The organism is Pseudonocardia bannensis, from assembly GCF_012911875.1.
GTDB lineage: Bacteria > Actinomycetota > Actinomycetes > Mycobacteriales > Pseudonocardiaceae > Pseudonocardia > Pseudonocardia bannensis.
Window position 1 is genome coordinate 1 of the sequence record NZ_JAAXKZ010000020.1, and the last position, 56348, is coordinate 56348.

At 73.4% G+C, this 56348-nt stretch carries 57 protein-coding genes and 1 pseudogene (1 of these 58 running past the window's edge); 30 read left to right on the plus strand and 28 right to left on the minus strand.

Annotation, left to right across the window (positions count from 1 at the left end):
* Positions 1-93 precede the first annotated feature (93 nt).
* Together HF519_RS08055 and glpX are read right to left on the minus strand one after the other, a co-directional pair.
* Positions 94-645, minus strand: coding sequence for a L,D-transpeptidase (locus HF519_RS08055; protein WP_312859969.1), 552 nt, complete (start codon positions 643-645; stop codon positions 94-96).
* Positions 646-808: 163 nt separating this feature from the next.
* On the minus strand, positions 809-1882 hold the full coding sequence (glpX, locus tag HF519_RS08060) for a class II fructose-bisphosphatase (RefSeq protein ID WP_169411705.1): 1074 nt from the start codon (positions 1880-1882) through the stop codon (positions 809-811).
* Between the two features lie 135 nt (positions 1883-2017).
* Here glpX and HF519_RS08065 point away from each other — a divergent pair, with 135 nt between their 5' ends.
* A complete protein-coding gene (locus HF519_RS08065; protein ID WP_169411708.1) occupies positions 2018-2710 on the plus strand; it encodes a DUF4245 domain-containing protein in 693 nt (230 codons plus the stop codon).
* A 21-nt stretch (positions 2711-2731) separates the two neighbouring features.
* Here HF519_RS08065 and HF519_RS08070 read toward each other — a convergent pair whose 3' ends face one another.
* The 3 genes from HF519_RS08070 to HF519_RS08080 are packed head-to-tail and all read right to left on the minus strand — an operon-like array spanning position 2732 to position 4895.
* Positions 2732-2968 (minus strand): exodeoxyribonuclease VII small subunit, encoded by a 237-nt coding sequence (locus tag HF519_RS08070; RefSeq protein ID WP_169411710.1) that lies wholly within the window; start codon positions 2966-2968, stop codon positions 2732-2734.
* Positions 2965-4272 carry an exodeoxyribonuclease VII large subunit gene (gene xseA, locus HF519_RS08075; RefSeq protein ID WP_169411712.1) on the minus strand — a complete coding sequence of 436 codons (1308 nt, stop codon included), beginning with the start codon at positions 4270-4272 and terminating at the stop codon, positions 2965-2967. Before xseA ends, HF519_RS08070 begins: the two co-directional genes overlap by 4 nt.
* Positions 4269-4895 carry a lipid droplet-associated protein gene (locus HF519_RS08080; RefSeq protein WP_169411714.1) on the minus strand — a complete coding sequence of 209 codons (627 nt, stop codon included), beginning with the start codon at positions 4893-4895 and terminating at the stop codon, positions 4269-4271. Before HF519_RS08080 ends, xseA begins: the two co-directional genes overlap by 4 nt.
* A 186-nt stretch (positions 4896-5081) precedes the next feature.
* On the opposite strand from HF519_RS08080, the gene HF519_RS08085 reads away from it, so the two are divergent.
* Positions 5082-6041 carry a 4-hydroxy-3-methylbut-2-enyl diphosphate reductase gene (locus HF519_RS08085; RefSeq protein ID WP_169411716.1) on the plus strand — a complete coding sequence of 320 codons (960 nt, stop codon included), beginning with the start codon at positions 5082-5084 and terminating at the stop codon, positions 6039-6041.
* Here the strand turns inward: HF519_RS08085 and HF519_RS08090 are convergent.
* The 4 genes from HF519_RS08090 to HF519_RS08105 all read right to left on the minus strand — a co-directional run bounded on the left by HF519_RS08090 (position 5971) and on the right by HF519_RS08105 (position 10514).
* The gene (locus HF519_RS08090) at positions 5971-6783 is read right to left on the minus strand and encodes a DUF6542 domain-containing protein (protein ID WP_169411718.1); all 813 of its coding nucleotides are present in this window, start codon (positions 6781-6783) and stop codon (positions 5971-5973) included. The genes HF519_RS08085 and HF519_RS08090 overlap by 71 nt on opposite strands.
* Entirely contained in the window at positions 6780-8315 is a 1536-nt protein-coding gene (locus HF519_RS08095; protein ID WP_312859970.1) for a DNA recombination protein RmuC, read from the minus strand. Before HF519_RS08095 ends, HF519_RS08090 begins: the two co-directional genes overlap by 4 nt.
* Before the next feature lie 208 nt (positions 8316-8523).
* Positions 8524-9033 carry a methylated-DNA--[protein]-cysteine S-methyltransferase gene (locus tag HF519_RS08100; RefSeq protein WP_169411720.1) on the minus strand — a complete coding sequence of 170 codons (510 nt, stop codon included), beginning with the start codon at positions 9031-9033 and terminating at the stop codon, positions 8524-8526.
* The gene (locus HF519_RS08105) at positions 9030-10514 is read right to left on the minus strand and encodes an AlkA N-terminal domain-containing protein (RefSeq protein WP_169411722.1); all 1485 of its coding nucleotides are present in this window, start codon (positions 10512-10514) and stop codon (positions 9030-9032) included. Before HF519_RS08105 ends, HF519_RS08100 begins: the two co-directional genes overlap by 4 nt.
* 133 nt (positions 10515-10647) lie before the next feature.
* Between HF519_RS08105 and HF519_RS08110 the strand changes: the two genes are divergently transcribed.
* The 3 genes from HF519_RS08110 (at position 10648) to HF519_RS08120 (ending at position 13191) form a co-directional block, all read left to right on the plus strand.
* Positions 10648-10944, plus strand: a complete 297-nt coding sequence (locus HF519_RS08110) for a hypothetical protein (RefSeq protein WP_169411724.1) — start codon at positions 10648-10650, stop codon at positions 10942-10944.
* A gap of 85 nt (positions 10945-11029) precedes the next feature.
* A complete protein-coding gene (locus tag HF519_RS08115; RefSeq protein ID WP_169411726.1) occupies positions 11030-12529 on the plus strand; it encodes a sensor histidine kinase in 1500 nt (499 codons plus the stop codon).
* Positions 12526-13191, plus strand: coding sequence for a response regulator transcription factor (locus HF519_RS08120; RefSeq protein WP_169411728.1), 666 nt, complete (start codon positions 12526-12528; stop codon positions 13189-13191). Before HF519_RS08115 ends, HF519_RS08120 begins: the two co-directional genes overlap by 4 nt.
* A 29-nt stretch (positions 13192-13220) precedes the next feature.
* Here the strand turns inward: HF519_RS08120 and HF519_RS08125 are convergent, their stop codons facing one another.
* From HF519_RS08125 to HF519_RS08140, 4 genes are all read right to left on the minus strand, one after another.
* Positions 13221-13682: a hypothetical protein gene (locus HF519_RS08125; RefSeq protein ID WP_169411730.1), complete on the minus strand. Its 462-nt coding sequence runs from the start codon at positions 13680-13682 to the stop codon at positions 13221-13223.
* Positions 13683-13885: 203 nt separating this feature from the next.
* Positions 13886-14200 (minus strand): hypothetical protein, encoded by a 315-nt coding sequence (locus tag HF519_RS08130; protein ID WP_169411734.1) that lies wholly within the window; start codon positions 14198-14200, stop codon positions 13886-13888.
* 114 nt (positions 14201-14314) lie between these two features.
* Positions 14315-15103 (minus strand): aminoglycoside phosphotransferase/kinase family protein, encoded by a 789-nt coding sequence (locus HF519_RS08135; RefSeq protein WP_246242811.1) that lies wholly within the window; start codon positions 15101-15103, stop codon positions 14315-14317.
* Between the two features lie 479 nt (positions 15104-15582).
* Positions 15583-16185, minus strand: a complete 603-nt coding sequence (locus HF519_RS08140) for a class I SAM-dependent methyltransferase (protein WP_312859971.1) — start codon at positions 16183-16185, stop codon at positions 15583-15585.
* Positions 16186-16290: 105 nt separating this feature from the next.
* Between HF519_RS08140 and ychF the strand changes: the two genes are divergently transcribed.
* The gene (gene ychF / locus HF519_RS08145) at positions 16291-17364 is read left to right on the plus strand and encodes a redox-regulated ATPase YchF (protein WP_169411740.1); all 1074 of its coding nucleotides are present in this window, start codon (positions 16291-16293) and stop codon (positions 17362-17364) included.
* Positions 17365-17653: 289 nt separating this feature from the next.
* On the opposite strand, the gene HF519_RS08150 is transcribed toward ychF, so the two are convergent.
* The 3 genes from HF519_RS08150 to HF519_RS08160 all read right to left on the minus strand — a co-directional run bounded on the left by HF519_RS08150 (position 17654) and on the right by HF519_RS08160 (position 21094).
* A complete protein-coding gene (locus HF519_RS08150; RefSeq protein ID WP_169411745.1) occupies positions 17654-17965 on the minus strand; it encodes an EthD family reductase in 312 nt (103 codons plus the stop codon).
* Positions 17966-18299: 334 nt separating this feature from the next.
* The gene (locus HF519_RS08155) at positions 18300-18776 is read right to left on the minus strand and encodes a (2Fe-2S)-binding protein (RefSeq protein ID WP_169411750.1); all 477 of its coding nucleotides are present in this window, start codon (positions 18774-18776) and stop codon (positions 18300-18302) included.
* Between the two features lie 11 nt (positions 18777-18787).
* Positions 18788-21094 (minus strand): molybdopterin cofactor-binding domain-containing protein, encoded by a 2307-nt coding sequence (locus tag HF519_RS08160; protein WP_312859972.1) that lies wholly within the window; start codon positions 21092-21094, stop codon positions 18788-18790.
* Between the two features lie 564 nt (positions 21095-21658).
* On the opposite strand from HF519_RS08160, the gene HF519_RS08165 reads away from it, so the two are divergent.
* The 4 genes and pseudogenes from HF519_RS08165 to HF519_RS33230 all read left to right on the plus strand — a co-directional run.
* Complete coding sequence (locus tag HF519_RS08165; protein ID WP_169411759.1) at positions 21659-23026, plus strand: MFS transporter; 1368 nt, start codon at positions 21659-21661, stop codon at positions 23024-23026.
* An 87-nt stretch (positions 23027-23113) separates the two neighbouring features.
* Entirely contained in the window at positions 23114-23935 is an 822-nt protein-coding gene (locus tag HF519_RS32745) for a helix-turn-helix transcriptional regulator (protein ID WP_169411763.1), read from the plus strand.
* A 241-nt stretch (positions 23936-24176) separates the two neighbouring features.
* Positions 24177-24767, plus strand: coding sequence for a hypothetical protein (locus HF519_RS08175; protein WP_169411768.1), 591 nt, complete (start codon positions 24177-24179; stop codon positions 24765-24767).
* A 65-nt stretch (positions 24768-24832) separates the two neighbouring features.
* Positions 24833-24982 (plus strand): annotated as a pseudogene (locus HF519_RS33230) (DUF1330 domain-containing protein); the annotation flags it as partial.
* 32 nt (positions 24983-25014) lie between these two features.
* On the opposite strand, the gene HF519_RS08185 reads toward HF519_RS33230, so the two are convergent.
* From HF519_RS08185 to HF519_RS08195, 3 genes are all read right to left on the minus strand, one after another.
* Complete coding sequence (locus HF519_RS08185; protein ID WP_169411776.1) at positions 25015-25224, minus strand: hypothetical protein; 210 nt, start codon at positions 25222-25224, stop codon at positions 25015-25017.
* Between the two features lie 126 nt (positions 25225-25350).
* The gene (locus HF519_RS08190; RefSeq protein WP_169411780.1) at positions 25351-25623 is read right to left on the minus strand and encodes a hypothetical protein; all 273 of its coding nucleotides are present in this window, start codon (positions 25621-25623) and stop codon (positions 25351-25353) included.
* A gap of 149 nt (positions 25624-25772) precedes the next feature.
* Positions 25773-26837, minus strand: coding sequence for a 3-deoxy-7-phosphoheptulonate synthase (locus HF519_RS08195; RefSeq protein WP_169411785.1), 1065 nt, complete (start codon positions 26835-26837; stop codon positions 25773-25775).
* Positions 26838-27034: 197 nt separating this feature from the next.
* Between HF519_RS08195 and HF519_RS08200 the strand changes: the two genes are divergently transcribed.
* Positions 27035-27823 carry a carbon-nitrogen hydrolase family protein gene (locus tag HF519_RS08200; RefSeq protein WP_169411790.1) on the plus strand — a complete coding sequence of 263 codons (789 nt, stop codon included), beginning with the start codon at positions 27035-27037 and terminating at the stop codon, positions 27821-27823.
* Between the two features lie 43 nt (positions 27824-27866).
* Here HF519_RS08200 and ppk2 read toward each other — a convergent pair whose 3' ends face one another.
* Positions 27867-28682 carry a polyphosphate kinase 2 gene (gene ppk2, locus HF519_RS08205; protein ID WP_169411801.1) on the minus strand — a complete coding sequence of 272 codons (816 nt, stop codon included), beginning with the start codon at positions 28680-28682 and terminating at the stop codon, positions 27867-27869.
* Between the two features lie 67 nt (positions 28683-28749).
* Between ppk2 and HF519_RS08210 the strand changes: the two genes are divergently transcribed.
* The gene (locus HF519_RS08210) at positions 28750-29418 is read left to right on the plus strand and encodes a hypothetical protein (protein WP_169411806.1); all 669 of its coding nucleotides are present in this window, start codon (positions 28750-28752) and stop codon (positions 29416-29418) included.
* A 9-nt stretch (positions 29419-29427) separates the two neighbouring features.
* Here the strand turns inward: HF519_RS08210 and HF519_RS08215 are convergent, their stop codons facing one another.
* Genes HF519_RS08215 through HF519_RS08230 form a run of 4 tightly spaced genes read right to left on the minus strand, consistent with a single transcriptional unit; the run spans position 29428 to position 32595 of the window.
* Complete coding sequence (locus tag HF519_RS08215; protein WP_169411809.1) at positions 29428-29724, minus strand: 4a-hydroxytetrahydrobiopterin dehydratase; 297 nt, start codon at positions 29722-29724, stop codon at positions 29428-29430.
* Between the two features lie 17 nt (positions 29725-29741).
* Positions 29742-30590 carry an ABC transporter permease subunit gene (locus tag HF519_RS08220; RefSeq protein ID WP_169411811.1) on the minus strand — a complete coding sequence of 283 codons (849 nt, stop codon included), beginning with the start codon at positions 30588-30590 and terminating at the stop codon, positions 29742-29744.
* The gene (locus tag HF519_RS08225) at positions 30587-31543 is read right to left on the minus strand and encodes an ABC transporter ATP-binding protein (protein WP_312859973.1); all 957 of its coding nucleotides are present in this window, start codon (positions 31541-31543) and stop codon (positions 30587-30589) included. Before HF519_RS08225 ends, HF519_RS08220 begins: the two co-directional genes overlap by 4 nt.
* 23 nt (positions 31544-31566) lie before the next feature.
* Entirely contained in the window at positions 31567-32595 is a 1029-nt protein-coding gene (locus HF519_RS08230) for a LolA family protein (protein ID WP_211169714.1), read from the minus strand.
* 96 nt (positions 32596-32691) lie between these two features.
* On the opposite strand from HF519_RS08230, the gene HF519_RS08235 reads away from it, so the two are divergent.
* From HF519_RS08235 to HF519_RS08250, 4 genes are all read left to right on the plus strand, one after another.
* On the plus strand, positions 32692-33375 hold the full coding sequence (locus HF519_RS08235) for a response regulator transcription factor (protein ID WP_169411814.1): 684 nt from the start codon (positions 32692-32694) through the stop codon (positions 33373-33375).
* 10 nt (positions 33376-33385) lie between these two features.
* A complete protein-coding gene (locus tag HF519_RS08240; protein ID WP_169411851.1) occupies positions 33386-34726 on the plus strand; it encodes a sensor histidine kinase in 1341 nt (446 codons plus the stop codon).
* A gap of 250 nt (positions 34727-34976) precedes the next feature.
* Complete coding sequence (locus HF519_RS32750; RefSeq protein ID WP_312859974.1) at positions 34977-35819, plus strand: NUDIX domain-containing protein; 843 nt, start codon at positions 34977-34979, stop codon at positions 35817-35819.
* A 226-nt stretch (positions 35820-36045) separates the two neighbouring features.
* Positions 36046-36927, plus strand: coding sequence for a PDDEXK-like endonuclease domain-containing protein (locus tag HF519_RS08250; RefSeq protein WP_169411818.1), 882 nt, complete (start codon positions 36046-36048; stop codon positions 36925-36927).
* Positions 36928-37265: 338 nt separating this feature from the next.
* Here the strand turns inward: HF519_RS08250 and HF519_RS08255 are convergent, their stop codons facing one another.
* The gene (locus tag HF519_RS08255) at positions 37266-37415 is read right to left on the minus strand and encodes a hypothetical protein (RefSeq protein ID WP_169411820.1); all 150 of its coding nucleotides are present in this window, start codon (positions 37413-37415) and stop codon (positions 37266-37268) included.
* Between the two features lie 126 nt (positions 37416-37541).
* Here HF519_RS08255 and typA point away from each other — a divergent pair, with 126 nt between their 5' ends.
* From typA to HF519_RS08285, 6 genes are all read left to right on the plus strand, one after another.
* Entirely contained in the window at positions 37542-39458 is a 1917-nt protein-coding gene (typA, locus tag HF519_RS08260) for a translational GTPase TypA (RefSeq protein ID WP_312859975.1), read from the plus strand.
* 123 nt (positions 39459-39581) lie between these two features.
* A complete protein-coding gene (locus HF519_RS08265; RefSeq protein ID WP_312859976.1) occupies positions 39582-41429 on the plus strand; it encodes an ABC transporter family substrate-binding protein in 1848 nt (615 codons plus the stop codon).
* 223 nt (positions 41430-41652) lie between these two features.
* Entirely contained in the window at positions 41653-43353 is a 1701-nt protein-coding gene (locus HF519_RS08270) for a peptide ABC transporter substrate-binding protein (RefSeq protein WP_169411824.1), read from the plus strand.
* A 72-nt stretch (positions 43354-43425) separates the two neighbouring features.
* The gene (locus HF519_RS08275) at positions 43426-44358 is read left to right on the plus strand and encodes an ABC transporter permease (protein WP_169411826.1); all 933 of its coding nucleotides are present in this window, start codon (positions 43426-43428) and stop codon (positions 44356-44358) included.
* Between the two features lie 36 nt (positions 44359-44394).
* Entirely contained in the window at positions 44395-45357 is a 963-nt protein-coding gene (locus HF519_RS08280; RefSeq protein WP_169411828.1) for an ABC transporter permease, read from the plus strand.
* Between the two features lie 2 nt (positions 45358-45359).
* Positions 45360-47486, plus strand: coding sequence for an ABC transporter ATP-binding protein (locus HF519_RS08285; protein WP_312859977.1), 2127 nt, complete (start codon positions 45360-45362; stop codon positions 47484-47486).
* Here the strand turns inward: HF519_RS08285 and HF519_RS08290 are convergent.
* Positions 47468-47800, minus strand: a complete 333-nt coding sequence (locus tag HF519_RS08290) for a hypothetical protein (RefSeq protein ID WP_169411830.1) — start codon at positions 47798-47800, stop codon at positions 47468-47470. The genes HF519_RS08285 and HF519_RS08290 overlap by 19 nt on opposite strands.
* Positions 47801-47828: 28 nt before the next feature.
* Here HF519_RS08290 and HF519_RS08295 point away from each other — a divergent pair, with 28 nt between their 5' ends.
* Genes HF519_RS08295 through HF519_RS08315 form a run of 5 tightly spaced genes read left to right on the plus strand, consistent with a single transcriptional unit; the run spans position 47829 to position 52044 of the window.
* A complete protein-coding gene (locus HF519_RS08295; protein ID WP_312859978.1) occupies positions 47829-48905 on the plus strand; it encodes an ABC transporter ATP-binding protein in 1077 nt (358 codons plus the stop codon).
* The gene (locus tag HF519_RS08300) at positions 48902-49957 is read left to right on the plus strand and encodes an ABC transporter ATP-binding protein (protein ID WP_169411832.1); all 1056 of its coding nucleotides are present in this window, start codon (positions 48902-48904) and stop codon (positions 49955-49957) included. The genes HF519_RS08295 and HF519_RS08300 overlap by 4 nt, the downstream gene beginning before the upstream one ends.
* A gap of 26 nt (positions 49958-49983) precedes the next feature.
* On the plus strand, positions 49984-50862 hold the full coding sequence (mshB, locus tag HF519_RS08305) for an N-acetyl-1-D-myo-inositol-2-amino-2-deoxy-alpha-D-glucopyranoside deacetylase (RefSeq protein WP_169411859.1): 879 nt from the start codon (positions 49984-49986) through the stop codon (positions 50860-50862).
* A complete protein-coding gene (locus HF519_RS08310) occupies positions 50862-51257 on the plus strand; it encodes a hypothetical protein (protein ID WP_246242838.1) in 396 nt (131 codons plus the stop codon). The genes mshB and HF519_RS08310 overlap by 1 nt, the downstream gene beginning before the upstream one ends.
* Complete coding sequence (locus HF519_RS08315) at positions 51250-52044, plus strand: hypothetical protein (protein ID WP_169411834.1); 795 nt, start codon at positions 51250-51252, stop codon at positions 52042-52044. Before HF519_RS08310 ends, HF519_RS08315 begins: the two co-directional genes overlap by 8 nt.
* On the opposite strand, the gene HF519_RS08320 is transcribed toward HF519_RS08315, so the two are convergent.
* A complete protein-coding gene (locus HF519_RS08320; RefSeq protein WP_169411836.1) occupies positions 52011-53012 on the minus strand; it encodes a GNAT family N-acetyltransferase in 1002 nt (333 codons plus the stop codon). The two genes, HF519_RS08315 and HF519_RS08320, sit on opposite strands and share 34 nt — an antisense overlap.
* Positions 53013-53150: 138 nt before the next feature.
* Here HF519_RS08320 and fdxA point away from each other — a divergent pair, with 138 nt between their 5' ends.
* The 3 genes from fdxA to HF519_RS08335 all read left to right on the plus strand — a co-directional run bounded on the left by fdxA (position 53151) and on the right by HF519_RS08335 (position 55923).
* Complete coding sequence (fdxA, locus tag HF519_RS08325; RefSeq protein WP_169411837.1) at positions 53151-53477, plus strand: ferredoxin; 327 nt, start codon at positions 53151-53153, stop codon at positions 53475-53477.
* 92 nt (positions 53478-53569) lie between these two features.
* Entirely contained in the window at positions 53570-54670 is a 1101-nt protein-coding gene (gene dapC / locus HF519_RS08330) for a succinyldiaminopimelate transaminase (protein ID WP_169411839.1), read from the plus strand.
* A complete protein-coding gene (locus HF519_RS08335; RefSeq protein ID WP_312859979.1) occupies positions 54667-55923 on the plus strand; it encodes an MFS transporter in 1257 nt (418 codons plus the stop codon). Before dapC ends, HF519_RS08335 begins: the two co-directional genes overlap by 4 nt.
* Here the strand turns inward: HF519_RS08335 and HF519_RS08340 are convergent.
* Positions 55898-56348: the 3' portion of a CHAD domain-containing protein gene (locus tag HF519_RS08340; protein ID WP_312859980.1), read on the minus strand. 503 nt of this gene lie beyond the right edge of the window; only the last 451 of its 954 coding nucleotides appear in the window; its start codon lies beyond the right edge, outside the window — the gene reads right to left on this strand; its stop codon occupies positions 55898-55900. The genes HF519_RS08335 and HF519_RS08340 overlap by 26 nt on opposite strands.

A 56348-nucleotide genomic window follows, 5' to 3' on the forward strand; every position in this document is an offset into this window, starting at 1 on the left:
CCGGTGGGGGGACCTGCGGTGAGTCCGGCGCGGGGTAGGGCCCTACCCCGCGCCGGCCGCCGGGTAGGGCCCGGGAAGCGCCGGCTCGACCTGTCAGGTCACGACCTGGACCACGTCGCCCCCGTTCAGCGCCGTGAAGAACGTCCGGGCGGCCGTCCGCGACAGGTGGATGCAGCCGTGCGACTCCTGGGTGAGGCTGCCCTGGTGGAACGCGATGCCGCCGTTGAAGAACACCGAGTACGGCATCGGAGCGTCGTTGAACAGGCTACTGCGGTGGTTCAGGCTCTTGAAGGTCACGGCGAAGGTGCCGGGCGGAGTCCGCCAGCCCTCCCGGCCGTGTGTGATCGGGACCGGGCCGTACTGCACGATGCCGTTGCTGATGAGCCAGGCGCGGTTGGACGACAGCTCGATGCAGGCCCGGGCCGTCGATCGGCACGGGGTGCCGGCGACCCGCGAGACGACCGGGGCGGTCAGGGCAGGTGCGGCCATGGGGGCCGGCGCCGGGCCGGCGCGTCCGGTGACCGCCCCGGAGGGCAGCGCCTCCGCCGCCACGATCGCCGCGGCGGTCGGCGCTGCCTCCGCCGCCGTGCCGCTGAGAACCCCGGTCACCGCCGAGATCACGACCAATCCCAGAATGCGCAGCACGCGCATGGCTCACCCCCCGTGACACCGCCCGTCCGCAGCTGGACGAGCACTCTCCGTGTATCTCAGGTGGGGATCGGGACAGTCGGAACGCCGGTCACCACCCGTTCGGGTGAGCAGACTCTCACGGTTCCGTCACGGCTGCAGGCCTGTCCGGCTGCGGGGCTCAGGGCAGCGGCGGCGCGCTGGCCTCTCCCGAGTCCAGCGCGTCGCCGGGCACGTCGAAGTCGACCGAGGAGTACTCGCGCAGCTTCGTCAACCGGTGGTAACCGTCGATCATGCGGACGGTGCCCGACTTGGACCGCATGACGATCGACTGCGTGGTGCAGCCGCCGGTGCGGTAGTGGACACCGCGCAGCAGGTCGCCGTCGGTCACGCCGGTCGCGCAGAAGAACACGTTGTCCCCGCGGACCAGGTCATCGGTGGTCAGCACCCGGTCCAGGTCGTGCCCGGCGTCCAGCGCCCGCTCCCGCTCGGTATCGTCGGTCGGCCACAGTCTGCCCTGGATCGCGCCACCCATGCACTTGAGCGCTGCCGCGGCGATGATCCCCTCCGGGGTGCCGCCGATGCCGTAGAGAAGGTCGACGCCGGTGTTCGGGCGGGCCGCCGAGATGGCGCCGGCCACGTCGCCGTCGGAGATGAAGTGGATCCGCGCTCCGGTGGACCGGACCTCCTTGACGATCGACTCGTGGCGTGGCCGGTCGAGGATGCAGACCGTCACGTCGGCGACGTCGGTGTGCTTGGCCGCCGCCACCCGGCGGATGTTCTCCGCGACCGGCGCGGTGATGTCGATCGCGTCGGCGGCCTCCGGCCCCACGGCCAGCTTCTCCATGTAGAAGACCGCGGACGGGTCGAACATCGCACCCCGCTCGGCCACCGCGAGCACCGCGAGCGCGTTGGGCATGCCCTTCGCCATCAAGGTGGTGCCGTCGATCGGGTCGACCGCGACGTCGCACCAGGGCCCCTCGCCGTTGCCCACCTCCTCGCCGTTGTAGAGCATCGGCGCCTCGTCCTTCTCGCCCTCGCCGATGACCACCACGCCGCGCATGGACACCGTGTGGATGAGCTGGCGCATCGCGTCGACGGCCGCGCCGTCGCCGCCGTTCTTGTCGCCGCGGCCCACCCAGCGGCCGGCGGCCATCGCGGCGGCCTCGGTGACGCGGACCAACTCCATCGCGAGGTTGCGGTCCGGCGCCTCACGCCGTCGCTCACGTTGGGTGTTGCTCATCGGCGCCTCCATCGGCTCGTCGGCCCCACCCGACGGTTCGGGCGAGGCGGCCCACGGACCGGCGGGCGCCGGTCGGCGGGGAGTCGGTCCGATCCTCGCAGATCGCCGGCGCGCGCGGTGTCGAGAGCGACTGAGACCATGGTGGTCGTGAGTTCCACCCCTGATCCGCAGCACGACCCGGCCACCGGTGCGCAGCCGTCCGACGAGCCCCGGCCGACGAGTCCCACCACCACACCGCCACCGCCCACCAAGCCGGCCCGCTCCGCGCTGAGCATGCGGGACATGCTGATCGCGCTCGCCGTGCTCGTGCCGATCGTGCTGGTCATGGCCGGGTCCGTGCGGTCGTGCAGCTTCAGCCCGGGCGGACCGATGGTGTCCTCCGAGGCCGGCCCGACGGTCGACGCGGCTGCCCGACTGCGGGACTTCGCCCGCGACGTGCCGTTCGCCGTGCGCGTCCCGGCGGTCCCGCCGGGCTGGCGGGCGAACTCCACCGACCGGAGCGTGATCGAGGGTGGTGCCCGCATCGTGCGCGTGGGGTGGATCACCGCCGAGGGTCGGTACCTGCGGCTCGTGCAGAGCGATGCCGCGGAGGAGGCACTGGTGGCGACGGAGGCCGGTGTGCCGTTGCCGGGCCGCGGCACCGTCGACGCCGGGGGCCGGTCCTGGGTCGAGTACGACGCCGACGGCACCGAGCCGTTCCGGGTCACCGAGATCGCCACGCCGGGTCAGCCGACCGTGCGGTTGCTGATCACCGGGAGCGGCACCGAGGACGAGTTCCGCGCCCTGGCCACCGCCACCCTGACCGGGGATCAGCTTCCCGTCGGCACCATCCCGAACTGACGTCCGTCGCCCGGCGTCGATCTAGGGATCGGTGGGGTCGGGCGCGTCGGTGCTGCCCAGGACCTTCTCGACCCGGTCGCGGGCGCCCGCGAGCTGGTCCTCGCAGCGCCGCGCCAGCGCCTCGCCGCGCTCCCACAGCGCGACCGACTCGTCGAGGCTGAGCCCGCCCACCTCGAGGGCGCGGACCACCTCGGTCAGCTCGTCCCGGGCCTGCTCGTAGTCGAGCCCGTCGACCGGGGGTCGTTCCGCCGTGCTCATGAACCGCTCGCCTTCTTCCTGCGTGGTGCGCCGGCCGGCTCCGCCGCCCCCGCATCCTCCTCGGCCACGACCGCGGCGGGGACGGCCCCGTCGACGACGCGGATCCGCAGCCGGTCCCCGGCGTGGGCGTCGGCGACCGACCGCAGCACCGGCCACGCGACTCCCGATCCACCGTCGGCCCCGCCCGCCGGAACCCGCTGCACCACGGCGTAGCCGCGGGCCAGCGTCGCGGCCGGGCCGAGCGTGGTGAGCCGCGCCCGCAGGTGCTCGATCTCCGTCGCCCGCCGGTCCAGGCCGCGTTCCAGGCTCGTCCGCGACGCGGCGCCCAGCCGCTCGACCTCGGCGTGACGTGCCTCCAGCCCGCGCAGCGGGTCGGCCAGTGCGGGCCGGGCGCGCAGGGCGGCGAGCAGCCGCTGCTCCCGGTCGACCCAGCCCGACAGCGCCCGCCGTGCCCGGTCGCGCAGCCCCGCGATGCGGGCGGTCTCCTCGGCCAGGTCGGGCACCAGCCGGCGGCCCGCCTCGGTCGGTGTGGAGCACCGGACGTCGGCGACGTGGTCGACCAGCGGGGTGTCCGGCTCGTGCCCGATCGCGGAGACGACCGGGGTCCGGCACGCGAAGACCGCCCGGCACAGCGTCTCGTCCGAGAACGGGAGCAGATCCTCCACGCTGCCCCCGCCACGGGCCAGCACGATCACATCGACGGCGGGGTCACGGTCGAGGGCACCCAGGGCGTCGAGGATCTGCGGCACCGCGAGCGCGCCCTGGGTGGCGGTGTGCTCGATGCGGAACCGGACCGACGGCCAGCGTGCCGTCGCGTTGGACACGACGTCGTGCTCGGCGGCCGACGCCCGCCCGGTGATCAGCCCGATGCAGCCGGGCAGGAACGGCGGCCGGCGCTTGCGCGACCGGTCGAACAGGCCCTCGGCTGCCAGCAGCTTGCGCAGCCGCTCGATGCGCGCCAGTAGCTCGCCGAGGCCGACCGCGCGGATCTGGTCGACCCGCAGGCTCAACGTCCCCCGGCCCAGGAAGAACGACGGCTTGCCGTGGACGATCACTCGGTTGCCCTCGGCGACCGCGGGCCCACCCTCGCGGACCAGCCCGATGGGTGCGGTCAGCTGCAGGGACACGTCGGCCGCCGGGTCGCGCAGCACCAGGAAGGCAGTCCCGGTGCCCGGCCGGGCGGTGACCTGCGCCAGCTGGCCCTCGACCCACACCGCGCCGAGCCGGTCGACCCACTCGGCGATCTTGCGGGCGACGGTGCGGACCGGCCAGGGGGTGTCCTCGGAGGTCGGCGGGGACGTCACTCCTCGGTGACCGTGGTGATCCGGTTGCCGAGCATCGTCACGAACGGCGGGCGGTTGCGGTGCGCGGTCTCCCAGTCGAGCAGAACGCGCAGGTCGTCGACGCTGAGCTTGCGCAGCCGGGCGCGCAGCTGCGGGATCGTCATGTCCTCGTAGCCGGGCAGGATGTTCGGGCCGCCGGCGGGCGGCCCGCCGGCGCCGGCGCTGTCGTCCTCGGCGCCTGCGGTGTCCCCGGCGGCGGCCTGCGCCGTGACGCCGGCGGCGGTGGCCACGGCCGTCCCGCCGGACGGCTCCTCGTCCTCCGGCTCGCCGATCGGATCGGCCGGCCGTGTGGGGCGACGCAGCTCGGTGACGGTGCTGATGCCGTTGGTCGCCGGGCCGGGTTCGTCCTCGTCGAAGGTCGCCCAGCTGGGCGCGTCGGAGACGGGGCGCAGCGTGCACAGGGCGCGGTCGCCCTTGATGGCGAGCTCGGTGACCTTCTGCTGGATGCGCATCGACGCCTGCAGGGCCTGGCTCACTGCGGTCACCGGAAACTCGACGATCTGACGGGGGAGCTCACGGGCCTGCTCGACGGCGGTGGCGAGGAGGCCGGCGGCGATCCGCACCGGCATCGGTAGCGGCTTCATGGGGCGCATTCTTCCCTGTCCCGCCGATCGCGGCACTCGCGGGCGGACGATTCCGGCACGTCCGGGGCGTGATGGCGATCTCGCAGGCTCGGTGCCCGGCAGGCTCGTGCCTCGCCCGATGGTGGTCTCGCAAGCTCGATCACGTCCGTGCGGTCCCCGCCTCGCGGCGCACGTACGCTGGCGGACATGTCCGGATCGCATCGCAAGCGCGTCCTGCTGGCCAAGCCCCGTGGTTACTGCGCCGGCGTCGACCGGGCCGTGGAGGCCGTCGAGCAGGCCCTGGAGCAGCACGGCCCCCCGGTTTACGTGCGCAAGCAGATCGTCCACAACCGGCACGTCGTGGAGACCCTGTCCGAGCGGGGCGCGATCTTCGTCGACGAGACCGACGAGGTGCCGGAGGGGGCGCTGGTCGTGTTCTCCGCGCACGGCGTGTCGCCGGCCGTGCGGGGTCAGGCGCGCGAGCGCGAGTTGCGCACCATCGACGCGACCTGCCCGCTGGTGACCAAGGTGCACCAAGAGGCCAAGCGGTTCGCTCGCGAGGACTTCGACATCCTGCTCGTCGGCCACCGCGGCCACGAGGAGGTCGAGGGCACCGCGGGCGAGGCGCCGGAGCACATCCAGCTCGTCGAGACCGCCGAGGACGTGGCGACCGTGGAGGTGCGCGACCCGGAGAAGGTCGTGTGGCTGTCGCAGACCACGCTCAGCGTGGACGAGACGATGGAGACGGTGCGTGCGCTGCGCGAGCGGTTCCCGACGCTGCAGAACCCGCCGAGCGACGACATCTGCTACGCCACGCAGAACCGCCAGGTCGCGGTGAAGGCGATGGCTCCGCAGTGCGACCTGGTGCTCGTGGTCGGCTCCCGGAACTCGTCGAACTCGGTGCGGCTCGTCGAGGTCGCGCTGTCGGCCGGGGCCGGTGCGGCGCACCTCATCGACTTCGCCCGTGAGATCGACGAGTCCTGGCTGGACGGCGTGGAGACCATCGGGCTCACCAGCGGCGCGTCCGTGCCCGAGGTACTCGTGCGCGGGGTCATCGACTACCTGGCCGAGCGGGGCTGGGCCGACGTCGAGGAGATCAGTACCGCCGAGGAGACGTTGACGTTCTCCCTGCCCCGCGAGCTGCGTCCGAGCCGCGCCGGCCGCTAGCCGCCCCGCCGGCACGGCCCCGGGTACCGCTGCCGCGTGCCTCGGGCTGTCCGCGTTCGGTGCCCGCGTCGCGGGTCGAGCCACTCGTCCCGCGGGCGCCGGCACCGCGGGACCCCCCGGTGCCGCCGCTCCGTGAGGTGCCGCGGGTCCCACCGGTCGCCCGACCCGACGTGCGGGCGCTGCCCGCGTCGCGACCCGAGCCGGAGCGCCCGGTCCGGCCTGCGCCGCCGGACGGGCGCCGGCCCGGTCGGCCCGACGCCGGGGCGCCCGCGTCGCCGGGACGCTGCAGCAGGATCCGGGCCGCGCCGAGAGCCACGGCGACACCGGTGGTGACCGCCATCGTCGGGAAGCCGTTGATCAGCGGTGCACCGATCACCAGCAGTTTCTCGGTGATGCCGGCCCCCGGCCCCGGAGTGCCGACGAGCAGCACGACCGTGGGCACGGCGACGGCGATGAGCAGCGGTGGCTGCACCATCGGACCGAACAGGCTCCGCCGACGCACCCATGCCACCGCGAGCACGCAGCCTGCGAAGTAGCAGATCTGGAAGATCACGCCGAGGGTGCCGAGGCGGAGGATGTCGATCAACACCCCGAGGGCGGTGAAGCCCAGTGCCACCCCGACCGCCGCCACCGGTGGGACGCCCAGCACGGTGTTCAGCACGGACCGTTCGGAGACCGGCCACTGCCCGGCGAACGCCTGCTGTCTCTTCGGCCCGGCGCCAGCCCCCCGACCCACGGTCACCCGTTCACGGTAGCCCTTGGCTCCGGACCGCCGTCGGCGGCCGGTTCACGGGCGGGCTCGCGGCCCAGTTCGTGCAGCGCGACCAAGGAGTCGGCGGCCGACGCGACCAGCTCCGGTGCGGCGATCGTGCGGGGCGCCCGCTCGACCTGGCTCGGCGCGTCGAGCTCGTCGTCGGTCACCTTCAGCTCGGTGAGCTTGCGCGCGGTGACGAGGACCCGGGCCTCCAGCGAGGACACCGTCTTGTTGTAGCTGTCGACCGCCGTGTCGAGACTGCGTCCGAGCTTGGCCACGTGATTGCCCATGGTGGCGAGCCGGCTGTGCAGCTCCTTGCCGAGCTGATGCACCTGTGCGGCGTTGCGCGCCAGCGCCTCCTGCCGCCAGCTGTAGGCCACCGTGCGCAGCAACGCGATCAGCGTGGTCGGGGTCGCGACGACGACGTTGCGGGAGAACGCGTGCTCCAGCAGCGACGGGTCGGACTGCAGCGCCGCTTCGAGGAACGGGTCGCCCGGGACGAACAGTACGACGAATTCGGGTGTCGGCTCGAACGCCGCCCAGTAGGCCTTGGCCGAGAGCGCGTCGACGTGCTGGCGCAGCTGGCGGGCGTGCGCGGTGAGCCGGTCCGCGTGGCTCTGCGGGTCGCGGCTCTCCACGGCCTCCAGGTACGCGGCGAACGGGACCTTCGCGTCGACGACGATCTGCTTGCCGCCGGCCAGGTGCACGATCATGTCGGGACGGATCACGCCGTCCTCGCCACTCGCGGTGACCTGCGTGGAGAAGTCGCAGTGTTCGACCATGCCGGCGAGCTGCACGATGCGTTCCAGCTGCAGCTCGCCCCACCGGCCGCGGACCTGCGGCGCGCGCAGTGCGTTGACCAGCTGCTTCGTCTCGTTCTGCAGTTGCTCCGAGCTGCGGTGCATCGCGGTGACCTGCTCGCGCAGCCCCGCGTAGGCGGACTCCCGCTCCTTCTCCACGGTCCGCAGCTGGCCCTCGACGCGCTGCAACGTCGCCGTCATCGGGTCCAGCATCGCGCCGATCGCCTGCGCGCGGGCCGTGGCGTCGCCGTCGGCCTTGGCGGCCAGCGCCGCGGTGGCCTCCTTGATACGGCCCTCGGCGAGCGCGACGAACTGCTCGTTGTTGCGGGCCAGCGCATCGGCCGACAGCGCCTGGAAGGCCTGCTTGAGCTCCTCGTCGCGGCGGGTGAGCAGTTCCTCACGGGCGGCGCTCGCCTCCCGCTCGCTGCGCAGCGCCGCACCGGCGGCGGCGGCCTCGGACTCGGCACGGCGCAGCCGCTCGCCGACCTGCTCCGCCTGCGCGGAGAGGTCCTCGATGCGCTCCAGCAGCCCGGTGCGCTCCGCGCGCAGGCCGGCCGCCTCGGCGCGCGCGGAGGCCGAGGCGTCGGCAGCCCTGCGGGCCGCCTCGGCGATGGCCAGCTTCTGCCGCGAGCCGGCGAAGAGCCACATGGCCCCGGCACCCAGGGCCAGCCCGATGAGCAGGCCGATGAGCAGCACGTTCACCGCCGTCACGAGATCCACACGGACACTGTGCACCGGCCGCCCGACAGTTCCGCACCGCCGCGCCCGGCGCTCGGCCGGTGTACGGCCAGTGGCGCCCAGCCCTCGGCGGGCGGTCGAACACACGATCGATCCCGGTACCCACCCTCTCCCCGCGATCCCCTCCCATCCGCGCGATCAAGGGGAGAAGGGGGTCAATCGATCTCCAGGAGCGCCCTTCTCCCCTTGATCAGCGGGTTGGGGACTCGTGGGCCAGCAGCCAGTGCTTCACCTCGAGGCCCCAGCGGAAACCACCCAGGGAGCCGTCCGAGCGCAGCACGCGGTGGCATGGCACGAACAGCGCTGCCGCGTTGCGGGCGCAGGCCGACGCGGCGGCGCGGACCGCCGCCGGGCGGCCGGCCTTCGCGGCGTACTCGGTGTAGGTGACCGGGTTGCCGGCCGGCACCGCGCGCAACACCTCCCAGGCGTGCTCCAGGAACTCGCCCGATCGCTGCCGGACCCGCACCTCGTCCACAGCGGACAGATCACCGTCGTGGTACCGCGTGATCGTTTCGCCGACCGCTCCGAGCTCCGTGGCCGGCGTCAGGGCCGAGGGCCGCAGGGACGGGTGCACCAGTGGCAGCAGGGCATCCAGTTCGGACGTCCAACCCGACGCGAGGACGGCCCCGTCGTCCGCGACGACGGCGGTGAACGGGCCGATCGGGGTGTCCAGGGTGGACCAGGTCGCCGTGATGGTCATGCGCTTCTCCGGGTTCGTGGGGCTGTGGCGGCGGCCCGCCACAGGTGGGTGGCGGCATAGGACCGCCAGGGGCGCCAGCGCGCCGCGTGCCGGCTCAGCCCATCCACATCGGACGGCAGGCCGAGCGCCCCGGCGCCGCGGCGGACGGCGAGATCGGTGGGCAGCAGTTCGTCGGGTGCGCCGAGCAGGCGCATGGACAGGTAGCCGGCGGTCCACGGGCCGATGCCGGGCAGCGCGATGAGCGCGGCGCGTAGCTCGTCGGGATCGCGGCCCGGGTCGAGGACGAGCGACCCGTCGGCGATCGCCGCGGCCAGTCCGACCACCGAGGCCGTCCGCCGGGTGGGGCCGGTCAGCACCTCGGCACCCCGCTCGGCGATCGACGACGCGGTGGGGAACAGCAGGTCCGGACCACCAGCGGCGAGCCCGTCGGGCAGTCGCTCGCCCAGCGCGGCGGCCAGCCGGGCGGTCGTCGTGCGCGCCCCGGCCACCGAGACCTGCTGCCCCAGGACCGCGCGCAGTGCCTGCTCCGCACCGTCGACCGCGCCCGCCAGCCGGATCCCCGGCACGGCCGCCACCGACGCGGCGAGGGCCGGATCCGCACCGAGCACCTCGTCGACCGCCACGGGGTCGGCGTCCAGGTCCAGCAACCGGCGCAGTCGCGCGACCGCCGGGCCGAGGTCCCGCGGGTCGGCCATGCGCAGCGTGGCGGCGACGTACCCGTCGCCCGGGGTGAGCGCAACCGTCGCGGCGTTGTGCGGCAGCCGCAGCGTGCGCCGGTAGGTTCCATCCACAACGGACTCGACCCCGTCGAGTGCCCGGTCCGCGAAGTGCGCCAGCAGCCCGGCGGCGTCGAACGGGGGGCGGTAGGGCAGCCGCAGCACCAGCGTCCCGGCCACCGCGGGGACGGTGCCACGGTGACGAGCCGCGGCGGTGCGCAGCGCCGTCGGCGGCACCCCGTACACCCCGCGCACGGTGTCGTTGAACTGCCGCACGCTGGCGAACCCGGCGGCGAACGCGACGTCGGCCATCGCGAGCGGGGTGGTCTCGATGAGCAGCCGGGCCGTGTGTGCCCGGTGTGCCCGGGCCAGCGCGAGCGGCCCGGCCCCGAGTTCCGCGGTCAGCACGCGGTTCAGATGCCGCTCGGAGTAGCCCAGCCGATCGGCGAGCCCGGCGACCCCGTCGCGCTCGACGACGCCGTCGCTGATCAACCGCATCGCGCGGGCGGCCAGATCGGCGCGGCTGTTCCAGTCCGGGGAACCCGGGACGGCGTCGGGCAGGCAGCGCCGGCAGGCCCGGTAGCCGCGCTGCTGGGCGGCCCCGGCGGTCGGGAAGAACTCCACGTTCGCCGGCTTGGGGGTCGTCGCCGGGCACGAGGGCCGGCAGTAGATGCGGGTGGTGCGCACGGCGGTGATGAACAGCCCGTCGAAGCGAGCGTCGCGGGAGGCGACGGCGCGGTAACAACGATCCTGGTCCAGCAGCACGACGACGATGCTGCCACCCGTCCGCGCCGTCGATCTGGCGGGAATCAGACAGCACGGCACCCGCTGCGGCCCGACGCCGACACGGGGATGGGGATGAGAGGGGTCTCATGTGCTTCTCATCGGGGCGCCACCGATGACGGGGACGCTCGGCCGGGTGCGTCTCCCGCTGCTCGTCGCGACCGCGGTGCTGCTCGTCACCGGTGTGGTGCTGGGCGTCGTGGCGCTGCGCTCGGCACCCGCCGAGAGCGGGCCCGCCCTGACCCCGATCACGGTGCGGACGCCCGGCTCGGCGCCGCCGGGCCCCGTGCCGGCCCCCGACCCGCCGGCCGCGGGTTTCGTGCCACCGCCACCGCTCGGCGACGGGCCGGATGACGACGACGCGGACGACGACGCGGACGACCCCGACGATGACGACGATGACGACGGCTGAGCCCGGCGACCCGGCTCCAGCGCGCGACGCCGATCTCGGCGATCATCGCGGGCGAACCCGTCCGCGACCCACCCCGAGGACGCCGATGAGCGCGCAGGCCGGCGGTGCCGGGACGACAGGCGGTCCCCGTGCGTCGTGGCGGCGTGGGCTGCGCCGGGTCTCCGCGGCGCGCACCCGGATCATCGGGTGGGTCCTGCTGCTCGTGCTGGCCGCGCTCGCCGTCGTCACGCTCGTCACGTGGCGGTTGCTGATCCAGGCCACCGACGAGCGGATGGACACGTCGCTGCAGACCGAGGTGGGCGAGTTCGGGCGGCTCACCGCATCGGGCATCAACCCGACCAGCGGGCTGCCCTTCGCCTCCGTGGACGAGGTGCTGAACTTCGGTATCACCTACAACCTGGCGCGCCCCAACGAGAAGATCCTCGGCTACGTGGACGGGACGTTCCGCTACCAGAGCCGGCAGCAGGCCCCGGTGCTGCTCAAGGACGACGCCCGGTTCACCGAACTGGCCGGTGGCGTCGTCGAGCCGGCCTCCGGTCGCTACGCCAGCGCGGTCGGCGAGGTCCGCTACCTCGCGGTTCCCGTCACGCTCGCCGGTGATCCGGCCCGCGGCGTCCTCGTCGTTGCGTACTTCGCCGACCAGGAGCGCCAGGCGGCCGATGAGGCGGCCCGGCTGATGCTGCTGGTCGGGGGTATCACCATGCTCGCCGCGGCGGCCGCGGCATGGGTCGTGGCGGGTCGCATCCTGCGCCCGCTGCGGGCCGTCGCCGCCACCGCCCGCACGATCACCGAGACCGACCTGTCCGGCCGGATCCCCGCGGACCGCGCCGGGCGCGCCGGCCCCGACGAGCTCGGCGAGTTGGTCGGCACGGTCAACGCGATGCTCGACCGGGTGGAGAACGGCGTTGCCGCGCAGCGCCGGTTCGTCGACGACGCCGGCCACGAGCTGCGCACCCCGGTCACGATCGTGCGCGGTCACCTCGAGGTCCTCGACCCGGCGGACGCCGACGACGTGCGGGCCACCGTCGCGCTCGTCGACGACGAGCTGGACCGGATGAACCGGATGGTGTCGGACCTGCTGCTGCTCGCGCGGTCCGGGCAACCGACGTTCCTGCACCCGGCACCCGTCGACGTCGCCGCGCTGACCGCCGACATCCTGGACAAGCTGTCCGCCCTCGGTGATCGGCGATGGGTGCTGGAGACCGCGGCGAACATCGACGCCGTGCTCGACCCGCAGCGCGTCACCCAGGCGCTGATCGCGCTCGCCGACAACGCCTGCCGGCACACCGGGGTCGACGACCGGATCGCGATCGGCTCCCAGCTGACCGGCGGGGAGCTGCGGTTCTGGGTGTCCGACAGCGGGCCGGGGGTGGCGCCGGAGGACCGGGACCGGGTGTTCGAGCGGTTCGCGCGCGGCAGCTCCGGCCCGCGCTCCGACGGCGCCGGGCTCGGACTGGCGATCGTTACCGCGATCGCCGAGGCGCACGGGGGGCGGGTGCTGCTCGACAGCGTGCCCGGCCGCGGCGCGACGTTCACGCTGGTGCTGCCCGCCGTGCCGGCCGACCCGGAAGAACTCGAGGAATGAGCCGGATCCTGATCGCAGAGGACGAGCCGCGGATCGCCGCGTTCGTCGAGAAGGGCCTGTCCGCCAACGGGTTCGCGGTGACCGTGGTGAGCAACGGGCCGTCGGCCCACGACTACGCCGTCACCGGTGGCTTCGACCTGATGGTGCTCGACATCGGGCTGCCCGGGATGGACGGGTTCGCGGTGCTGCGCAAGCTCCGCGACAACCGGTGCACCATCCCCGTGATCATCCTGACGGCGCGTGACAGCGTGCAGGACACGGTGGCCGGGCTCGAGGGCGGCGCCGACGACTACATGCCCAAACCGTTCCGCTTCGAGGAGCTCCTCGCGCGGGTCCGGCTGCGGCTGGCCACCGACCGGTCGGCGGAGCTGACCGTGCTGTCCCACGGCGGTCTGCAACTCGACCTGCGGACGCGGCAGGCGGGGGTCGGCGGGCGGACGGTCGACCTCTCGGCGCGGGAGTTCGCGCTGGCCGAGACGTTCCTGCGGCACCCCGGGCAGGTGCTCTCCCGCGAGCAGTTGCTCAGCCACGTGTGGGGCTACGACGTCGACCCCGGATCCAACGTGGTCGACGTCTACGTCCGCTACCTGCGGCGCAAGCTCGGCGCGGAGCGGATCGTGACGGTGCGGGGGATGGGCTACCGGCTCGACGAGCTGCCCTGACACCCATCGAGGTGGTCGGCGGCGAGGGCTCAGCCCGCCCGGCAGATCGGCCCGTCCAGGTAGCCACGGCTGCAGGCCTCGCGGATCCTGTTGCGGACGTCCTCGCGCCGCTGCTCCTGGTAACCCTGCGCCCGCGGTTCCTCCGAGCGCGGCCGGGTGGAGGTCTCGCGCTGCGCGACGGCCTTCTCCTGCTCGGCCGCCGCCTGTCGCTGGGCCTCGATGAGGGCGGTCGCCCGGTTCTGGGCGGAACCGACGGCGAGCGCGGCGATCTGGCCACCCGTGACCGGCGCCATCGGGTCGGCCGAGCTCGCCGCGACCGGCGTCGGCGGGGTCATCGGAACACCCGACGCGGCCGGGGGAGGTTCGAACCCCGGCAGTGCGACCTCGCCCTCCCCGGCCGCTCCGGTCAGCGTCGCGGCCGTCGCGGCCGACACGGACAGGGCGCCCAGGACCGCGCCGGTGGCCAGCAGCCGGGGCCTCGGGAACCGCACGGGCGTTCCCCCCTTCCTCATCGGACTCGTTCGTCACTCCATGTGGACCATCGGGACGGGCCGGACGGCGTTAACCGGCCAGGTGTCCGTCCATGCCATTGAGTGACGGAAGGGACGATTCGGTCACTCAACGACACCGGACTCCCCGGGCGGGTGCCCGGGGAGTCCGATGTCGACCCACGGCGTGGGGTCGGAGCGCGGCCTCAGTCGTCGCCGGGGATGTCGTCCGGCGAGTCGCCGGGGGTGTCGTCGGGGGACGCGTCGTCCGGGCTGTCGAACGGCGAGTCCACGGAGTCGTCGACGCTCTCCAGGGGCGAGTCCGCTGATTCCGGCGAGAGATCGACGGCGCCGGACTGTGCCGGGGCGCTGCCGGGATCGGCGCTGCTGACGCTGATCGGCGCGATGTCGGTGGCGGCGCCGGGGCCGCTGTCGGCGAACGCGACCCCGGCGCCGGCCAGACCGAGTCCGCTCAGGGCGGCGCCGACGGTGATGATCTTCCAGGTGGCGGGACGCTGCATCGTGCTGCTCCTCCTCGTGGTGGTTGCCTGCTGACGGGAACCAGATTTCCGGGCGCCGGTGAGGTGATCGGGAGAGCGGGATGAGCGCCTTCTCATCGACGGGCCCACTGGGACTCAGCGCCGCGCGAGCCAGTCCTGCGCCTGCTCGACGCGTCGCTCGGTGTGGGCGGCCCAGGCGTGCTGCTGCACCCGGAACGGCCCGGTGGCCAGCGCCAGTAGGGCGGCGGCCACCCGCACGGACAGCTCCCGGCGCGGCCAGCGGGCCTCGGCGAACGCCAGCACCGCGGCGCCGTGGTCCCGCGCGCGGTCCCCCGCCAGCACCGCCAGGTGGGCCACCAGCGTCGCCCACTCGTCGATGCGCGTGCCCCGTCCGCAGGTGTCGACGTCGAGCAGCCCGGTGATCGTGCCGTCGTCGACCAGCAGCTGGGACTCGTAGAAGTTGCCGTGCACGGGCCCCACCGGGTGCTCGCCCGGGTCGGCGGCGCGCAGGTCCGCGGCCAGCCGGTCGACCCGAGGCCGCAGCCCGGGCACCGTCAGCCCGAGCACGGCGGCGAAGTGCGGCACCCGGGCGAGGTGGTCCGCCGGGGCGTGCCGGCCCGGGTGCGGCAGCTCGGCGACGGCGGGCGGGAGCCGGTCGAGCAGTGCATCGAGAGCGCCGGGGGAGGGCAGCGGGCCGCCCTCGACGAGTACGGCCCGCAGCGGTGTGCCGGCCAGCGCGGGCAGCACCACGATCCCGTCGTCGAACGCGGCCAGCACCGGCGGGACCGGGAGGTGCCCGGCCAGCAGGTCGTGGCGGCGGCGCAGCGCGTCGAGCGCACCCGGGCGCACGATCTTGAGGAAGACCCGGGTGTCGCGGGTGTGCACCTCGAGCACCGCGCGCCGCCCCGGGCGGTAGGCCCGCACCCGGATCCGAGGGACGTCGGGAGCCCGAGCCGCCGCCCCAGCTCGGCCGGTCGCTCGGCCCAGGCGAGGCCGGGCAGCGCCGGGTCCTGCGGCCACCGCCACAGCCCGACCTGCACCGGTGCGCCGTCGACCTCACCGGCGAGCACCGCCGCCCCGGCCGGGATGCGCGTGCCGGTTGTCGCGGCGACGGTCTCCCGGGTGCGACGGCCGTCCGCCCGCTCCACGTCGGCCGCGTACTGCACGACGGCGCTCCCCCCGGGCTGCACCCCGACGTTCGTGACGCGCACCGACAGCAACCGGCCGCCGTAACCGTCGAGTGCGACCTGCAGCAGATCAGCGGCGCCCGGGCCGAGGAGCAGGCCCAGCGGTTCGGGCCATCTGGCAGCGGCCCGATCCGGGGCCGGGTGCAGCGCAGGGGTCATGCCCCCCACGCTCGCCGCCGGGTATGGCGGGGCCGTGAGAGTCCGATGAGGGCGTTCTCATGTGGTCGGCCTGGGCCGGCGGCACACGAACGTCCGGGCCGGGGGAACGTTGCGCATCACCGTCGCCGTGGTCAGCACCTCGTCGAAGGACTCGTCGAGCAACTGCCGGAACTCCCGCATTCGGCGGGGCAGTCCTGGCACGTAGCAGACCGTGGTGAACACCCCGGACGGCCGCAGGACCCGGGTGACCTCTTCGATCACCCGCCGCCGCTGATCGGCCGGCAGCAGCGTGAACGGCAGCGAGGACACCACGGCGTCCACCGGGCCGGCCCCCGCGCCCGCGAGCAGCCGACCGAGATCGGCCGCGTCGCCCTCCAGCACCTCGAGCCAGGGCAGGGTCGCGCGCAGGTGTGCGACGAGCGGCGGGTCCACCTCGACGGCGAGGTAGCGGGCGGCAGGATCGAGCCGGCGGCGGATCGAGGGGCACAGCGCGCCGGTACCCGCGCCGATCTCGACCACGGTCGGACTGCCGGTGCTGGGCAGCACCCGGCTGAGCTCAGTAGCCATCGCGGGGGAGGTCGGGATGAACGTCCCGATCCGTTCCGGCCGGCGCGCGGCGCGGCGCAGGAGCAGCAGGTGGCGGTCGGCGAATGTCGTCACAGCTCAGGATGCCCCGCGATCGTCGATCCGAACAGTTCAGACATGATCCTGCCTCGGTGGGCGGCGCCGTCGGCGCCCCGCCGACCGCGACTACCCTGAACTCTCGTGAGTCTCACCCTCGGCATCGTCGGCCTGCCCAACGTGGGCAAGTCGACCCTGTTCAACGCGCTGACCCGGAACGACGTGCTGGCGGCGAACTACCCGTTCGCGACGATCGAGCCGAACGTCGGGGTGGTGCCGCTGCCCGACCCGCGGTTGGAGAAGCTGGCGGAGATCTTCGGATCGGCCCGGACCCTGCCCGCGACGGTCTCGTTCGTCGACATCGCGGGCATCGTGAAGGGCGCCTCCGAGGGCGCGGGCCTGGGCAACAAGTTCCTGGCCAACATTCGTGAGTCCGACGCGATCTGCCAGGTCGTGCGCGTGTTCGACGACCCCGACGTCGTGCACGTCGAGGGTCGCGTCGACCCCTCCGCCGACATCGAGACGATCGCGACCGAGCTGATCCTGGCCGACCTGCAGACCCTGGAGAAGGCGGTTCCGCGGCTGCAGAAGGAAGCGCGGATGCAGAAGGACCGGCGTCCGGTCCTCGAGGCGGCCGAGGCTGCGCAGGAGATCCTCAACGGTGGCACCACCCTGTTCGCTGCGGGGGTCGACCGCGCCCCGCTTCGGGAGCTCTCGCTGCTGACCACCAAGCCGTTCCTCTACGTGTTCAACGCCGACGAGGGCGTCCTCACCGACGAGGCGCGCCGCAAGGAGCTGGCCGACATGGTGGCCCCGGCCGACGCGGTGTTCCTCGACGCGAAGGTCGAGTCCGAGCTCCTGGAGCTCGACGACGAGTCGGCCGCCGAGCTGCTGGAGTCGATCGGGCAGGACGAGCCGGGCCTCAACGCGCTGGCCCGCGCCGGGTTCCACACCCTCGGGTTGCAGACCTACCTCACGGCCGGCCCCAAGGAGGCCCGGGCGTGGACGATCAAGAAGGGCGCCACGGCCCCGCAGGCCGCCGGGGTGATCCACACCGACTTCGAGCGCGGCTTCATCAAGGCCGAGATCGTGTCCTACGACGACCTGGTCGCGGCCGGGTCGATGAACGCCGCCAAGGCCGCCGGCAAGGTGCGCATGGAGGGCAAGGACTACGTGATGGCCGACGGGGACGTCGCGGAGTTCCGCTTCAACGTCTGACCGGGCCCGTCTGCCCTGCTCAGCGGCTTACGCTGCATCGCCGTACGTCAGCCGTTCGGCAGTAGGCCCGAACACCTCGGCGAGCATGGCCGCCGCGGCGGCGCCGGTACGGTCCTCGCGGCCGGCCGGGCCCGCTCCAGCGCGTCCAGCGCCACCCCGAGGCGTCCGACCAGGTCGGCGAGCGCATCGAGATGCGGCGCAAGTTCCCGCCGTCGGGCCTTTCCCGGCCGGCCACGCGGACACCGTCGCGCCGATCAGCGAGCCCCGATCGCCCTCGCGCGGCCCGGCTCTACATCTTCACGTCGCTGATCTGGATCGTCGGCTGGATCGACGTGTAGTTCGGGATGTCGCCCATGATCTGCTCGGCGTGCGGCCCGAAGGACTCCTGGAACGCCTCCGGCGAGTCGAACAGCAGATGGCCCATCGCGACGAAGGCCGGCGGTGCGTCTGGCGTCCCGCCTGCCACACCCTGCTCGACCGAAACGCCTTTGAGCGCCGCGCCCAGCTTCTCCTGAACCATCGGGATGTGCTGGCCCAGGTAGTAGTCCATGTCGAACTTGGCGCTCTCATCGCGCGGATACAGCACGCTGACCTTGATCATGGCATCCCTTCAGCCGGGTTTTACCTGTCACATGCGCACCCACAATCCCGCAGGGGGTGAGCGAGGGCAAGACCACGACTCGTGCGGGCATGATCTGGCGGGCGAGCGCCATTCCGCGCTCGCTGCGCCGGTCGGGGTGCGGTGAGCCGATCCTTCTCGTCAGCCGGGGCCGAGCAGCGCGGCGGCGAGTCGGCGTGCGCCGCGATCCACCGGGACGCGCGATGGCTTCGGACGTGCCGACGGCGCGCGATCACGCCGTGAGCGGAACCACCTCGCGCACAGCACGGGGGCGGGACCGGCACAGCCCGATCCCGCCCCCGTCCACCTCGAGCGACTACATCTTCTCCGCGCCGGCCTTGATGGCCTCCCGGATGCGCATGTAGGTGCCGCAGCGGCAGATGTTGCGGATCTCGTCGAGGTCCTCGTCGGTGATCTCGCGACCCTCCGACTGCACCTGCCGGACCTTGGCGACCGCGGCCATGATCTGCCCGGGCTGGCAGTAGCCGCACTGCGCGACGTCGTACTCCAGCCAGGCCTCCTGCATCGGGTGCAGCTTCTTGCCCTCGGAGTCGGCGAGGCCCTCGATCGTGGTGATCTCGTCGTCCGGCTCGATCTCGGACACCGGCACGGCGCACGGGTTGAACGCCTTGCCGTTGATGTGGCTGGTGCAGGCCTTGCAGACATTGATGCCGCAGCCGTACTTGGGCCCGCGCACGCCGAGCTTGTCGCGCAGCACCCAGAGCATGCGGACGTCGTCCTCGACGTCGACGTCGACCTGCTGGCCGTTCAGCTTGAAAGAGTGGTTCGGCACGGGAGGCTCCCTCAGAAGGTGAAGTCGAGGCCGTTGGTCGGCGACTCGGGAATCGGCGGCACCAGCGGCTTGGGCTCGAAGCCCAGCTCGTCATGGAGGATGGGGAAGAACTTCGGGATCTCGCCGATGGCCGCGGCATAGGCCGACGCGATGGCGCCGCACGCGGCGGCGACACCGGCCTCGCCGGCGCCCGGGACCTCGAGGGTCGGGTCCGGTTCGAGGATCTCGATGTTGATCTCCTCCGGCACGTTCCACTGCCGGGTGTAGAAGTAGTCGTCCCAGCTGCCCTCGAGCGGGATGCCGTCCTTGATGTGCAGGCCGGCGGTGAACACGAGTCCGACGGCGTCGGTGATGCCGCCCATCAGCTGGGCCTCCATGCCGCGCGGGTTGACCACGACGCTGCCCGGGATCGCGGCGTACCAGACCTTGGTCACGCGCGGGCCGGTCTTGCCGTTGCGGATCGGCCGGTTGACCGTCTCCGGCCGGGCGTCGACCTCGGCCATGCAGGCCATGATCATCTTGTACTCGTCGTGCACGGCGATCCCGTATCCGACGCCGTCCGGCACCGACCGGCCCCAGTCGCCCATCTCCGCGACCTTGTCCAGCACCTTGCGCAGGTGGTCGGTCTTGGCATAGGCGCGGCGGAACTCGTAGCGGTCCTGCCCCATCGCGTTGGCCAGCTGGTCGACGACCAGCTCCTGGGCGAGCCGGACGTCCGGCGAGTACACGTTGCGCACGCTGCTCGTGGGGAACTGCAGCGGGATCTCGTGGAGCAGCTGGTTGGTGACGCCGAAGTTGTAGGACGTCTTCGCGGTCAGCAGGAAGAGCGACTGCGCCACGGAGTAGTTGCCCGGGGGCAGCTTCGTCGCCTGCGCGCTGATCGCCTCGCCGAGGCCGTGCTGGGTGTCGGTCTCCACGCTGGTGTGGTGCTGGTGGTAGGCCAGCACCGCGTCGTCGTTGTAGGAGGTCCGGATGCTCACCGTGGTCATCGGGTGCGTGCGGCCGTGGCGGGCGTCGTCGGTGCGGTGCCACATCAGCTTGACGGGGCGGCCCATCTTCTGCGACGCCTCGGCCGCCTCGAGCGCGGCGTCCGGGAACAGGTGGCGCCCGAAGGAACCGCCGCTCTGCACGACGTGGAGGGTGACCGCGGTCTGGGGGATCCCCAGCAGCAGGGCGATCTCGGCCTGTGCGGTGATCGGGACCTTGGCGCCGTACCAGATCTCGGCCTTGCCGTCGCGCACGTCGGCCACGGCGCCGTTGGTCTCCAGCGGGCTGCCGCTGCGGAAGGCGAAGGTGAAGTCGGTCTCGATGACCTTGGCGCCGGGCAGCCCCGGGGGCAGCGGGATGGCGGCCGCGCGCAGCTTCTCGATGATCGTGTCGTCGGACTCGCCGTCGACGAGGCCGGGGCCCCATTCGATGTCGAGCGCCCGCACGGCGTCGATGCACTGACCGAAGGTCTCGGCGGCGACCGCGACACCGGTGCGGATCGTCGCGATGTCGACGACGCCCGGCATGTTGCGGACCTCGTCCTCGTTGCGGATGCCCTCGACGGTGCCGCCGATCGACGGCGGGCGGGCGACCATGGTCGGGGTCGCGCCCGGGACGTCGAGGTCCATCGCGAACTGCTTGCGTCCCGTGACGGCGTCGTAGGCGTCGAGGCGGTTCTGCGGGGTGCCGACGATCTTGAACTCGGACGCGGGCTTGAGCGGGGGCGCCTCGACCATGCGGGTCTCGGTCGCCGCGGCGGCCTTGGCCAGCTCGCCGTAGGACAGCACCGTGCCGGCGGGCCCGGTGATCAGCCCCTCCCTGCTGGTGAGACGCTCGCGGTTCTCCTGAAGGATCGCGGCGGCGGCGTCGAGGAGCGCGCCCTTGGCGATCGCCGCGGCGACCCGGATCGGCGTGTACATCGCGTGGATGGTGTTCGAGCCGCCGGTGAGCTGGTTGAACACCAGTTCGGGCCGGGCGTCGGCCAGGGTGATCTTCACCTTGTCCAGCGGGACGTCCATCTCCTCCGCGATGATCATCGCGATCGAGGTAGTGATGCCCTGGCCGACCTCGGCGCGCGGCAGGTCGAAGGAGACGGTGCCGTCCTCGTTGACGACGACCGTGATCAGGTTCGCCGTCGGGCGAGCGGCGTCGGTCAGGGCGTCGCTCAGGTCGTAGAGGTCGGCGGGTTGCGGCGGCGCGGGGATCGCGGCGGAGGCGGTGTCGCCCCCGGCGAGGTCGATCCCGAGCTTCACGCCGACGGCGAGCGTCGGCGCGGCGAACAGGTAGCCCAGGAAGCGGCGGCGCCCCATGTCGCGGTGCCCGAAGGCCACGGGCGCAGACGAACGGCGGTGAGCCGGCATCGACGGTCCTCTCGGCTGCCCTCGGCGTGACTCGCCAGGGGCGGTGTGTGGTGGTGGTTTGTCGGCGAACGATGCCGAGAGCGTCGAGTTGCTCCAGGTGGGGTGCGAGCGGGTCGCGCGTCGTGGCGCTCCGGCGTCGTTGTGTGCAGTTCATCACTCAGATGCTGTAGGAGGCGGGATCAGCGGGCGGCCGGGCCGTAACCAGGCGTATCGGAGATCACTTCGCGCCCGGCGCAGTCGCCGTACACCACTCGATCGGGTGGCTTCTTGCGCGACGGCCGCCGCTACCCCCGCACGGGTGTACGGGGATGGCGGGCCGGTTCCGATATCCGGAACGTGTGCTGCCGCTCGTCATCGCGGGCAGGGGCCGCCCCCGCGTCCCGCGCCCCGCGTCGCTCGGCGACCGGGTTCGCGGCCCCGGTGCAGCCGGCGGCCGTGTCGATGCCCACTTTCGTGCGTAGCGACCGTCGACGCCTGCACCGCATCCTTCCCTCCTTCCCGTCGGACATCCGGACGAACAGGAGCCATCACCACATGTCCATCTCGGAGCCGAGGGCCGTGCCCATCCGTCGTGTCGCGATGGCGAGCTGCGTCGGCACGACCATCGAGTTCTACGACTTCTTCATCTACGGCACCGCCGCCGCGCTGGTCTTCCCGAAGGTGTTCTTCCCGGCGCTCGGCACGGCCGCGGGGACCGTGGCGTCCTTCGCCACGTTCGCGGTCGCGTTCTTCGCGCGACCCGTCGGCGCGATCGTGTTCGGCCACTACGGCGACCGGATCGGCCGCAAGCGGACGCTGATCTCGACGCTGCTGCTCATGGGCACCGCGACGGTGCTCATCGGCCTGCTGCCCGGTGCCGGCACCATCGGAGTGGCCGCACCGATCATCCTCGTCGCGCTGCGCTTCGCGCAGGGCTTCGCCGTGGGCGGGGAGTGGGCCGGGGCGACGCTGCTCACCGCGGAGTACGCGCCCGCAGGCCAGCGCGGCCGCTACGGAATGTTCCCGCAGCTCGGCCCAGCCATCGCGTTCGGTCTGTCCAGCGCCACGTTCCTGATCACCGGACTCGTCATGGGCGACAGCGACGACGCGTTCCTCACCTACGGCTGGCGCATTCCGTTCCTGCTGTCGATCCTGCTCGTCGGTGTCGGGTTGTACGTGCGGCTGAGCATCGAGGAGACCCCCGCGTTCCGGGCCGAGCAGGCGCAGGCGCCGCTCGACCGGCCCAAGCGGCTGCCGTTCCTGGAGGCGGTCCGCAGCCAGCCACGGGAGATCCTGCTCTCGGCCGGCGCGCTCACGATGCTGTTCGCGTTCTTCTACATGGGCACCGCCTACCTGACCAGCTACGGCACCAATCCCGGCGGCGCGGCCCTGTCCCGCCCCGTCGTCCTCGCCATCGGCGTCGGTGCGTCCGTCGTGTTCGGTATCGCGATCGCGATGGCGGGTGTGCTGTCGGACCGGTTCGGCCGGCGGAACCTGATCATGACATCCGCCGCGCTGGGCATCGTCTGGGCGCTCGTGCTGTTCCCCGTGCTCGACACCGGCACCCCGGTGGCCTTCGCGATCGGGCTGACGGTCACCCTGGTGATCTTCGCGATCTCGTACGGACCGGCGGGCTCCTATCTGCCCGAGCTGTTCACGACCCGGCACCGCTACACCGGGGCGGGGCTGGGCTACAACCTCGCCGGGGTGCTGGGCGGCGCGATCCCGCCGCTGCTCGCCCCCGGGCTGGCCGCCTCGTTCGGCAGCATCGCGATCGGTGTGATGCTCGCACTCACCGGCGTGATCTCGCTGGTCTGCACCTACGTCCTGGCGGAGACTCGCGGCGTCGACATGGCGTCCGAGGAGGGACGGCGGCCGCGGTCCGACGTCCACCCGCCGGGGCCCGGCACGCCGCGGAGGTGAGTTCCGTTCGGCCGCCGGTATGACCCGCGACACCATTGGCCCGATCGGTCGTTGGACGCGGTAACCGGCGGGACCGAGGGAGGCCCTGTGGACGACGACGTCGCGGCGCGCACCGTGGTGGACAAGCTTCTTCCCGAACGACTCGGGATTCTGCAGCGGGTGAGCGGGGTGCCTGTCGTCTTCGGGGGTACGACCAGGCCGGGGAGCAACGGGCGGGAGCTGGTCATCACGCGGGTCGCCGGCACCTTCGGCGACTCGTTGCGGGATCTCGCCGTGCACCCCGGGCGAGGTCTCGGAGGCACCGTGCTGAGCCGCGGCGTGGTGTGCCGGGTCAACGACTACGCCTCCACGACCACGATCACCCACGAGTACGACCGCATCGTGGTCGGGTACGAGAGGCTGACCTCGATCTTCGCCATGCCGGTGGTCGTGCGGGGTGCGGTGCACGCCGTCCTGTACGGCGCGGTGCGCGACACGCAGCCGATCGGGGACCGTGCGGTGCGCAACGCCGGCCTGATCGTCGCCCAGATGCAGCGGGAGGCGGACGACCTGCTCCGAGCCGAGGAGCGGCGGAAGGTGCCACCCGCCCCGGCCCGGTCCGCGCTCGACGACCTCGCCGCCCTGATCCGTGGCACCACCGACCCGTCGCTCCGGGAGCGGCTCGCGCGCATTCACCACGACCTCGGCGGGCGGCCCGAGCCCGCAGCGGGCGACACCACCCTCCTCGCCCCGCGGGAACTGGACGCGCTGCGCCTCGTCGCCGTCGGCGCCAGCAACGTCGAGATCGCCGGTGCGCTCGGCCTGAGTCCGGAGACCGTCAAGGCCTACCTGCGCACGGCGATGCGCAAGTTGAACGTGCGCAACCGCACCGGGGCGGTGCACGCCGCCCGCGTCGCCGGGATCCTGTAGCACCCGGCCCGGGTCGTCGGGAGGATCGTCCTGCGCTCACCGGTCGTCCCCGTCGGCCGGCTCAGCGTTCGCGACCCCTTGCCGGGGGTCCGCGCAGGTCGAGCGCGTGCAGGCGAAACGTCCCAGGCCCCCGGGCCGCCGGGCGGGCCCCGGTGTCGAGCAGGCAGCAGCATGAGGCACCGTGGGGGCGCATCAATGTGCGGCGCCGGCGCCCGCAGGGGCGCCGGGGGAGGTATACGCGATGACCGATCCACACGAGCCCGAGCAGTCCGCAGGCGAGGAGAGCTCCGGCCGGGACCGGCCGCCGGTCCAGAGCCAGGACGGGGCCGGTGAGGGCACCAGGCGGCAGACCCCGTCCGCCGAGGTGCAGCACACCGAGACCGAGGACACCCAGGTCCAGGGCGCCTCTGCCGCCGGTCGGAAGGAGGGCAGGAAAGCCCTGCTCCTCGGGCTCGGCGGCGGTCTGGTGGTCGCCGCGTTCGTGCTCGCCGCGTTCGTCTGGCCGGGTTTCCTCGCCGGTCCGGGCAAGCCGGACGACAAGGCCGCGGAGGCGGTCGCGGCACTGTCCAGCAAGAACCCCGGGGAGCTGGAGAAGGTCTCCTGCCACGGCCCCGACGGCAAGCCGGTCGCGCAACTGCCACCGCAGGCTCTGCAGCTGATCCAGGCCGTCAAGCAGACCGGCCCGCCGCAGCTGTCCCTGGACACCCAGGCGCTGGCGCCGGTCGACCTCACGCTGAGCGCGCAGGGCCAGACGCAGGACCTCCCGGTCGATGTGGTGCTCGGCGTGACCAACGGCGAATGGTGCATGAACGGCATCTCGCAGCGGCAGTAGCCGGGTGCGTCGGCATGTCCGTGTGGTGACAGCCCGGCGTCCGACCCCCATCCGCGGGAGGCCGCTACCTCGTGCGTGGGGGCGCGCACAAGATCTACGAAGGAGACCGGGACCCGGCCCGGCTCGTGCTCCTGGAGTTCCCGTCGCAGGAAGCCCGGGAGTCCGATCAGTTTGTCGCCGCCTTCGAGCCGGAGCACCCGGGGCGCGACGCATGAACTGGCCGAGGACCTGGGCGGCCGGCCCCGCTCTACGCGTTGCGCTGTTGCAACTGCTCCGCCTGCGGAACGGCGCGCGGTCTCGGCAGCTCGACGGTGCGCTCTGCGCCGGGGAGCTCGTGGTAGGCCGGTTGCCGGCGTGCCGGGCTCCGACCGAGGATCCGGCCGACCAGCACGGCCGCGAAGACCGATGCCGCGATCCACGTACCGGCGACGAGCGCGATCCCCGTGATGACGTCCACACCTGTGTATCGGTCAAGGGGTCGTGGTGTTGCCTCACGATCAGGTGTTTCCGCCATCACCGGGTCCTCGCCCGACGTCCGCCCGGGCAGCGGCGAACCGGTGCTCGAGCGCCGCCGTACCGGTGGTCACGAGCGCCCGATGCGCTCCTCGCCCGGGCCCGCGAACCGGTAGACGGCGCCCCCCTCCGGCTGCCGGACGTCCGAGAGCTCGTAGGTGGAGGACGTCCGCTCCGTCTGCGGGAGCGGCGTCGCGATCTCGTCGTCGACGACCTCGGCGCTCACGGGGTCGAGCAGCTGGATCCGGGGCGGTGGGGCTCCGCCGGGCCCGGGCTCGATGGTCACCCACTCGCCACCACGGGGGCCGTCGTCGACGAAGACCCGCAGGTGTGACTCGGCCATGCCGCCCGACGCTACGACGTCGCAGCAGCACCCGCAGGACGCGACGCTCGGCTCGACATCGCGGTCGTCGACGATCACCGCCGACCACCACGACGTCGAGCCGCGCCGTCCCCGCGGCGGCATAGCGCGCTGTCGGGTGAGGCCGGTTCTCAGCGCCGGGTTCGCACCGCCGCTGCGAGCTCGTCGAGCAGGGCCGCGGTGGTGTCCCAGTCCATGCACGCGTCGGTGATGCTCTGCCCGTAGGTGAGCTCCGCCCCGCCGGTGAGGTCCTGACGGCCGGCCACCAGGAAGCTCTCCATCATCACGCCGGTCACGCCGCGCTCACCGGCCGCGATGCGGGCGGCGACGTCGCGGACGACGCCGGCCTGCCGCACGTGGTCCTTGCCGCTGTTGCCGTGGCTCGCGTCGACGATCACGCGCTCCGGCAACCCGGCCTGCCGGAGCCGGTCGAGCGTCCCCGCGACGGTCGCCGCGTCGTGGTTCGGGCCCGCCGAACCACCCCGCAGGATGACGTGGCAGTCCGGGTTGCCGGAGGTGGTGATCAGGGCGGCGAGCCCGTCGGCGTTGATGCCCATGAAGACGTGGCTCGCCGCGGCCGCCCGCACGCCGTCGACCGCGACCTGGACGTCACCGTCGGTCGAGTTCTTGATCCCGACCGGCATGGACAGCCCGCTGCACAGCTGGCGGTGCACCTGGCTGGCCGCGGTCCGGGCGCCGATCGAGCCCCAGCTCACGGTGTCGGCGATGAACTGCGGGGTGATGGGGTCGAGGAACTCGCAGCCGACCGGCAGCCCCAGCGCGGAGACGTCCAGCAGCAGCTTGCGGGCCAGGCGCAGCCCGCGGTTGACGTCGAAGGTGTCGTCGAGGCCCGGGTCGTTGATCAGGCCCTTCCAGCCGACGGTGGAGCGCGGCTTCTCGAAGTAGGCGCGCATCACCACCAGCACCTCGTCCTGCACGCGCGCGGCGTGCCCGGCCAGCCGGTGGGCGTAGTCGAGGGCCGCGTCGGGGTCGTGGATCGAACACGGGCCGACGACGACGATCAGCCGGTCGTCGCGACCGTCGAGGATGTCGACGATCCCCGCGCGGGCGCGCGTGACCGTGTCCGCGACGGCGTCGTCGACCGGCAGCTCGTGGCGCAGCAGGGCGGGGGAGAGCAACGGGCTGATCCGCGTGGTCCGGTGGTCGTCCAGCGGCGGGGCGATCGTGCGAGGCATGTGGGGGGCTTCCTTTCCGGCAAGCCGCCCCGTCGATCCCGTCGAGCCGGCTTGGTGTCCGGCTCGGGGATGGGAGGTCAGCGCAGCGTGACGCCTGCCGGCCCATCCGGGGCCGGGCGTCCAAACCAGTACTGGCGCTGCACGGACCTGACTCTAGCGGTTCGCCCGAGCGGGCCGCGTCGGGGAGGATCGGTCGCATGCGGATCGCGCTCGCCCAGGTCGTCTCGTCGACCGACTCCGAGGACAACCTCAAGCTGATCGACCAGTACGTCCGCCAGGCCGCGGAGGCGGGGGCCCGGCTCGTGGTGTTCCCCGAGGCGGCGATGTGCCGCTTCGGCGTCCCGCTCGGTCCCGTGGCCGAGCCGCTGGACGGGCCGTGGGCGACGCGGGTCCGTGCCCTCGCGGCGGACGCCGGGATCACCGTGATCGCCGGGATGTTCACCCCGGCGGACGACGGGCGGGTGCGCAACACCTTGCTCGTCACCGGCGGGGGCGTGGAGACCTCCTACGACAAGATCCACCTGTTCGATGCCTTCGGGTTCGCCGAGTCCGACACGGTGGCGCCGGGCGCCGAGCCGGTCACCGTGGACATCGCCGGCGCGACGATCGGCCTCGCGACCTGCTACGACGTGCGCTTCCCCGGGCTGTTCCAGGAGCTGGCCGGGCGCGGGGCGTCGGTGATCGTGCTGCCCGCGTCGTGGGGGGCGGGCCCGGGGAAGCGGGACCAGTGGGACGTCCTGGTGCGGGCCCGGGCCCTCGACGCGGGCGCGTTCGTCGTCGCCTGCGACCAGGCGGACCCGACGACGGTCGGTGGCGAGGCGGGCAAGGCGCCCACCGGGATCGGGGCCAGCCTCGTCGCCGACCCGTTCGGCGCGGTCGTCGCGCAACTCGGTGCGGAGCCCGGGCTGCTGGTCGCCGACCTGGACCTGGATCGGGCCGGCACGGCCCGGGAGCGGACCGGGGTGCTGGCGAACCGCCGGTTCTGACCTGCGGGGCGGCCGACCGTGCTGCCCGGTGTCCCCGCGCGGGTCAGGTCAGCGTCGCCGCATGGTCGGGGACCGCGGTGAACATCTCCCGCGGCGGCCGCCGGTAGCCCTGCCCCGACGGTCGCTTGGGGATCGTCAGCTCGAGGCCGGGAGACGGCTGCCACGGCACGCTCGCCAGCAGGTGGGCGATCATGTTGATCCGGGCGCGGCGCTTGTCCTCGGCCTCGACCACCAGCCACGGTGAGGCGCGGGTGTCGGTGTGCACGAACATCTCGTCCTTGGCCCGGGAGTAGTCCTCCCACCGGCTGATCGACTCCAGGTCCATCGGCGAGAGCTTCCACTGCTTCATCGGGTCGGACATCCGGTCGCGGAAGCGCCGTTCCTGCTCGGCGTCACTGACGGAGAACCAGTACTTGCGCAGCTCGATGCCGTCCTCGATGAGCAGCTCCTCGAAGATCGGGCACTGCCGCAGGAACCGCTTGTACTCCTGGGGCGTGCAGAAGCCCATGACACGCTCGACGCCGGCGCGGTTGTACCAGCTGCGGTCGAGCAGCACGATCTCCCCGGCGGCGGGCAGGTGCTCGACGTAGCGCTGGAAGTACCACTGGGTGCGCTGCCGCTCGGTGGGCGCCGGGAGAGCGACGATGCGGCAGATCCGCGGGTTGAGGTACTCCGCGACACGCTTGATGGCCCCGCCCTTGCCCGCCGCGTCCCGGCCCTCGAACACGACGACGAGCCGCGCACCGCTGCCGCGCACCCACTCCTGCATCTGCACCAGCTCGCCCTGCAGCCGCAGTAGTTCGCGTTCGTAGGGTTTGCGTGCGAGTTTCTGAGGCCGGGGCAGGTCCGTCTCGGTCATCACGAGCTCCCGTCGGTGGGCTGCCGCACAGTGTCCCCGATCGCGGCCGGGGCCCGCCCGTAACGCGATGAGTGGCGATGACGAATCCAGCTGCATCGAAGTTCAGGAGGACGACCAGGGTATCGGCGCCCGGCGCCCGCCGCCGCCGGGCGTGGACGTCCGTGCCCGCGCGGATCTGGTGCTCGAGCACGTGCAGCGGGTGGTCGCGGTCGCCGTGGAGCCGGTCGAGCTCCTCACCGAGGCGGGCGGGCTGCTGCGACGCCTGGCGCTGTGCGGGACCGCGGTCGAGATCCTCCTGGCCACCGACGGGACGGTCGACGGCCGGGCCGTCACCCGCATGTACTCCCGCATCGGGTTGCCGGACACCCCCCGCCACCGGCTCGGACTGCGCCGCCTCCGGCCCAGCCCCGCCGGCGACGACGTGCTCGCCGCGCTCAGCGAGATCATCGGCTTCGATCCGGAGCCCGGGCTGGCGATCCTGGCGCCGGCGGCGCTGCCCGGGCGGATCGACCGCACGATGCTCAGCCGGATCGCCCGGCTGGCCGCCGAGATCTATCGCGCCGACCTGGTGCGTCACCTGCCGATCGACGACGTGGCCCGCCCGTGGACGGTCACGTGCCCGCTCACCGCCGAGGAGGCCCGGCGCAAGCGGTATGCGCTCGGCCGGCCCGTGACGGCCGACGAGGAGCGGTTCGTGGTGGAGCGGGCGATCCCGGCTCAGCGCACCGTCTCCTGAGCACAGCCGTCAGCCCTGGGCCGCATCGAGCTGCTCGGAGATGGCCCCGGCCAGGCCGACGTCCTTCTCCGTCAGCCCACCCGCGGAATGCGTGGAGAGCCGAAACCTCAGCGTCCGCCACCGGATGTCGATGTCGGGATGGTGATCGCGTTCCTCGGCGATCTCGGCAACCCTGTTCACCACCGCGATCGCGGCGGGGAAGCTGGGGAGTTCCGCGGTCCGGACGAAGGAGTCGCCGTCACGCTCCCAACCCGGCAGGCCGTCCAGCGCGGAGGTGATCGCGGTGTCGTCGAGGAGGTCAGCCATGCGGGCATCCTCCCGGCTCAGGCGTCGCGGCGCAGCATCCGGATCAGCGTGAGCCCCCCGCCGACGGCGACGTAGCAGAGCGCCCGCAGGGAGCTCTCCGCCATCCCGTCGAGAGGCAACGGGTCGCGCAGCGCGTCGGCGCCGGCCGCCCAGCCCGACGTGAGCAGGTAGGGCTGCAGCCACTCCAGCGCGGGGATCGCGGAGAGCACCCCGAAGACGATCAAACCGCCGAGCACCGAGGCCAGCACGACCAGCGGGTGCTCGGTGAGCGCCGAGATCGCCAGCGCGATCGCACCGACGGCGGCGAGCTGGCCGACCGTCCACACGACCACCAGTGCGACCCGGCCCACGGCCTCGCCGAGCCCGAGCGTGGTCCCGGACAGGGTGACCAGCCGACCGTCGGCCCCGCCCACGACGACGAGCCCGGCCAGGACGCCGACCAGCGCGATCACCGTCGTCGCCAGTGCGGCGACGACCAGCACCCCGAACGCCTTCATCCCGACCAGCCGCAGCCGCCCGACCGGCGCCAGCAGCAGGCCGCGCATCGTGCCGTGAGCGGCCTCTCCGGCGATCGCGTCGGCTGCGGCCATCGCGACAGCCAGCGGCAGCAGCAGCGTCAGCGCGAGCGACATCGCCGCGATCGGCAGCACCAGCCCGTTCCCGGCGACGGCCCCGATCAGCCCGCCGCCGGAACGCCGGTCGGCGACCACGACGCCGACCGCGATGAGGACCGGGATCAGCGCGAACAGGCCGAGCATGACCAGCGTGCGCGGGCGGCGCAGCACCCAGCGCAGCTCGGCGCCCAGCAGCCGGCCCAGCGGCGCGGACGTGCGCCGAAGGGGCAACGGATCGGCCTGCGTCGTCACCGGGCCTCCTCGGTCAGCCGCGCGAACAGCTCCTCCAGCCGGGCCCGCCGACGGCGGGCCTCGTGCACCGCGACGCCGGCGCGCACCAGCAGCGCGATCACCTCCGGCGCCGGCGGTCCGTCGTCGGCCACGACCACCGCGTCACCGTCGCGGAACGCCGTCGCACCCGCCGCACGCAGGACGGGCAGCGCGCGCTCGACATCGGGGGTGCTGATCACCAGCCCGCCGGCATCGGCCTCCAGCAGGGTCCGCAGCTCGCCGGAGGCGACCAGCGAACCCGACTGCAGCACCGCGACGTGCGTGCAGGTCGCCTCCACCTCGGCCAGCAGGTGCGAGGACACCAGCACCGTCGCCCCGCCCGCGTGCAATTCGGCGATGATGCGCCGGACGTCGCGGGTACCGGCCGGGTCCAGCCCGTTGGTCGGCTCGTCGAGGACGACGAGCCGGCGCGGGACGAGCAGCACAGCCGCCAGCCCGAGCCGCTGTTTCATGCCGAGGGAGTACCCGCGGTAGCGGCGGTCGGCGGCGCCGGCGAGCCCCACGCGCTCCAGGGCGGCGTCCACCGCGGCCGGGAGGTCACGGCTCGTGAGCAGCGGTTCGGTGGCGCCGGCCCGGCGCAGGTTCTCCCGGCCGGACAGGAACGGGTGGAAACCCGGGCCCTCGACCAGCGCGCCCACCGACGGCAGCACCGCGCCGGCGCCGTCCGGGACGGGGCTGCCGAGCAGCTCCGCGGTCCCGGCGGTCGGTCGGGTCAGGCCCAGCAGCATCCGGATCAGCGTGGTCTTGCCCGAGCCGTTGGGCCCGAGCATCCCGAGCACCGCCCCGGTGGGCACGTCCAGGTCGATCCGGTCCACGGCGACGGTGCGCCCGAACACCTTCCGCAGCCCGCGGACGCGGGCCGCGACCGGCGCCGCGGTCCCGTCCGCCGGCGCGCCTGCCGCAGCGCGAGTCACTCCCGCTGCGGTGGGGGTGGGCGTCACGTCGACAGGGCTTCGGTCAGGACCTGCTCCGGGACGGCACCGGCCGCGATCCGGCCGTCGTCGGTGACGATCGCCGTCGCCACCGCGGTGGTGATCAGCCGGCCGCTGCCCCAGCTGCCGCTCACGGGCGTGCCCAGGCTCGACAGGTCCGGCGACTCCCGGCCCTCCGCCGGGGCCTTCGCGATCACCACGGTGTCCCAGCCGTCGCCGACGACCGTCGGGCCGCCGCTCGTGGCGGGGGCGCCCGGCGCCGGGCTGGTGGATTTCGGCTCGGCCGCCGTGACCGTCGCGCCGGGGGGCGGGGTGAAGGTGAACAGAGACGGGTCCTGCGCGCCGAACGTGAGGTCGGTGAAACCGACCTGCAGCGCCGGTTCCGCCGAGCCGGTCGCCAGCACGCTGAACCGCAGCGGCATCCGCTTCTCGGCGTCGACCGCGATCCGGACCTCGCGCAGCAGCGTGCGCTCGGTCGGCGCCGGTGCGAGCACCAGTTCGTAAGCCGGGCGCCCGGCCACCTCGGCCGTGCCGTCGACGGTCACCGCGCTGGTGGAACGGAGCATCTCGATGGCCTGGGTGGCCGCGGCCGTCGGATCGGTGGCGGCCCGGGCCTCCTGCCTCTCTCCGATCGGCCTGCGGGTCACGGTGCGGTCCGCGGAGTCCCAGGACCACAGCGTCGTCCCGTCGGTGACGATCGTGCGCTCGCCCTGCGCCGTCGGGAGCGACAGCCGGCCCTGGTGCTCGCCACCGGACCACACCCGGGCCGTGCTCGTGCCGTCGGCGGCCTGCGGGAGCTGGGGCAACGGAGGCAGCCCCAGCGCGTTGTCCAGCTCGACGGTCCCGGCGAACGGCTCGTGCCGGGCCGCGATCACCGAGCTGACGAGGTCCTCCGGGGAGACCGGCGGCAGCTCCGGAGCGGCCCCGGCGCCCGCCGGCGTCGCGAGCAGCCCCAGCCCGACGGCGCCGGCGACCGTCACCCTCAACCCGGCCCTGACCCAGCCACTGCGCTTCGCTGACCGCCCTGCTGCCATGGACACAGCGTGAAGCATGGCGGCTGAGAGATGTCTGAGGTGACAGGCGGTCACGGCGTTACCGCGTGGTCGTCCCGACCAGTAGCGTCGCCGCCGATGGCGCGAGTGCTGGTGGTGGACGACGAACCCGGGGTGCGGACCGCACTCGCCCGGGGACTGACGGCCGAGGGCATGGAGGTGGTCGCGCTCGGCGACGGGCCGTCGGCGCTGCGGGCCGCGATGACCGGCAGCTTCGACGCCGTGGTGCTCGACATCATCCTGCCGGGGCTGTCCGGCTACCGGGTGCTGGAGCAGCTGCGCGCGGACGGCGTCGACACACCGGTCCTGCTGGTCTCGGCCAAGGACGGCGAGATCGACCAGGCCGACGGGCTCGATCTCGGCGCCGACGGCTACCTGGTGAAGCCGTTCTCCTTCGTCGTACTCGTCGCGCAGCTCAAGGCGATGCTCCGCCGCCGCGACGCGGCGCTCGGCCGGACCGGGCAGCGGGTGCGTCTCGGCCCCCTGGTCGTCGACCCGGCGGCGCGCACCGTGGCCTGGGACGGCCGTCCGGTGGAACTTTCGCCGCGCGAGTTCGCGCTGCTGCACGCCCTGGCCAGCCGGCCGGACACCGCCGTGGCCAAGGACGAGCTGCTGCGGCTGGTCTGGGGCGACGAGCAGGCGGCGAGCCGCAACGTCGTCGAGGTCTACGTCGGGTACCTGCGGCGCAAGCTCGAGGCGGTGGGCGCGGGGAACGTGCTGCGCACCGTGCGCGGCTACGGCTACCTGGTCGGCTCTGCGTGACGTCACCGTGATCGCGCGGTTGCGTCGGTGGTGGGCGGCCCGCCCGCTCCGGTTCCGGATCACCCTGGTGGTCGGGGTCGTGGCCCTCGTGGTGCTGCTCGCGCTGAGCCGGCTGGGTGCGGGGCTGCTGCAGTCGACGCTGCTCGGTGCGGCCGACGCCGAGCTGCGCGGGCAGGCCCGGATCGCCGCCGACCGGATCGCGACCGGCACCCCACTGGACGCGTCGGGCCCGCAGCCGTCGATCCGCATCGTCGACACGGCCGGCGCCCCGGTCGACGGCCGCGGAACGCTGCCCCTGCGCCCACGGGAGATCCGCGAACTCGCCGCCGGCGAGTCGTTCACCGTGTTCCGCGACGGCGACCCGCGGCGCTGGCTCGCCGTGCCCGCCGTCCTGCCGGACGGGACGCCCCGGCTCGTGGTGGCCTCCGGTGACCTGGTCGGTGCGGCGACGCTGCTCGCCCGGGCCGCGGTCGGTTTCCTGCTGGCCGCCCTGCTGGGCGCGGCGGTCGTCGCGCTCGCCGCGTGGGCCGCGACCCGGGCCGCGTTGCGCCCGGTCGACCGGATGCGCGTGGCCGCGGCCAGGCTGCCGCCGGGGGAGCGGTTGCCGGTGCCCACGGCCCGGGACGAGCTGCACGCGCTCGCAGAGGAGATCAACTCGCTGCTCGCCCGGCGCGACGAGGCAGCGGCCCGGCTGGAGCGCTTCACCGGCGACGCCGCGCACGAGCTGCGGTCCCCGGTGGCCGCGATCCGCGTGCAGGCCGAGGTGGCCGTCGCGCACCCGGATCCGGCGTTGGCGGACGAGACGCTGCGCGAGGTGGCGGTCGAGGCCCAGCGGCTGTCGGTGTTGCTGTCGGACCTGCTCGCGCTGGCCCGCGCGGATGCGGGACAACGCCCGCCGGCCGAGCCCGTGGACCTGGTCGGGGCGACCCGGGCGGCGATCAGCCGGGCGGCCGTGCAGGACGGTGACGATCACGACCGGCCCGTGGTCCAGCTCGTCGCCCCCACCCCGGCCGAGGTCGCGGCCAGCGCGGGCGAGGTGGGGCTGGTGCTGGACAACCTGCTGGGCAACGCGCGCCGCTACGCCCGCTCCGTCATCCGGGTCGACGTGCTCCCGGCGGGGCGGTGGGTGCGACTCGTCGTGGAGGACGACGGTCCCGGCATCCCCGAGGCGGACCGGGAACGTGTCTTCGACCGGTTCACCAGGCTGGCCCCGGAGGTCGGGGGCGGAGGCGCCGGCCTCGGGCTGGCCCTGGTGTCGGCCCTGGTTCGCGGTCGCGGCGGGACGGTCGTCGCGGGCGCGGCCCCCGATGGCGGCGCCCGCCTCGAAGTCCGCTGGCCCGCCCCCTCCTGACCCCGCGAGTCGGGGTTTCCAGGAGCGCGAGTCGCAGTCTCCCGGTGCGCGAGTCGGGGTTTTCGGGAGCGTGAGTCGCGGTCTCCCCGTGCGCCACATCGGGGTGGCTCCGGGCGTGCGTCGGGGTCTTCCTGTGCGCGAGTCGTGGCGTCTGCGCGCCTGGCATGCGCTCGGCTCGCTCACCCGTCCCGGCCCGGGTCCTGAGACACCGGTCCGGGATCATCGGACGCCGATGCGACGATCTCCTGTCGTGCCCGCGCTGCGCTCCACCACCCTGATCGACGCCCCGCCCCGCACCGTGGCCGGTCTGCTGCGGGACTCCGAGGTCGCGGCCGAGGCGCTCGCTCGCGACGGGCACCGGTTCACGGCGCCGGCCCGGTTGCTGGTCCCGGGTGACGAGGTCCGGCTGGGCGCCCGGCTGCTGCCCGGCATCCGGCTTCCGCTGACCACCCGCATCACCGCGATCTCACCGGCCGGGATGACCTCGGTCCTCACTCGCGGACCGGCCCGGGAGCTGGTGCACACGGTGACGCTCACCCCGACCGCCACCGGCACCCGACTCGTCGACGAACTGATGTGGACCGCGCCGTGGGGGCCGCTGGGACGGATCGGCGACGCGCTGCTGCTGCGCCGCATGGTGCGGCGGCTGCTCGCGGCGCGGGCCGGCGTTCTCACCGAACGGGTGGCGGCACTGGCCGGGGCGAGCGTGGTGGTGGCGACCGCGCTGGTGCGCGACGGCCGGGTACTGGCCGCCCAGCGCTCGCGCCCGCCGGAGCTGGCGGGGCAGTGGGAGCTGCCGGGTGGCCGGGTGGAGGCGGGGGAGTCGGAGCCGGATGCGGTGGCGCGGGAGTGCCGTGAGGAGTTGGGGACGGACGTCCGCGCCATCGGCCGGCTCGGCACCGATCTGCCGATCGCCCCGGGCCTGCTGCGGGTGCACCGGGCCGAACCGGCACCGGGTGCCGCGGAGCCGCGGGCGCTGGAGCACTCCGCGCTGCGGTGGGTCGGGGCGGACGAGCTCGCCGATCTCGACTGGGTGGCGGCCGACCGCGCGGTCCTCGCGGATCTGACCGAGCTGCTGACCGGCCGTACCTGAGGGCCGGGCGGCGGATAGAGGGGCGGGCTGTAGGACGCGCGGTCGGCTGATGGGCGGGCGGACCGAGCCGAAGCGAGCGCGGATCGGTGCCCGCGCACGCCTTCGTGATCACCGTTGCGGAAGCCGACGCCGCGGATTCCGCGGTCGCCGGCTCCCGGCCGATGATCACGAGACGAGGTGGCCCAGGGTGGGAACCGGGGCGGGCCGCGGTCCGTCAGACCCGGGCATGTCGGTCAACTCGTACCTCCTCCGCCAGGCCGGGGTCATCACGCGGGCACAGGCGCAGAGCGCCGGGCTCTCCCGTGACGCGGTCGACCGGCGGCTCGCCACCCGCCGCTGGCGGCCGCTCCACCCGCGGGTCTACCTCGCCGCCGGCCACCGGCTGACCGATGAGGCCCGGGTGCGCGCAGCCGTGCTGTGGGCCGGGGAGAGAGCCGTGCTGTCCGGGGTGGCCGCCGCCTGGTGGCACGGGATGGCCGAGCGCGCACCGCTCGTCGTCGGGGTGACGGTGTCCCGGCGCCGGTGTCCAGGCCCGCGTCCGGGAGTGGCGGTACGTCGCCGCGAGCTGGACCCGGCCGACCGGGACGAGCGCCGTGGCGTCGTCCTCACCGCCCGTCCGCTGACGGTGCTGGAGGCTGCCGTGGAGCTGGGCGGCACCGGTGGTGAGTTCCTCGATCGTGCCCTGCAGCGGTGGGTGCGCTTCCCGGCCGTGTACGCGGCCTACTGCCGCAACCTCGGCGCGCACGGCTCGGCGACGGCGGGCAAGCTGCTCGTGGCCGCCGCGGACCGGTCGGCGTCCGTGGCGGAGCGGTTGCTCGCGCGGCAACTGCGGGCGGCGGGCATCACCGGATGGCGGGCGGGCCACGAGGCCGGAGGATTCGTCATCGACATCGCCTTCCCGGCGGCACGGGTCGCGATCGAGGTCGACGGGTGGGCCTGGCACATGGACACCGAGCGGGCCGGGCGCGACAGGCGACGGCAGAACGCTCTGGTCCGGCAAGGCTGGACGGTGCTGCGCTACACCTGGCACGACCTGACCGGACGGCCCAGGACGGTGCTCGCCGAGATCCTGCACGAGGTCGCCACCGCCTGCGCCGCGTCCGTCTGACTCGGGATCGGGTGCACCCGGGCCCTACACCGCCGAGCCTCCCCGTAGCGACGGTCACGTGGTGACTTCGATCACCGATCGGCCATGATCGACCGTTGTGAACGGACGGCGGTGAACACCGCGGCTGTGCGCTCCCGGACGGCGATCACGGCGCCGGGCCGCCGCCGGGCGACACGCGGGCAGGTCACCTCGGCAGCCCCGGCGGCCGCCCTTCCCGTGATCGCCGTTCCGGTGCGCCGGGCCGCGAACAGCACTGATCGGGATGCACAACCGCTGATCACAGGCCTGTGGCCGACCTCCATCAGAGGGATCGTCCGACCGCGGGGCCGGGGCCGGGCTCAGTACTTGCGCGCCTCTTTGACCGCCCGCGAGAGCTCCTTGCCGCTCAGCCCCCGGTCGGCAATCTTGCTCAGCCGTTGTGCGACCACAGGGCAGTTCGAGCACCGTTTCGGCTTCGAACGGCAGCACTTCTTCTTGACCTTGCCCATGATGAGGTGAGCCTAGGCTCACGAGTGGGAATGATCCAGGGGTTCAACGGGCTACCGTTAACTGTGAGCACAGCTGGATCCACCCTCGAGGCCGCCCACTCGGCGGACCCGATCGCCACTTCCGCCGTGACCCCTGATTCGGGCACCGACACCGCTACCCGCGGCTTCCCCGATTCGCGCGGCGAGCTGCGCAACGTCGCGATCGTGGCCCACGTCGACCACGGCAAGACGACCCTGGTGGACGCCATGCTCCGCGCCTCCGGTGCCTTCGGCGAGCGCGCCGAGCCCGTCGACCGCGTTCTCGACTCCGGAGACCTGGAGCGCGAGAAGGGCATCACGATCCTCGCCAAGCACACCGCCATCAACTGGCACGGGCTGACGGTCAACGTCGTCGACACCCCCGGCCACGCCGACTTCGGCGGCGAGGTCGAGCGCGGCCTGTCCATGGTGGACGGGGTCGTGCTGCTCGTCGACGCCAGCGAGGGCCCGCTGCCCCAGACCCGCTTCGTCCTGCGCAAGACCCTGGCGGCCGGGCTGCCGGTCGTCCTCGTCGTGAACAAGACCGACCGCTCCGATGCGCGGTGCGCCGAGGTCGTCGACGAGAGCCTCGAGCTGCTGCTCGAGCTGGCCGACGAGCTCGAGCTCGACGAGGCCACCACCGCGCACCTGCTCGACCTGCCCGTGGTCTACGCCTCCGGCCGTGCCGGGCGTGCCTCCCGGACCCGGCCCGCCGACGGTGAGCTGCCCGACGCGCCCGACCTCGAGGCGCTGTTCGACACGCTCATCGCCACCGTGCCGCCGCCCGCGGACGACCCGGACGCCCCGCTGCAGGCGCACGTCACCAACCTCGACGCGACGACCTTCCTCGGCCGCATCGCGCTGTGCCGCGTCCGCGCCGGCACGATCCGCCGCGGCCAGCAGGTCGCGTGGTGCCAGGAGGACGGCACCGTCACCCGGGTGAAGATCACCGAGCTGCTGCGTACCGAGGCGCTGACCCGCGTCCCGGCCGACTCGGCGTCGGCGGGCGACCTGGTCGCGGTGGCCGGCATCGCCGACGTCACGATCGGCGACACCCTGGCCGATCCGGAGCACCCGAACCCGCTGCCGCGGATCGCGGTCGACGAGCCGGCGATCTCGATGACCATCGGTACCAACACCTCGCCGCTGGCGGGCAAGGACACCCATCCCGGCACCAAGCTGACCGCCCGGCTGGTCAAGAACCGGCTCGACTCCGAGCTCGTCGGCAACGTGAGCATCAGGGTGCTGCCCACCGAGCGCCCCGACGCGTGGGAGGTGCAGGGCCGTGGTGAGCTGGCGCTCGCGATCCTCGTCGAGACCATGCGCCGGGAGGGCTTCGAGCTGACGGTCGGCAAGCCCGAGGTCGTGACCCGCACGATCGACGGCAAGCTGCACGAGCCGTTCGAGCAGCTCTCCGTCGACGTCCCCACCGAGCATCTCGGTGCCGTCACCCAGCTGCTGGCGGCCCGCAAGGGCGAGATGGGCCAGATGATCCACGGTGACAACCGGGTCCGGATGGACTTCCGCGTCCCGAGCCGCGGCCTGATCGGCTTCCGCACCGAGTTCCTGACGATCACCCGCGGCGCCGGCATCGCCAGCCACGTCTTCGACGGCTACGGCCCCTGGGTCGGGGAGCTGCGCACCCGCCTGCGCGGGTCGCTGATCGCCGACCGCGACGGCCCCGTCACCGGCTATGCCGTGGACCAGCTCGCCGACCGCGGCGTGCTGTTCGTCGGCCCCGGCACCAAGGTCTACAACGGCATGGTGATCGGCGAGTACACCCGCGCCGAGGACCTCGAGGTCAACATCACGAAGGAGAAGAAGCTCACCAACATGCGCTCGTCCACGGGCGACGAGTTGGTGAAGCTGACCCCGCCGACGGTGCTGAACCTCGAGCAGGCGCTGGAGTTCTGCGCCCCCGACGAGTGTGTCGAGGTGACGCCGGAGTCGGTCCGTATCCGGAAGGTCGAGCTGGACTCGCACACCCGGGCCCGGAGCCGGGCGCGGGCGAAGTCGGCGCGCTGACCCCGGTCGACCCGCCGACCCCGGTACGGGGTCGGCGGGTCGGCCCGCGCGGTGCGACGATGGCCGCCGCGCGGGTCCCGGACCGCCGCGAGGAGGGGAACGAGGACCGGTGGGAGGACGAGGGTGACACGGATCGGCTCGACCCCCCGTACCGCACTCGCGATGCTGCTGGTCGCGGTCCTGGCCGCGCTCGCCGGGTGCACCGCGCAGCCTCCGCCGCAGCCGGCACCGGCGCCCGCACCCGCGCCGCGGACCGAGCCGACCCGGATCGTCGTCGGGGTCGACGCGCTCGGCGCCGGGTTCAACCCGCACCTGCTGGCGCACCAGTCGCCCGTCACCACCGCGGTGGCCGCCCTCGTGCTGCCATCGGTGTTCCGGCCCGACGCGACGGGCACACTGCGGCTGGACCGGACGATCGCGACCAGCGCCGAGGTGGTCTCGACGGCGCCGTTCACGGTGAGCTACGAACTCAACGTCACGGCGTCCTGGTCCTCGAACGCGCCGATCGCCGCGGAGGACTTCGTCTACCTCGTCGAGCAGATGCGCAGCCAGCCGGGCGTGGCCGACGCCGCCGGTTACCGCCTGATCACCGACGTCCGGTCCCGGGCCGGGGGCAAGGCCGTCGACGTCGTGTTCTCCGAGCCCTACCCACAGTGGCAGCAGCTGTTCTCCCAACTGCTGCCGGCGTCGATCCTGAAGGATGCCCCCGGCTCATGGACCGGGGCCCTGGCCAACGGGCTGCCCGTGTCCGGCGGTCCGTTCCGGGTCGCGTCGGTGGACCGGGCGCGCGGTGAGGTCGTGCTCGCCCGCAACGACCTCTACTGGGACACCCCGGCCACGCTCGATCAGATCCTGCTGCGCCGCCTCGACCCGAACACCCTCGCGGAGGGGCTGCGGGTCGGCGACGTGCACGTGGCGCTGCCGGCGGCCGACCCGGCCGTCCGGCAGGCGGTGGCCGGGATCGTGCCGGCGGTGCGCACCCAGAACGCTCCCCAGCCGACCGTGACCGAGCTCGGGCTGCGCGGCGACGCCGGGCCGCTCGCGGATCCCCGGGTGCGGCAGGCGATCGGTGCGATGGTCGACCGGGAGGCGGTGCGGGCCGCCGTGGCGCCGGACGCGCTGCCGGCCGACGCCTTCGGGCTCGCCCCCTCGCAGCCGGGCTATGCCCCGTCCGCGCCGCCGGGTGCCCCCGCCCGGCCCGATCCGGCCACCGCGGAGCAGTTGCTCACGTCGGTGGGTTACACCCGCTCCGCGGACGGCGGCTGGGTCCGGAACGGTCAGCCGCTGCGGTTGGTCATCGGGGCGGCCGCCGAACGGTCCGACGACCTGCGCGTCGCCGAGCTGGTGGCGGCGCAGCTGGAGGCGGCGGGTGTGCGGACCTCGCTGGTCGCCCCGCCGGCCGCGGAGTTGTTCGGCCAGTCGAGCGTCACGCCGACACCGCCGTCGACCACCGCTTCCCCGACGCCGACGCCGACGGCGCCTGCCCGGGCGGCGGGCCCGGAACCGACCCCGTCCGTGAACGCCCCGGGTCCGACGCCGAGCCCGGCGTCGAGCCCCACGCCGACGTCGGCGTCGACCGCCTCGCCCGTGCCGGGGGCGGGGGGCGTGCGGGTCGATGTGCTGGTCCAGCCCCGGACCGTGGGTGGCGACCTGGGCACCGAGCTGTCCTCGGACTTCGGCTGTCCGCGCGCCACCGCCGCGGTCGCGGACCCGCCGCCGACACCGACCGGGTTCTGCTTCCCCGCACTGCAGCCGTTGCTCGACAGCTTGCTCACCGGCCCCGCGAACCCGCAGTTGGCCGCGACCGTCGAGCGGGTGCTGTGGGCCCAGGTGCCGGCGCTGCCGCTGTTCCAGCCGGTCACCCTGGTGGTGAGCACGCCGACCTCGGACGCGGCGACCGGGATCGGTCCGGGCCCGTTGCGTACCGGGCCGGCGACCGGGGCCCAGCGCTGGACCGCACCGGTGACCTGAGCGCGTCACCTGACAGCGCCAAGTTGATCACTGGTAGTGACCTTGTGTCGCTGTGTACAGGTTCGATCACCCTTTGGTCACGATCTTCATGGCTCGGGTGGCGAGGTCACGGCGTGGTTCCTACGGTCCCTGGGTCGGCGCACCCCGACCGGGACATGGCCGGAACCCGCCGCGACCGGGACGCCGCACAAGGCGTCAGCAGCACAGAAGGGTCATGGAGCGCATGAGGAGAACGAGGGCGGCGTGGTCCGCCACCGCGCTGACGGTGGTGGCCGGCCTGGTGCTCGCCGGCTGCAGCCAGCAGAGCAACACCGGCGCGCCGGACACCGGGCAGCCGGCGGTGGGCTTCCCGGAGACGGCGCCGAACCCGGAGCAGCCGGGTAGGCCGGGCGGCGTCTTCCGTCTCGGGAGCACGGAGCCGACGGCCATCGATCCGTACAACGCCCAGGAGTCCGAGGGCATCCGGGTGGCCGAGGCGATCTTCACCGGCCTGGTCGAGGTCCAGCCCGACGGCGCGGTCACCCCGGGTGTGGCCAGTGACTGGTCGGCGAACGACAACTGCAGCGTCTGGACGTTCAACCTCAAGCCGGGCACGACGTTCCACAACGGCGAGACCGTCGACGCCGCCTCGTTCAAGCGGGGCTGGGAGCGGGCGGCGGCGAAGGGTTCCGGCTCCGAGGTCTCCTACCACCTCGACGTGATCCAGGGCTACGCCGAGATGCAGAGCGGCGCGGCGACCCAGCTGACCGGGGTCGACGCGAGCAACCCGGACCGGCTCGTCGTGACGCTGACCAAGCCCGACTGTGAGTTCGAGCTGCGGACCAACCACCCGGTCTACAGCCCCGTGCCGACGGCGGTCGGCGCGACCACGGACACCGCGTACACCGACGCCCCGATCGGCAACGGCCCGTTCCGCATGGACGGCAAGTGGCAGCACAACCAGGGCATCCGGCTCGTCCGCTTCGACGACTACACCGCCGGGGACAAGGCGTTCCTCGACGCCGTCGAGATCACGATCCTGCCCGACGCCAACGGCGCGCAGCTCGAGTACGACGGCTTCAACAACGGCCAGTTCGACTGGGCGCGGATGCCTCCGCCGCTGCTGGCGCAGGCGCGCGCGGCGAACGAGCCGGCCGGAAAGTGGATGTCGAAGAAGACCAACGGCATCAACTACTTCACGGTCGCGAACACGACGGCTCCGCTGAACTCCCCGGAGGCCCGCAAGGCGATCTCGCTCGCCATCGACCGCAACGCCATCGCGCAGGGCGTGTTCCAGGGCGCCCAGTCCCCGGCGACCGCGCTGGTGCCGCCGCTGTTCCCGGAGGCCTACCAGGACGGGGTCTGCGAGGCCTGTCGCTACGACCCGGCGGAGGCCAAGCGGCTCGCCGAGCAGGCCGGGCTGACCCCGGGTACCGAGCTCAGTCTCCAGTTCAACACCGGTGGTGGCCACGAGGAGTGGACCGCGGCCGTCCGCCAGCAGTTGGAGACCAACCTGGGCCTCAAGGTGAACTACACGGGGGTGCCGTTCACCGACCTGCTGAACAACGAGGGCGCCCCGGGCGCGACCGGTCTGTTCCGTTCGGCGTGGGGTGCGGACTACCCGACCCCGGGCAACTACCTGATCCCGCTGCTCGCCACATCCTCGATCGGGGCGGCGCCGAACGAGCCGGTCACCGGCAACAACTACGGTCGCTACAGCAACCCGCAGTTCGACGACCTGGTGGCGCGGGCCAATGCGAGCAAGGATGAGGCCGAGCGCAACGACCTGTGGAAGCAGGCCGAGCGGATCGCCATCGGTCAGGACCTGGCGCTCATCCCGCTGTGGGCCCGGCAGCAGTTCCGGCTCGTCGCGACCGACCGGTTCAACAACATCAACATGAACTTCAACGAGAACCCGACGCTGGAGAAGATCTCCATCAAGTGAGCTCGTGACGACGGCCGGCGGCCCCTCCACCGAGGGGCCGCCGGCCCTCGCGTATGGAGAGAAGAAGGCCTCATGGGAATGTTCATCCTGCGCCGCTCAGGGCAGGCGGTCCTGGTGGTGATGGGCGCGACGCTGCTCGTCTTCATCGCCACGTTCGCGCTCGGTGACCCCTTCGCCTCGACCGGCGACCGTCAGGTGCCGCCGGAGATCGCGGCGGCCAACCGGGCCCAGTTCGGCCTGGACCAGCCGCTGCCGATCCAGTACGTGACCTACCTGGGCAACCTGTTCACCGGCGATCTGGGGGTCGACTTCGACCAGCGCCGCCCGGTGATCGACATGCTGGCCGAGACCGTGCCCAACACCGTCCGGCTGGCGCTCGTCGCCATCCTGATCGACGTGATCATCGGGGTGGTCGCCGGCATCATCGCCGCGGTCAAGCGCTACTCCTTCGCCGACGTCCTGGTCACCGTGCTGTCGACGCTCGCGATCGGCGTCCCGGTGTTCGTCATCGGCATCGTGCTCGTGGCCAACCTCTCCGGCGTCGGACCGTTCCCGACCGTGCCACGCAGCTTCACCGTCGAGGTGCCCTGGTACCAGGAGGTCCTGCTGCCGGCGTTCGCGCTGGCGATCATCGACGCGGCGTTCATCGCACGCCTGATGCGCGGCTCGATGCTCGAGGTGCTGCGCTCGGACTACATCCGGACCGCACGGGCCAAAGGCCTCTCCGAACGCAAGGTGATCGGCAAGCACGCGCTGCGCAACTCGCTGATCCCCGTCGTCACCTACATCGGGGTCTCGCTCGGCGTGCTGCTCGGCGGAGCGATCATCACTGAGACGATCTTCCAGTACAACGGTGTCGGCTTCCTGCTGTTCCGGGCGATCAGCGGCAACAACGCTCCGGTGATCTCCGCGGTCGTGGTGTTCGGCGTGCTGGCCTACGTGCTGCTGAGCCTGCTCGTGGACATCCTCTACGCCTTCCTCGACCCCCGGATCCGACTGAACTAGCCACCACCACAGACGAACGAGTTGGGGCGACCCCTCATGACCACGCTTCCGCCGCCCACCGGCGGCTCGCCGGCCGACACCGCCGAGGTGGCCGCCGCGGCGCGACCCACCACGCAGGCCCCGCACGGCGGCCGCCGTTCCGCAGGGCCGGGCCAGCTCTCCGACATCTGGCGCCGCTACCGGCGCAACAGGCTGGCCCTGCTCGGCCTGGGCATCGTCGGGTTGCTGGTCTTCCTCGCGATCTTCGAACCCTTCATCACGCCGTTCAGCCCGTTCGAACAGAACCTGCTGAACACCACGGCGCCACCCAGCGCCCGGCACTGGTTCGGTACCGACGTGCTCGGCCGCGACATGTTCTCCGCGATCATCTACGGCGCCAAGCTCGCGGTGATCGTGGGTCTCGCGACGGTGGCGATGTCGTTGCTGATCGGCGTGGTGTTCGGGGCCATCGCCGGCTTTCGCGGCGGGGCCGTGGACTCGGTCATCATGCGTACGACCGACGTCTTCCTGGCCTTTCCGCTGCTCGTCGGCGCGATCCTGGTGGTGCGCACGTTCGGTGCGGGGGTCACGCCGGTGATCATCGCGCTGGCCCTGTTCGGGTGGACGACCAGCGCGCGGCTGATGCGCGGCCAGACGCTGGCCCTGCGGGAGAGCGAGTACGTCGAGGCCGCCCGGTCCATCGGGGCGACCGACCGGCGGATCATCTCGCGGCACATCCTGCCCAATGCGATCGCGCCCGTGCTGGTCTACGCGTTCACCAACATCGGCGTGGTCGTCGTCGCGATGGCCTCGCTGTCGTTCCTCGGCATCGGCGTCCCGGCGGACATCCCGGAGTGGGGCCGGCTGATCTCGCAGTCGGCGCCGTTCTTCCAGGTGCCCGGCAAGTCCCACCTGTGGGCCTTCCCGGCGCTCGCCATCTGCGTCACCACGTTGGGCTTCGCGTTCGTGGCCGACGGCCTGCGCGACGCGCTCGACCCCAAGCTGCGCGGGAGGGGCTGACCGTGGCCGATACGGCAGGAACGACACCGACCTCGCGGGGCGAGGACGTGCTCGGCGCATCCGGGGGGAGCCGGACCGCGCCGCTGCTGGAGGTCCGCGACCTGCGGGTGCACTTCGACACCCCGGCCGGGACGGTCAAAGCCGTCGACGGGGTCAGCTGGCAGGTCGACGAGGGCGAGACGCTGGCGATCGTCGGCGAGTCCGGGTCGGGCAAGTCGGTGTCGGCGATGACGATCCTCGGGCTGGTCCCGAGTCCGCCGGCGGTGTTCCCCGGCGGACAGGTGCTGCTGCGCGGCCGTTCGCTGCTCGACATGCCGGAGGCCCGGCAGCGCAAGCTGCGGGGCAACGAGATCTCGATGATCTTCCAGGACCCGCTGACCGCGCTGAACCCGGTCTTCAAGGTCGGCGAGCAGATCGCCGAGATGATCCGGACGCACCGGAAGGTCGGGAAGGCGGCGGCGCTGCGCAAGGCCGTCGACCTGCTCGGCGAGGTGGGCATCCCCAACCCGCGGGTGCGTGCCGCGCAGTACCCGCACGAGTTCTCCGGCGGCATGCGGCAGCGCGCGATGATCGCGATGGCGCTGGCCAACGACCCGCAGGTGCTGCTGGCCGACGAGCCCACCACCGCGCTCGACGTCACCGTGCAGGCGCAGATCATGCAACTGCTCGAGGATCTGCAGGCCAGCCGTAACACCGCGATCGTGCTCATCACCCACGACCTCGGTCTGGTCGCCAGCCACGCCGACCGGATCGCCGTGATGTACGCGGGCCGGATCGTGGAGACCGGCACGTGCGAGGAGATCTTCACCGCGCCGCGGCACTCCTACACCCACGGCCTGCTGTCCAGCCTCGCCCGGATGGACCACGCCCGGCCGGAGAAGCTGGAGCCGATCCCCGGGCAGCCGCCGAGCCTGTCGCGGGTACCGCAAGGCTGCGCGTTCCACCCGCGCTGTCAGTTCGCCACCGCCGAGTGCACGACCGAGGTGCCGATACTCGTCCCGAGCCGGCCCGGCTCGGACCATCTGCACGCCTGCCTGCACAGCGACAGGGTCGCCGCGGCGCACTCCGCTCCGCGCCCGCCCGCGGCGGTCGCGACGGCGCGCGTCGAGACCGGCGTCCCGCCGGTCCTCGAGGTCGAGGGCCTGGTCAAGCACTTCCCGATCCGGTCCGGCCTGCTGTTCAAACGCACCATCGGCGCCGTGCAGGCCGTGGACGGGATCGACCTGGACATCGAGCCGGGGACGACGCTGTCCCTGGTCGGTGAGTCCGGCTGCGGCAAGTCGACGGCGGCGCGGACGATCCTGCGGTTGCAGGAGCCGACCGCGGGGTCCGTCCGGCTCGGCAGCCGCGACGTCACGGCCATGCGCAAGGAGGAGCTGCGCAAGGCCCGGGAGGACATGCAGATCGTCTTCCAGGACCCCTACGCCTCGCTCAACCCGCGCATGACGGTCCGGCAGATCCTCACCGAGAAGTACGAACTGCTCGGCGGCGAGCTCACCGAGGACACGATCCCCGACCTGCTGGAGACCGTCGGCCTCTCGGCGGAGTACGCCGACCGCTACCCGCACGAGTTCTCCGGCGGTCAGCGCCAGCGCGTCGGCATCGCGCGGGCGATCGCGTTGAACCCGAGGTTCGTGGTCCTCGACGAGCCGGTGTCCGCGCTGGACGTGTCGATCCAGGCGCAGATCCTGAACCTCCTGGAGGACCTGCAGCGCGAGTTCGGCCTGACCTACCTGTTCATCGCGCACGACCTCTCGGTGGTCCGGCACATCTCCGACCGGGTGGCGGTCATGTACCTGGGCGGGATCGTCGAACTGGCCGACCGCGACGACCTGTTCGAGCGGCCGCAGCATCCGTACACCCAGGCGTTGATCTCGGCGGTGCCGATCCCGGACCCGGCCGTCGAACGCAGCCGGGAGCGGATCGTGCTCACCGGGGACGTGCCGAACCCGGCCGACCCGCCGTCGGGCTGCCGGTTCCGCACGCGGTGCTGGAAGCACCTGGAGCTGTCGGACCCGGACAAGCAGCGATGCATCACCGAGCGCCCTGCGCTGGACCTCGCCGACGGGTCGGGCCGGCACCGGGTGGCGTGTCACTTCGCGGGGGAGCGTCAGGTCCTGCGCGGCTGAGGTGGCTCCCACGCGTAGTGGCTGATCCACAGGCCCGGCTCCACCTCGGTGTGCCCGGCACCCCGGAACCCGGCGCTCTCGTAGAGCCTGCGGGCCGGGGCGTCGGCGCGCCCGCCGGATTCGACGACCCCGAACCAGGTCGACCCGGCGCCGCGCAGCGCGTCGACGGTGTCGGTGAGTCCGGGTATGGCAGGCGACCCGATCAGGGCGGCCTCCACGCGGTACGCCGCGATCTGCAGGTGGAGCAGGGCCTCGGCGACCCTCGTGTCGTGCTCGGGGTGGAGCCGGGCGACCCCGGTCGGCGCAGTGTTCATGGTCCTCCGGCTACGTAAGCTACGGGGCGTGAGCACGCGTGCCGGAAACTGTGACGGACCATCCGACACCGTGCTCGAGGTCTCCGGGCTCTCGGTGTCGTTCCCGAGTGCCGACGGGCCGGTGCGGGCCGTGCGGGGGGTGGACTACCGGCTGCGCCGCGGCGAGGTGCTGGGCATCGTCGGCGAGTCCGGGTCCGGCAAGTCGGTGACATCGCTCGCCGTCATGGGCCTGCTGCCGCGCACCGCACAGGTGTCCGGCTCGGTCCGGTTCGCCGGCCGGGAGTTGGTGGGTGCCCCGGACGCCGAGCTCAGCCGGATCCGGGGCCGGCGGATCGCGATGGTCCTCCAGGACCCGATGACGTCGCTGAACCCCGTGCACACCGTCGGCCGGCAGATCGCGGAGGCCGTGCGGGCCCACCACGACGTGAGCAGGGCGGCCGCGAACGACCGGGGGGTGGAGCTGCTCGCGGCCCTGCGCATCCCCAACCCGGCGGAGCGGGTGAACGCCTACCCGCACGAGCTGTCCGGTGGCATGCGCCAGCGGGTGGTCATCGCGATCGCGATGGCCAACGACCCCGACGTGATCATCGCGGACGAGCCGACGACCGCGCTGGACGTGACCGTGCAGGCCCAGGTCCTGGAGTCGCTGCGGACCGCCCAGGAGCGGACCGGAGCGGCGATGGTACTCATCACCCACGACCTCGGCGTGATCGCCGGACAGGCCGACCGGGTGCTCGTGATGTACGCCGGCAAACCCGTCGAGGTCGGCACCGCGGAGGAGGTCTTCTACACCCCGCGGATGCCCTACACCCTCGGCCTGCTGGGCAGCCTGCCGCGGCTGGACCGGCCGGCCGCCCGCCTCACGCCGATCGCCGGATCGCCCCCGTCGATGGTCGACCTGCCGCCGGGGTGCCCGTTCGCGCCCCGCTGTCCGCTCGCGGCCGCGAGCTGCACCGAGTCCGAGCCGGAACTGCAGACGGCCACCGGTGCCGGGCACCTGGCCGCGTGCCACCGGTCCGCGGAGCTGGCCGGCGCGAGCGCCGACGAGGTGTTCCGGGCCGGGGAGCGCGTCGGCGTGCCGGCCGGGCCCGGGGGCGGCGCGTGAGCGCTCCCGCCGTCCACCCCGACGGGGTCGTCCCGGCCGGCGGCGCGCCGCTGCTGTCCGTGCGTCACCTCGTCAAGCACTTCCCGGCGCGGTCGAAGGGCCTGATCCGCCGCGCCGCAGGCGAGGTGCACGCGGTCTGCGACGTGTCCTTCGACCTGGCGGCCGGAGAGACACTGGGCCTGGTCGGCGAGTCCGGCTGCGGCAAGTCGACCACGGCCAGGATGGCGCTGAACCTGATCCCGGCCACGTCGGGGGAGGTGCGGTACCGGGGCCGGGACCTGACGACGGTGTCGCGCCCGCAGATGCGGTCGCTGCGCCGGGAGTTGCAGATCGTCTTCCAGGACCCGTACGCGGCCCTCGACCCGAGGCTGTCCGTGCACGACATCATCGCCGAGCCGCTGCGTATCCACCGCCGCTACGACGCCGGCGGCCCGGACACGGTGCGCGAGCTGATGCGCAGGGTCGGCCTGGACCCCGAGCACGGCCACCGCCTGCCGCACGAGTTCTCCGGCGGGCAGCGCCAGCGCATCGGGGTGGCCCGCGCGCTGGCGCTGCGGCCCGCGGTGCTCGTCCTCGACGAGCCGGTCTCCGCGTTGGACGTGTCCGTCCAGGCCGGGGTGCTCAACCTGCTCGCCGAGCTGCAGTCCGAGCTGGGGCCCGCCTACCTGTTCGTCTCCCACGACCTGTCCGTGGTCCGGCACATCGCCGATCGGGTGGCCGTGATGTACCTCGGCCGGATCGTGGAGACCGGGCCGGTCGACCGGCTCTTCGACGGGCCGGCGCACCCGTACACGCAGGCGCTGATCTCGGCGATCCCGCTGCCCGACCCGCGCCGGGAACGGGCCCGCGAGCGGCTCACGCTGGCCGGGGAGCTGCCGAGCCCGCTCGCCCCACCGAGCGGCTGCCGGTTCCGTACCCGCTGCCCGACGTTCGCGGACGACCTGGGCGAGGGGGAGCGCCGGCGGTGCACCGAGGTGGTGCCGGAGCTCGTCGAGCGCGGGCAGGGACACCCGGTGGCCTGTCACTTCGCCCGGCGCCGGAGCATGCTCTGAGCGGCTCGGCATAGGCTGCGGCCGTGATGCTCCCCGCGCGCCGGCTCGTGCTGGTGCACGCCCATCCCGACGACGAGACGCTCACGACCGGCGGCACGATCGCCCGCTACGCCGCCGAACCCGACACCGCGGTGACGGTCGTGACCTGCACGCTGGGCGAGGAGGGCGAGGTCATCCCGCCCGAGCTCGCCCAGCTCGCCCCCGATCAGGCCGATCAGCTCGGCGGCTACCGGATCGGCGAGCTGGCCGGCGCCACGGCGGCGCTGGGCCTGCGCGACCACCGGTTCCTCGGCGGGGTGGGCCGCTGGCGCGACTCCGGCATGGTGCTGGCCGGACACGGGGTGCGCGCGGCGTCACCGGACCAGCTGCACCCCCGTGCGTTCGCCGCGCCCGGCGCGTTCGACGAGCAGGTCTCCCAGCTCGCGGCGATCCTCGCCGAGCTGCGCCCGCAGGTGGTGGTCAGCTACGGCGACGACGGTGGCTACGGCCATCCCGACCACGTCCGGGCCCACCGGATCACCGTCGCGGCCGCGGAACGGGCCACGGGGGTCGAGAAGGTCTACTTCGCCGCGGTCGGCCGGTCCGGGCTCGACGCCGGGCTCGCCGACCTCGCCGGCGCGCCGGGGATGCCGTTCCGCCTGCCCGCGCCCGACGAGCTGCCCAGCGTCGCCGACGCCGCCGTCACCACCCGGATCGACGTCGCCGCCCAGCGCCCGGCACGGATCGCCGCGATGCGCGCGCACGCGACCCAGATCGCGGTGTGGGAGGACCCGGCCCGGCCCGGCCGGGTGGCCTACGCGATGAGCAACGGGGTGGCGCAGCCGCTGCTCGACGTCGAGGAGTTCGTACTGGCCGGCGGCGCCGCCGGTCCCGAGACCGACCTGTTCACCGGGATCGGGACGTGATGCGGGTCCTGGTGCTCGCGCTGTTGTCGCTGGACTCGGCGATGCTGGCCGCGCTCGCGCTGATGCTCCAGCCGTCCTACATCGGGTGGGTCCCGGTGCCGATCGGCACGGTGCTCGTCCTGCTCACCATGCCGTGGCTGGTGCGCCGGGCCGCTGAGCAGGAGGCGAGCTCCGGGGTGGCGGGCGCGCCGGTTCTCGTGTGGATCGGGGTGGTCGGCGTGCTCGGGTTCGGCGGTCCCGGTGGCGACGTCCTGCTCCCGGCGACGTGGCAGTCGCTGCTGCTGATCGTGTCGGGCCTGGGCTCCGGGCTGTGGACGCTGCGGCAGGTGCTGCATTCCGGGCCCGCGACGGCGGACGACGAGCGGGGCTCCATGTCGGCGGTCAGCAGTGGCTGAGTCGATCAGCGACGCCGCGATCGTCGCGGTGCTGCGGCCGTTCGTCCGGGCGACCCGTCCGGTGCTCGACGGCCTGCGCGAGTCCGACCCGTTCGGTCTGCGGGCCCGGGTGGGCGCGCTGGACCGGTCGGGCCCCGGCGCGGTGGGCCCGGACGACGCGGGCGAGCGCGGTCTGCGGGAGAAGATGCTCGACGCGCTGGCCGCCGTCGAGGTCCCGGGCACGGCGGCGTGGGCGGCGATGGACGCCGATGCCCGCTGCCGGTGGTGGGTCTACCGGGTCGGCCGGTTCGTCACGCTGATCGCGGCGATCCCGGGACTGGGCGGGGCCCTCGCCCGCACCCTGCCGGTCTCGGCGGCGGTCGGGACGGCCGGCCAGGGCCTGCTGCTGTGCGCGATCGCGGGTGAGCACGGGATCCGCGAGGAGGACCACCTCGTCGCGCTGCTCGGTGCGGTCCTGTTCCGCCGGGACCTCGCCGTCCCGCACCAGCTCAGCGCCGCCGACGACGCCGCCGTCGCCGCGCGGGCGGCCGAGCTCACCGGTGATCTCGCCGGGGCGGGGAGCACGCCGACGCTGCGCCGGGTCGGCGGCGCGGTGTGGCGGCTCGGGCGGGCCCTGTTCGCGGTGGAGGACGAGCTCGACAAGCGCCCGCGCGGCCGCTTCTACCACGAGGCGATCGGCATGCTGCCCGTCGTCGGGGTGGTGGGGAAGTACTTCGGGGAGTGGTCGGGGCTCAAACGGGCCTCGAAGCAGGGTCACACCTGGTTGCGCTCGGGCGGCACGAGGTAGTGGTAGCGGTGGTGTTCGGTGGCGCCGAGGGCGTCGTAGAACGCCAGCGCCTCCGTGTTGTGCACCGCGACCTGGAGCACTGCCCAGCGTGCGCCGTGCTCGCGGCCCCAGCGCGCGGCCGCCGCGGTCAGCGCCGTGGCCACCCCGGTCCGGCGCGCGGCGGGGGCGACCGCCAGGCGGGACAGGTGGAGATGGTCGGCCACGACGGCCGCCCGGATCACGCCGGCCGGGTCGCCGGATCCGCCGGCCCGGGCCAGCCCGAACGCCGTGGACGGCCCGTCCGGGCCCGGTTCGAGCACGTGCCGCTGCGCCGGCGTGGGCGAGTCGCCGAGCGCGGCCTCCCACCAGTCGTCGCTCGCGCGGTCCGCCAGCACGACGCCGGCCGGGTCCGCGCCGGCGAACCGGTCCAGGTCCGCGACGAGTACCGCCACCTCCGCGCCGGCCGCGTGCCCGGCGTCGAGCACCCAGCCCTCGCCGGCCACCGCCTTGGACCACGGTGAGCCCATCGGCGCCTGCACCCGGGGTGTGATCCCGTGCTCGGCGGCGAAGGCCCGCACGGCGTCGAGGGCGGCGGGGATCGGCACCCCCGGGTCCCCGGCGGCGAGCGCGGCGTTCGCCCGGCCGGTGAAGCCGCCCGCCGCGCGCAACCGCCACGCCCCCAGCGGCCGGTCGGCCTGCGCCGGCCAGGCGTCCGCGCACAGCACCTCGAGCCGGCCCACCACCGACCAGGACGGGCGCTTGGGCTGCGCGGGCGGAACCGCCCGGACGGCGACGACGGCCTCCTTGTCGACGCGGACCGGACCCCGTCGCGTCGCCACCACGACGGTGGCGACGCCGTCGCGCTCGCCGCCTTCTGTGAGTTCACCCACCACGTCGGTGAACAGCGGACGTCCGTCGCGCTCGCCGATCCGGTGGCGCAGCGCGACCCGCGAGCCCAGCAGGGCGTCCAGCCCGTCCACCGCAGCCATACTGAGGCCATCCTCTCTCACGACACGCGCATCCGGCCGGGTTAACCTGCCGTACGACTGACATCGCCCCGGCTCCCGCAGCGATCACGTCGAGATACATACTGGGAGCGTCGTAATGCCCGAGTGGAGGACCACCCCGTGACCTACGTCATCGCCGAGCCCTGCGTCGACCTGCTCGACAAGGCGTGCATCGAAGAGTGCCCGGTGGACTGCATCTACGAGGGCGGGCGGATGATGTACATCCACCCCGACGAGTGCGTCGACTGCGGTGCCTGCGAGCCGGTCTGCCCCGTCGAGGCCATCTACTACGAGGACGACGTGCCCGAGCAGTGGGCCGCCTACACCAAGGCCAACGCCGACTTCTTCGCGGAGCTCGGCTCGCCGGGGGGCGCGTCCAAGGTCGGCAAGATCGAGAAGGACGTCGAGCCGGCCGCTAGCCTGCCGCCCCAGTCCCACGACGAGTGAGACCTGCTCGCAGGGTCGAACCGTCAGTGCAGGGACCTGCTCGCAGGGTCGAACCGTCAGTGCAGGGACCTGCTCGCAGGGTCGAACCGTCAGTGCACAGGGCTATCGCTCTTCCCGACTTCCCCTGGGACTCGCTCGCGGGCGACAAGGAACTCGCCGCCGGGCACCCGGACGGGATCGTCGACCTGTCCGTCGGGACGCCCGTCGACCCGGTTCCGGCCGTGGTCCGGGCGGCTCTGGCCGGGCCGGCCGCCGACGAGCCGGGCTATCCGACCACGCACGGTCCGGTGGAGCTGCGCCGGGCGGTGGCCGACTCGCTGGTCCGGCGCTTCGGCGTCGCCCCGATCGATCCCGCGGCGGTGCTGCCCACGATCGGCTCCAAGGAGCTGGTCGCCTGGCTGCCCACGCTGCTCGGGCTCGGCCGGGGCGACATCGTGGCGGTACCGGAGCTGGCGTACCCGACCTACGAGGTCGGGGCGCTGCTGGCCGGGGCCACCGTGGTGCGGCTCGCCGACGGTGAGGCGCCGCCGCCCGGGACCCGTCTGGTCTGGCTGAACTCGCCGTCGAACCCCACCGGGCGGGTACTGTCCGCCGCCGCGCTGCGCGAGGCCGTGGACGCGGCCCGCGCGGTGGGCGCGACGGTGGCGTCCGACGAGTGCTACCTCGCGCTGTCCGCGCCGCCGCACCGGGCGACCTCGGTGCTGCACCCGGAGATCAGCGGTGGCCGCATCGACGGGCTGCTCGCGGTGCACTCGCTGTCGAAGTCGTCGAACCTGGCCGGCTACCGGGCGGCGTTCGTGGCGGGGGACCCGTCCCTGATCGCGCCGCTGCTCGAGGTGCGCAAGCACGCCGGAATGATCGTGCCGCGACCGGTGCAGGCCGCGATGGCCGCGGCGGTGTCCGATGACGCCCACGTGGCCGCCCAGACCGCGGTGTACGACCGGCGCCGGGCTCGGCTGCGCACGGCGCTGGAGGCGGCCGGGCTGCGCGTCGACCATTCCGAGGCCGGGCTCTACCTCTGGGCGACGGCCGGCCGGCCGTCCCGTTTGACGGTGCGGGAGCTCGCCACGCAAGGTGTCCTGGTGGCACCGGGGGAGTTCTACGGTCCGGCAGGGGCGCAGCACGTCCGGGTGGCCGTCACCGCCAGCGACGAGCGGATCGACGCGGCAGTGGCCCGGCTGACCCCGGCGTGAGTGCTTCCACGACGGCGGTGGCGCGGCAGGTCCGCCCGGCGGTCGTGCTCCTCGGCCTGCTCGCGCTCGCGGCCAACCTGCGGGCCGCGCTGGCCGGCTATCCGCCGCTGATCGAGACGGTCCGCGGCGAGCTCGGGATCTCCGCGGGCGCGGCCGGGCTCGTCCAGGCCTCCGCCGTGCTGATGATGGCGGTCGGTTCGTTCGTCGGTTCCGCGTTCGGCGGCCGCTTCGGCCGGGAACGCGCGCTCGGCGTGTCGGTCGGGATGGTGGCGCTCGGCAGCATCGCGCGCGGCTGTCCCGCGCTGGTGCCGCTGATCGGGGGCAGCCTGCTCATCGGTCTCGGCATCGGGCTGGCGGGGGTTCTGCTCACGGGGGTCGTCAAGGAACATCTCGCGACCCGTGCCGGCGCCGCCACCGGCGGCTACGTCGTGTCGATGATGATCGGTGCGACGGTGTCCAGTGCCGCCGCGGTACCGATCGCGACCGCCCTGGGCGGGTGGTCGTTCTCGCTCGCGGTCTGGGCGGTGCCCGCGGTGCTCGCGGTGGTCGCCTGGACCCCGGTCGTCCGCCGGATGGGGTCGCACGACCGGACGGCGCCGCGTCCCCGGCTGCCCTGGCGCGACCGGTTCGCCCGCCAGGCCGCCTGCTACCAGGCGGGCACCTCGCTGATGTTCTACGGCTGGCTGACCTGGCTGTCGCCGTACTACGAGAGCCAGGGCTGGAGCGCTGCGCGGGCCGGGTTGCTGCTGGCCGTGTGGAGCGTCTCGCAGATCCCCGCGGCGCTGCTCGTGCCGATCTTCGCCGAGCGGCGGTGGCGCTGGCGTTTCTGGTCCGGGATCACGCTGGGTTGCGGCCTGGCCGGCACCCTGGGGGCGATGCTGCTGCCGCAGCCGCCGGTCCTGGGTGCGTGGCTGTGGGTGGTGCTGATGGGCATCGGGGCCGGCGCCGGGTTCCCGCTCGGCCTGTCGGTGATCGCCTGGCGGACCCCGGACGGCGCCGCCAGCGCCGCGACCAGCGGCCTCGCGCTGGGCGTCGGCTACCTCGCGGCGGGCCTGGGCCCGCTCCTGATGGGCCTGCTCATCGACCTCACCCGCGGCTTCCCCGCCGCCATCGCGATGCTGCTCGCCGCGGGCGTCCTGCAGGGTCTGGCGATCTGGCGGATCGGCGACCGGCCGCCGCCCGGACGGGCCCGGCCGGAGCCGGACGCCGAACCGGACGGCACGGCCGTCACAGCGCCTCGGCTCGCTCCCTGACCTGCAGCCACGCCGCCCACCAGTGGGTGCGCTTCTCGTCGGCCCGCGTGCGCTCGCGCTCCACCAGCCGCCCCGCGACGAACACGACGTGCGCGTCCGGGTACTCGCCCAGGCCGTCGAGCAGCTCGCGGATCCGCTGCTCGGCGACGCACGCGTCCTGGTGGTCGCCGAGGACCTCCTGGAGTTCGGCGGTCGCCTTGAGCAGCCGCCGCACCGGCTTGCCCAACGCCGGCTCGACCAGCTCGCCGGTGTAGCGCACCCGCTTGCCGAGGATCCGCAGCGCGTGCAAGGTCTCGTCCGGCGGGTTCTCCCCGGCCTTCTCGACGGCCTTGCGGAGCTTGCGGGCCTCCCCGCGCACCAGGTCGACGAGCGCCGGCTGCGCCTGGGTGGCCGACGGCGTCGGCAGAGGCAGTCGGATCGCGTCG

Coding starts and splice junctions, on each gene's coding strand:
- glpX (WP_169411705.1), bottom strand. CDS start 1,882: ATGGAGGCGCCGATGAGCAACACCCAACGTGAGCGACGGCGTGAGGCG.
- HF519_RS08070 (WP_169411710.1), bottom strand. CDS start 2,968: ATGAGCACGGCGGAACGACCCCCGGTCGACGGGCTCGACTACGAGCAG.
- HF519_RS08080 (WP_169411714.1), bottom strand. CDS start 4,895: ATGAAGCCGCTACCGATGCCGGTGCGGATCGCCGCCGGCCTCCTCGCC.
- HF519_RS08085 (WP_169411716.1), top strand. CDS start 5,082: ATGTCCGGATCGCATCGCAAGCGCGTCCTGCTGGCCAAGCCCCGTGGT.
- HF519_RS08100 (WP_169411720.1), bottom strand. CDS start 9,033: ATGACCATCACGGCGACCTGGTCCACCCTGGACACCCCGATCGGCCCG.
- HF519_RS08110 (WP_169411724.1), top strand. CDS start 10,648: ATGACGGGGACGCTCGGCCGGGTGCGTCTCCCGCTGCTCGTCGCGACC.
- HF519_RS08115 (WP_169411726.1), top strand. CDS start 11,030: ATGAGCGCGCAGGCCGGCGGTGCCGGGACGACAGGCGGTCCCCGTGCG.
- HF519_RS08120 (WP_169411728.1), top strand. CDS start 12,526: ATGAGCCGGATCCTGATCGCAGAGGACGAGCCGCGGATCGCCGCGTTC.
- HF519_RS08130 (WP_169411734.1), bottom strand. CDS start 14,200: ATGCAGCGTCCCGCCACCTGGAAGATCATCACCGTCGGCGCCGCCCTG.
- HF519_RS08150 (WP_169411745.1), bottom strand. CDS start 17,965: ATGATCAAGGTCAGCGTGCTGTATCCGCGCGATGAGAGCGCCAAGTTC.
- HF519_RS08165 (WP_169411759.1), top strand. CDS start 21,659: ATGTCCATCTCGGAGCCGAGGGCCGTGCCCATCCGTCGTGTCGCGATG.
- HF519_RS08175 (WP_169411768.1), top strand. CDS start 24,177: ATGACCGATCCACACGAGCCCGAGCAGTCCGCAGGCGAGGAGAGCTCC.
- HF519_RS08190 (WP_169411780.1), bottom strand. CDS start 25,623: ATGGCCGAGTCACACCTGCGGGTCTTCGTCGACGACGGCCCCCGTGGT.
- HF519_RS08195 (WP_169411785.1), bottom strand. CDS start 26,837: ATGCCTCGCACGATCGCCCCGCCGCTGGACGACCACCGGACCACGCGG.
- HF519_RS08200 (WP_169411790.1), top strand. CDS start 27,035: ATGCGGATCGCGCTCGCCCAGGTCGTCTCGTCGACCGACTCCGAGGAC.
- ppk2 (WP_169411801.1), bottom strand. CDS start 28,682: ATGACCGAGACGGACCTGCCCCGGCCTCAGAAACTCGCACGCAAACCC.
- HF519_RS08210 (WP_169411806.1), top strand. CDS start 28,750: ATGAGTGGCGATGACGAATCCAGCTGCATCGAAGTTCAGGAGGACGAC.
- HF519_RS08215 (WP_169411809.1), bottom strand. CDS start 29,724: ATGGCTGACCTCCTCGACGACACCGCGATCACCTCCGCGCTGGACGGC.
- HF519_RS08230 (WP_211169714.1), bottom strand. CDS start 32,595: ATGGCAGCAGGGCGGTCAGCGAAGCGCAGTGGCTGGGTCAGGGCCGGG.
- HF519_RS08235 (WP_169411814.1), top strand. CDS start 32,692: ATGGCGCGAGTGCTGGTGGTGGACGACGAACCCGGGGTGCGGACCGCA.
- HF519_RS08250 (WP_169411818.1), top strand. CDS start 36,046: ATGTCGGTCAACTCGTACCTCCTCCGCCAGGCCGGGGTCATCACGCGG.
- HF519_RS08255 (WP_169411820.1), bottom strand. CDS start 37,415: ATGGGCAAGGTCAAGAAGAAGTGCTGCCGTTCGAAGCCGAAACGGTGC.
- HF519_RS08270 (WP_169411824.1), top strand. CDS start 41,653: ATGAGGAGAACGAGGGCGGCGTGGTCCGCCACCGCGCTGACGGTGGTG.
- HF519_RS08275 (WP_169411826.1), top strand. CDS start 43,426: ATGGGAATGTTCATCCTGCGCCGCTCAGGGCAGGCGGTCCTGGTGGTG.
- HF519_RS08280 (WP_169411828.1), top strand. CDS start 44,395: ATGACCACGCTTCCGCCGCCCACCGGCGGCTCGCCGGCCGACACCGCC.
- HF519_RS08290 (WP_169411830.1), bottom strand. CDS start 47,800: ATGAACACTGCGCCGACCGGGGTCGCCCGGCTCCACCCCGAGCACGAC.
- mshB (WP_169411859.1), top strand. CDS start 49,984: ATGCTCCCCGCGCGCCGGCTCGTGCTGGTGCACGCCCATCCCGACGAC.
- HF519_RS08310 (WP_246242838.1), top strand. CDS start 50,862: ATGCGGGTCCTGGTGCTCGCGCTGTTGTCGCTGGACTCGGCGATGCTG.
- HF519_RS08320 (WP_169411836.1), bottom strand. CDS start 53,012: ATGGCTGCGGTGGACGGGCTGGACGCCCTGCTGGGCTCGCGGGTCGCG.